40 protein-coding genes, 1 tRNA gene, 1 riboswitch and 2 other annotated features are annotated in these 44,799 nt (G+C 30.9%); of the genes, 12 read left to right on the top strand and 29 right to left on the bottom strand.

The features are described 5' to 3' along the window. Positions 1-171: 171 nt before the first annotated feature. The 5 genes from CLLI_RS09245 to CLLI_RS09225 all read right to left on the bottom strand — a co-directional run bounded on the left by CLLI_RS09245 (position 172) and on the right by CLLI_RS09225 (position 4,670). Entirely contained in the window at positions 172-825 is a 654-nt protein-coding gene (locus tag CLLI_RS09245; RefSeq protein WP_106063931.1) for a class II aldolase/adducin family protein, read from the bottom strand. Between the two features lie 29 nt (positions 826-854). Next, a complete protein-coding gene (gene mtnA / locus CLLI_RS09240) occupies positions 855-1,904 on the bottom strand; it encodes an S-methyl-5-thioribose-1-phosphate isomerase (protein ID WP_106063930.1) in 1,050 nt (349 codons plus the stop codon). A 93-nt stretch (positions 1,905-1,997) separates the two neighbouring features. Beyond that, positions 1,998-2,996 (bottom strand): zinc dependent phospholipase C family protein, encoded by a 999-nt coding sequence (locus CLLI_RS09235; protein ID WP_106063929.1) that lies wholly within the window; start codon positions 2,994-2,996, stop codon positions 1,998-2,000. 250 nt (positions 2,997-3,246) lie between these two features. Further along, complete coding sequence (locus CLLI_RS09230) at positions 3,247-4,092, bottom strand: TPM domain-containing protein (protein ID WP_106063928.1); 846 nt, start codon at positions 4,090-4,092, stop codon at positions 3,247-3,249. A gap of 2 nt (positions 4,093-4,094) precedes the next feature. Continuing rightward, a complete protein-coding gene (locus tag CLLI_RS09225; protein WP_106063927.1) occupies positions 4,095-4,670 on the bottom strand; it encodes a LemA family protein in 576 nt (191 codons plus the stop codon). 168 nt (positions 4,671-4,838) lie between these two features. Here CLLI_RS09225 and CLLI_RS09220 point away from each other — a divergent pair, with 168 nt between their 5' ends. Next, the gene (locus CLLI_RS09220) at positions 4,839-6,080 is read left to right on the top strand and encodes a competence/damage-inducible protein A (protein WP_106063926.1); all 1,242 of its coding nucleotides are present in this window, start codon (positions 4,839-4,841) and stop codon (positions 6,078-6,080) included. An 86-nt stretch (positions 6,081-6,166) separates the two neighbouring features. Here the strand turns inward: CLLI_RS09220 and nth are convergent, their stop codons facing one another. The 8 genes from nth to CLLI_RS09180 all read right to left on the bottom strand — a co-directional run bounded on the left by nth (position 6,167) and on the right by CLLI_RS09180 (position 14,554). Next, positions 6,167-6,817 carry an endonuclease III gene (gene nth / locus CLLI_RS09215; RefSeq protein WP_106063925.1) on the bottom strand — a complete coding sequence of 217 codons (651 nt, stop codon included), beginning with the start codon at positions 6,815-6,817 and terminating at the stop codon, positions 6,167-6,169. Continuing rightward, entirely contained in the window at positions 6,814-7,515 is a 702-nt protein-coding gene (locus tag CLLI_RS09210) for a lysophospholipid acyltransferase family protein (RefSeq protein WP_106063924.1), read from the bottom strand. The genes nth and CLLI_RS09210 overlap by 4 nt, the downstream gene beginning before the upstream one ends. A gap of 38 nt (positions 7,516-7,553) precedes the next feature. Then, positions 7,554-8,534 carry a tRNA epoxyqueuosine(34) reductase QueG gene (queG, locus tag CLLI_RS09205; RefSeq protein WP_106063923.1) on the bottom strand — a complete coding sequence of 327 codons (981 nt, stop codon included), beginning with the start codon at positions 8,532-8,534 and terminating at the stop codon, positions 7,554-7,556. Between the two features lie 13 nt (positions 8,535-8,547). Next, positions 8,548-9,114 carry a serine O-acetyltransferase EpsC gene (epsC, locus tag CLLI_RS09200; protein WP_170063691.1) on the bottom strand — a complete coding sequence of 189 codons (567 nt, stop codon included), beginning with the start codon at positions 9,112-9,114 and terminating at the stop codon, positions 8,548-8,550. A 38-nt stretch (positions 9,115-9,152) separates the two neighbouring features. Then, entirely contained in the window at positions 9,153-10,064 is a 912-nt protein-coding gene (cysK, locus tag CLLI_RS09195; RefSeq protein ID WP_106063921.1) for a cysteine synthase A, read from the bottom strand. Between the two features lie 58 nt (positions 10,065-10,122). Then, positions 10,123-10,360: a binding site (T-box leader), on the bottom strand. 62 nt (positions 10,361-10,422) lie between these two features. Next, entirely contained in the window at positions 10,423-11,130 is a 708-nt protein-coding gene (sleB, locus tag CLLI_RS09190; protein WP_106063920.1) for a spore cortex-lytic enzyme, read from the bottom strand. 129 nt (positions 11,131-11,259) lie between these two features. Further along, the gene (locus CLLI_RS09185) at positions 11,260-12,525 is read right to left on the bottom strand and encodes a magnesium transporter (RefSeq protein WP_106063919.1); all 1,266 of its coding nucleotides are present in this window, start codon (positions 12,523-12,525) and stop codon (positions 11,260-11,262) included. 205 nt (positions 12,526-12,730) lie between these two features. Continuing rightward, entirely contained in the window at positions 12,731-14,554 is a 1,824-nt protein-coding gene (locus CLLI_RS09180) for a DUF5050 domain-containing protein (RefSeq protein ID WP_106063918.1), read from the bottom strand. Between the two features lie 169 nt (positions 14,555-14,723). Here CLLI_RS09180 and CLLI_RS09175 point away from each other — a divergent pair, with 169 nt between their 5' ends. Then, positions 14,724-16,574, top strand: a complete 1,851-nt coding sequence (locus CLLI_RS09175; RefSeq protein WP_106063917.1) for a YgiQ family radical SAM protein — start codon at positions 14,724-14,726, stop codon at positions 16,572-16,574. A gap of 19 nt (positions 16,575-16,593) precedes the next feature. Here CLLI_RS09175 and CLLI_RS09170 read toward each other — a convergent pair whose 3' ends face one another. Next, on the bottom strand, positions 16,594-17,535 hold the full coding sequence (locus CLLI_RS09170; RefSeq protein ID WP_106063916.1) for a YegS/Rv2252/BmrU family lipid kinase: 942 nt from the start codon (positions 17,533-17,535) through the stop codon (positions 16,594-16,596). Between the two features lie 362 nt (positions 17,536-17,897). Next, entirely contained in the window at positions 17,898-18,326 is a 429-nt protein-coding gene (locus CLLI_RS09165) for a CBS domain-containing protein (RefSeq protein WP_106063915.1), read from the bottom strand. A gap of 204 nt (positions 18,327-18,530) precedes the next feature. Here CLLI_RS09165 and pssA point away from each other — a divergent pair, with 204 nt between their 5' ends. Further along, entirely contained in the window at positions 18,531-19,043 is a 513-nt protein-coding gene (gene pssA, locus CLLI_RS09160) for a CDP-diacylglycerol--serine O-phosphatidyltransferase (RefSeq protein ID WP_106063914.1), read from the top strand. A gap of 44 nt (positions 19,044-19,087) precedes the next feature. Here the strand turns inward: pssA and CLLI_RS09155 are convergent, their stop codons facing one another. Both CLLI_RS09155 and CLLI_RS09150 read right to left on the bottom strand, forming a co-directional pair. Then, positions 19,088-19,417: a hypothetical protein gene (locus tag CLLI_RS09155; protein WP_106063913.1), complete on the bottom strand. Its 330-nt coding sequence runs from the start codon at positions 19,415-19,417 to the stop codon at positions 19,088-19,090. A 101-nt stretch (positions 19,418-19,518) separates the two neighbouring features. Continuing rightward, complete coding sequence (locus CLLI_RS09150; protein WP_106063912.1) at positions 19,519-21,177, bottom strand: nucleoside kinase; 1,659 nt, start codon at positions 21,175-21,177, stop codon at positions 19,519-19,521. A gap of 124 nt (positions 21,178-21,301) precedes the next feature. Here CLLI_RS09150 and CLLI_RS09145 point away from each other — a divergent pair, with 124 nt between their 5' ends. From CLLI_RS09145 to fba, 3 genes are all read left to right on the top strand, one after another. Further along, positions 21,302-21,973, top strand: a complete 672-nt coding sequence (locus CLLI_RS09145; protein ID WP_106063911.1) for a DUF421 domain-containing protein — start codon at positions 21,302-21,304, stop codon at positions 21,971-21,973. A gap of 25 nt (positions 21,974-21,998) precedes the next feature. Then, positions 21,999-22,379: a DUF4363 family protein gene (locus tag CLLI_RS09140; RefSeq protein ID WP_170063690.1), complete on the top strand. Its 381-nt coding sequence runs from the start codon at positions 21,999-22,001 to the stop codon at positions 22,377-22,379. Between the two features lie 169 nt (positions 22,380-22,548). Then, positions 22,549-23,493: a class II fructose-1,6-bisphosphate aldolase gene (fba, locus tag CLLI_RS09135; RefSeq protein WP_106063909.1), complete on the top strand. Its 945-nt coding sequence runs from the start codon at positions 22,549-22,551 to the stop codon at positions 23,491-23,493. A 50-nt stretch (positions 23,494-23,543) separates the two neighbouring features. Here fba and CLLI_RS09130 read toward each other — a convergent pair whose 3' ends face one another. Together CLLI_RS09130 and CLLI_RS09125 are read right to left on the bottom strand one after the other, a co-directional pair. Beyond that, on the bottom strand, positions 23,544-23,822 hold the full coding sequence (locus CLLI_RS09130) for a spore coat protein (RefSeq protein ID WP_106063908.1): 279 nt from the start codon (positions 23,820-23,822) through the stop codon (positions 23,544-23,546). Positions 23,823-23,856: 34 nt separating this feature from the next. After that, positions 23,857-24,063, bottom strand: a complete 207-nt coding sequence (locus CLLI_RS09125) for a hypothetical protein (protein ID WP_106063907.1) — start codon at positions 24,061-24,063, stop codon at positions 23,857-23,859. A 156-nt stretch (positions 24,064-24,219) separates the two neighbouring features. Between CLLI_RS09125 and CLLI_RS09120 the strand changes: the two genes are divergently transcribed. The 5 genes from CLLI_RS09120 to leuS all read left to right on the top strand — a co-directional run bounded on the left by CLLI_RS09120 (position 24,220) and on the right by leuS (position 29,724). Next, positions 24,220-24,765 (top strand): class IV adenylate cyclase, encoded by a 546-nt coding sequence (locus CLLI_RS09120; RefSeq protein WP_106063906.1) that lies wholly within the window; start codon positions 24,220-24,222, stop codon positions 24,763-24,765. 3 nt (positions 24,766-24,768) lie between these two features. Then, positions 24,769-25,653: a DUF5685 family protein gene (locus tag CLLI_RS09115; RefSeq protein ID WP_106063905.1), complete on the top strand. Its 885-nt coding sequence runs from the start codon at positions 24,769-24,771 to the stop codon at positions 25,651-25,653. Further along, positions 25,637-26,254 (top strand): J domain-containing protein, encoded by a 618-nt coding sequence (locus CLLI_RS09110; RefSeq protein WP_106063904.1) that lies wholly within the window; start codon positions 25,637-25,639, stop codon positions 26,252-26,254. Before CLLI_RS09115 ends, CLLI_RS09110 begins: the two co-directional genes overlap by 17 nt. A gap of 594 nt (positions 26,255-26,848) precedes the next feature. Next, a tRNA-Gln gene (locus CLLI_RS09100) sits at positions 26,849-26,923 on the top strand. An 85-nt stretch (positions 26,924-27,008) separates the two neighbouring features. Next, positions 27,009-27,212: a binding site (T-box leader), on the top strand. 73 nt (positions 27,213-27,285) lie between these two features. Next, on the top strand, positions 27,286-29,724 hold the full coding sequence (leuS, locus tag CLLI_RS09095) for a leucine--tRNA ligase (protein WP_106063903.1): 2,439 nt from the start codon (positions 27,286-27,288) through the stop codon (positions 29,722-29,724). A gap of 34 nt (positions 29,725-29,758) precedes the next feature. On the opposite strand, the gene yjbM is transcribed toward leuS, so the two are convergent. The 8 genes from yjbM to CLLI_RS09055 form a co-directional block, all read right to left on the bottom strand. Continuing rightward, on the bottom strand, positions 29,759-30,547 hold the full coding sequence (yjbM, locus tag CLLI_RS09090; protein ID WP_106063902.1) for a GTP diphosphokinase: 789 nt from the start codon (positions 30,545-30,547) through the stop codon (positions 29,759-29,761). A gap of 116 nt (positions 30,548-30,663) precedes the next feature. Further along, positions 30,664-33,171, bottom strand: coding sequence for a CoA-disulfide reductase (locus CLLI_RS09085; protein WP_106063901.1), 2,508 nt, complete (start codon positions 33,169-33,171; stop codon positions 30,664-30,666). A 34-nt stretch (positions 33,172-33,205) separates the two neighbouring features. After that, complete coding sequence (locus tag CLLI_RS09080) at positions 33,206-33,490, bottom strand: ArsR/SmtB family transcription factor (RefSeq protein ID WP_106063900.1); 285 nt, start codon at positions 33,488-33,490, stop codon at positions 33,206-33,208. A 76-nt stretch (positions 33,491-33,566) separates the two neighbouring features. After that, the gene (locus CLLI_RS09075) at positions 33,567-34,253 is read right to left on the bottom strand and encodes a metallophosphoesterase (RefSeq protein ID WP_106063899.1); all 687 of its coding nucleotides are present in this window, start codon (positions 34,251-34,253) and stop codon (positions 33,567-33,569) included. A gap of 4 nt (positions 34,254-34,257) precedes the next feature. Then, positions 34,258-34,521, bottom strand: coding sequence for an EscU/YscU/HrcU family type III secretion system export apparatus switch protein (locus tag CLLI_RS09070; RefSeq protein ID WP_106063898.1), 264 nt, complete (start codon positions 34,519-34,521; stop codon positions 34,258-34,260). A gap of 30 nt (positions 34,522-34,551) precedes the next feature. Further along, complete coding sequence (locus CLLI_RS09065; RefSeq protein WP_106063897.1) at positions 34,552-36,177, bottom strand: ring-infected erythrocyte surface antigen domain-containing protein; 1,626 nt, start codon at positions 36,175-36,177, stop codon at positions 34,552-34,554. A gap of 122 nt (positions 36,178-36,299) precedes the next feature. Beyond that, positions 36,300-36,920, bottom strand: coding sequence for an ECF transporter S component (locus CLLI_RS09060; RefSeq protein WP_106063896.1), 621 nt, complete (start codon positions 36,918-36,920; stop codon positions 36,300-36,302). A gap of 93 nt (positions 36,921-37,013) precedes the next feature. Next, a riboswitch (FMN riboswitch) is annotated at positions 37,014-37,128 on the bottom strand. A 66-nt stretch (positions 37,129-37,194) separates the two neighbouring features. Further along, complete coding sequence (locus tag CLLI_RS09055; protein WP_106063895.1) at positions 37,195-39,387, bottom strand: Tex family protein; 2,193 nt, start codon at positions 39,385-39,387, stop codon at positions 37,195-37,197. A 127-nt stretch (positions 39,388-39,514) separates the two neighbouring features. Between CLLI_RS09055 and CLLI_RS09050 the strand changes: the two genes are divergently transcribed. Continuing rightward, a complete protein-coding gene (locus tag CLLI_RS09050; RefSeq protein ID WP_106063894.1) occupies positions 39,515-40,855 on the top strand; it encodes a M28 family metallopeptidase in 1,341 nt (446 codons plus the stop codon). Between the two features lie 25 nt (positions 40,856-40,880). Here the strand turns inward: CLLI_RS09050 and prfB are convergent. Together prfB and secA are read right to left on the bottom strand one after the other, a co-directional pair. Beyond that, a protein-coding gene (gene prfB, locus CLLI_RS09045) for a peptide chain release factor 2 (RefSeq protein WP_341457004.1) occupies positions 40,881-41,985 on the bottom strand; the annotation gives its coding sequence in 2 pieces (ribosomal slippage) (positions 40,881-41,915 and positions 41,917-41,985; 1,104 coding nt in all). Positions 41,986-42,001: 16 nt separating this feature from the next. Next, positions 42,002-44,515: a preprotein translocase subunit SecA gene (gene secA / locus CLLI_RS09040; protein ID WP_106063893.1), complete on the bottom strand. Its 2,514-nt coding sequence runs from the start codon at positions 44,513-44,515 to the stop codon at positions 42,002-42,004. Between the last annotated feature and the right edge of the window lie 284 nt (positions 44,516-44,799).

Here is a 44,799-nt window from a genome sequence, read left to right as displayed (position 1 = left end):
TATTTTACTCTTTCATCTTCAGTAAACCTACGAATAAATTTATCCATTTCTATAGACCCTCCTAAATTCTAAATATATCTTATAACTAATGAGTTAATGTGTCCACTTTAATTAGGGGGCCTATAGGCTATTCACTATTCATTATTAACTCTTCACTATATACAAATACAATTATTTTTGTCCATATCTATTATTATAGTACTCAATCATTTTTTGAGCATCTTCTGTACTTAGAAGATTTATATGTCCTAATATCTTGGCGCATATAAGTATTTTAGCACTTTTCTCTATTAACACACAGGATTTATAAGCATCTAACATAGTTTTTCCAATTCCTATTGCTCCATGATTTTTAAGTAGTGCTCCATTTCTATCCTTAAGAGCTTCCACAGCGTAGTCAGCTAATTCATCGCTACCAGGAAGGGCATATTTCGCTACTCTTATATCCCCACCTATATGCTGAACCATATCCTCTACCATCATTGGTATGGTAACCCCTGCAACAGCACAAGCCGTAGCACAAGTACTATGAGTGTGAATTATAGCATCTACATTATTAATAGATTTATATATCTTTATATGCATTTTTAATTCAGATGTAGGATTCCTATGTCCTTCTACTATATTGCCTTCTCCATTAACAATAACCAAGTCTTCAGACTTAGTTTTTTCATATTCCATTCCTGATGGAGTTACAAGATATAGCTCTTCACCATTTTCACAGTGTAGTCTCATACTTACATTTCCCCAGGTTCCCACTATTAACTGTTCATTATATAGCCTTAATGACATATCCACTATTTGCTTTTTTTCTTCTTCAAACACATTGTTCACTCCTTTTTTTAGTTAACAGTTTAAAAGTGCTTAGCACTTTTTATAGATATGTTGTAAGGAGGCTTTAATATACCTACTTCTGTTATTATTCCCGTTATATATTCATTGGGTGTTACATCAAAGGCTGGATTAAAGGTATCAATTTCATCAGGCGCTATCTTTTGTCCAAAAAGTTCCCTTAATTCTTTTTTATCTCTTTCTTCTATTACTATTTCTTCTCCAGATTTTAAATTCATATCTATTGTGGATAGTGGTGCTGCTATATAAAAAGGAATATTGTGGGCCTTAGCAAGAATAGCCAGGGAGTAGGTTCCTATTTTATTTGCTGTGTCTCCATTAACGGTTATTCTATCTGCTCCTGTAATAACTAAGTCTATCTTATTAAGTTTCATAACGTACCCTGCCATGTTATCAGCTATTAATGTAGCTGGTATATGTTCCTTTACTAATTCCCAGGCTGTTAACCTTGCTCCTTGCAAAAGAGGTCTAGTTTCATCCGCATACACATGGATGTTTTTACCTGAATAATGAGCATATCTTATTACACCTAGGGCAGTACCATACCCTGCTGTAGCTAATGCACCTGCATTACAGTGGGTTAATATATTAGCTTCATAAGGCACAATATCATTCCCGTATTTTCCTATATTCTTATTACATTGAACATCTTCTTCATATATTAAATTTGCTTCATCCAAAAGTTTTTCTTTAATTTCATTTTGTGATAAATCTTTAATAGTATGTAGCTTTTTCTTCATTCTATCTAATGCCCAAAATAGATTTACTGCTGTTGGTCTTGTAGCAGCTAATTCTTCTATGGCTTTATCTATAAATTCTAAATATTGTTCTTTATTGTTACTTATATTTTTCCCTTCTATGGCTGCTAATACTACTCCATAAGCTGCAGATACCCCTATAGCTGGTGCTCCTCTTACTGCTAATGTCTTTATAGCCCTAACTAATTCTGAGTATCTTTCACAAACAACATACTCCTCCTTAATAGGAAGCTTTGTACAGTCAATAAGGATAAGTTTATCATCTTTCCATTCTATAGTTTTTACTTCTCCCATAATTTTTCCCCCTATTATAGTGCTTTTATTTAATTATAGCATTTAAGCATGTAAATTCCATTGAGTTTATTAATAATAATGTTAAATCATTGTTCAATGTTCAAATATGCATTGAAAATATAACATCTTTTTATACTCATCCAAAAGCTTACCAGATTCATAGGATAGATTGGGAAAGGTTTTTATTAATTCTTCTTTGTCAATTTCATCTTCTAAATATTTTACAGCTGTATTAATCAAATTTATTCCTTTATTAATTCCCTCCATATATAATTGTTCTGCATCTCTATAAGTTACTTCTTCTAAATAACAAGGATGATTCCACTTTTTATGTTCTTTATTCAAATAATCCAAGTCATCCACTATCCTCCTTGGATATATGAATATTCTAGCTTTATTTTTCTTTTTAATTATGGCTTCTCCAATAGCAAAAATTATATTCTTTATCATATTAGGCTCAGTTAAAAATTTAATGCCACTTTTCATATCCTTATAACAATAATTTATTAGGTAACTTTTTATTTCTAAATTATATACATGATATAAAGAATCAGAATATACTTCATCTATTATTCTTGGTACATTTTTACCTAAATTAACTTCACTATATAGAGTTGTGTGATATGCAGATGCTCCTCTTTTATTTTCTAATTGTATAATACCTATAATCTTCTCTAATTGTTTATGATAAAGATCATATTTCTTTGTTTCTGGTGAATCTGCATGATATACTCCTCCAAAGTAATATATAAAGGGATGCATAGATGTATCTAATGCATAATGGGTAATATATCCTAATACATAGGAAAGTAACATATTGTATTCTTCATCGTACCTCAACTGCTTCAATTTATCTATAAGATATACAATAAAATCTCCTGTTTTATCAGTATGGAGACGCTGTCCCAATTCCTTTTTAACCCTATTATGTTTACTAGGTATTAAATTACAGTAATAAAGAAATATATCTGGTCCTTGAGATCCACATTGGTAGAATTTTATATATCCTTCTAATATGCTTCTATATCTACTACTTTCTATACCTTTTATTATTTCATTTGATGCCAAAATATGTGTCCATGCGTCCGGCATATTTACCCCTCCCGCCTAAATTACAGTTTTGTTTTTATAATTCTCACTTGATGCACTTATTATGCAAGGAACACGATAAAAAAATGTAATGCACTTTTTTAAATAATAAATAAAAAAGAATAAATAAGGAGGATTTTCTTCCGCTGCCCTACAGAAAATCTTTAATTTTAATAATTAAAAATTTTTCGTAATGTTAATGAAGAAAAATTATCCATATTTATTCTCTATTCTTTATTCTATATTAATTATATTACCAGTTTCCAGAAGAACCTCCGCCGCCGGAAGAACCTCCTCCAAAACCTCCGAAGCCCCCGCCACCAGAGGAACCTCCTCCAAAGCCACCACCGCCGCCGAAGCCTCCAAAGCCGCCTCCTCCTGGGCCGCCGCGGCCACCTCTTCCTCCACGGCCTCCTCTGCCATTCCAGAATGAATCCCAGAATAAGAAGCCTAATAATTGTCTAGTAACTCTGCCTCTATTCAATACTAAATCAATTATAAATAATAATAGTAGTATTTTAGCAATAAGCCCTCCATTTGAAGACTTATTCTCTTGCTGCTGTGGCAAACTAACTTTATCATTTTTTTCTAGCTTTACATTGTATTCCTTAGCTATAGCATCTGCAAAAGCTGAATATGATTCCTTTATTCCCTTATCATATTCTCCCTTTTGAAACGCTGGTTTAAAAAGGCTTTCCATTACCTGATCAGTATATATATCTGGCACAGCTCCTTCTAAACCATAACCTACCTCTACCCTTCTCATTCTATCCTGCATAGAAACTAACATAAGAAAACCATTATTCTTTTCCTTTTGACCTATACCCCATTGTCTAAAAAGAGTAGTGGCATAGGTTTCTATATCATATTCTCCAAGGGAGTTAACAATTACAACTACTGATTGAGCCCCTGTTTTATCCTCTAGTTCTTTTCCCACAGATACTATATATTCCTTTGTTTCCGGGCTTAATACATTAGCATAATCATTTACATATTTTAAGTTTGTAGGCTTTGGTATATCCATTTCTGCTTTTACTGGAAAAGCAGAAACTATTAATATAAAAAATAGTAACCCTAAAAATCTTTTTAATTTTTTCATGATTATTTACCCACATTAAAATCTACTTTTGGTACTTCTTTTGCTCCTTCACTTGCCTTATAATATGGCTTTTCCTCAAATCTAAAAATTGATGCCACTATAGAACTAGGAAATTTTCTAATAGCAGTATTGTATTCATCTACGGCACTATTATAATCTTTTCTAGCTACATTAATTCTATTTTCTGTTCCCTCTAACTGTACCATTAATCCCCTGAAATTTTCATTGGATTTAAGTTCAGGATAGTTTTCCACTACCATAAGAAGTCTTGAAAGAGCATTAGTTAATTGATTATCAGCATTGGCTTTATCTGTTACATTTGTAGCTCCACCAAGTTTTGCTCTGGCATTAGCTATATCGGTGAATATGTCCTTTTCCTGTTTTGCATAGCCCTTCACTGTTTCCACTAAGTTTGGAATTAAATCAGATCTTCTTTGGAGGTCACTATCTATATTTGATTCTGCTCTTTTTACCTTTTGGTCTAAAGATATCATTTTATTATAACTAGATACTATTGGTGCAATTAATACTATTAATATTCCTATTACTATTAATACATTCCTTAAAGTCTTGCTCACTTAAAATCACTCCTTAATTTTGCTTATAAAATATTATACACTATTGTACTTTATGAAGATATACCCTTTCAAGCTATATAATATATATTTAATAATAATTTAATATTGTGATAGAATTGTGTTGTAAATACTTTGTTTTATAAAAATTTATACAAGGAGGTCTTAATTATGACTGGTGAAATAATTGCAGTAGGAACTGAACTATTATTGGGAGATATTTTAAACACTAACGCTCAATATCTATCTAGAAGATTAGCGGATATGGGTATATTCATTTATCATCAATCCGTAATAGGGGATAATGGTGAAAGAGTGCGACAAGAATTAGATTTAGCATTTAAAAGATCTGATATAGTTATAACTACAGGTGGTCTAGGTCCTACTAAAGATGATTTAACTAAAGAAATAGCCGGAGAATACTTCCATAAAAAAATGATCCTTCATAAAGAATCCTTAGATTTACTAAAGGAATATTTTAAAAAGCAAAAGAGAGAGATAAGTGAAAATAATAGGAAACAAGCTTATTTCCCTGAAGGTTCTATAATCCTTCCTAATGATTATGGTACAGCACCAGGCTGCATAGTAAATGAAAATGGTAAGATATTAGTACTGCTTCCTGGTCCACCAAAAGAAAATATTCCTATGTTTGAAAACTATGTTGTGCCTTATCTTCAAAGATTTAGTAAGGACACATTGGTATCTAAAACCCTTAGAATATGCGGCATGGGAGAATCAACTGTAGTGACAAAAATAGGTCATATTATTGATAATCAATCTAATCCAACAGTAGCTTCCTATGCTAAAGAAAATGAAGTAACATTAAGAATAACTGCAAAAGCTAAAACTAAGGAAGAAGCATGCTCTTTAATAGCTCCTATAGAAAGAGAAATTAGATATATATTAGGAGAAAATGTCTATGGAGTTGATGAAGATTCTTTAGAAAGTGTAATAGGGAAAATGCTTATTGATAATAATTTAACTATAGCTGTAGCAGAATCCTGTACAGGAGGACTTTTATGTGGGAGGCTTGTAAACTATCCTGGTATTTCAAGAGCACTTATAGAAGGTAATGTTACCTATAGTAATGATGCAAAAGTTAGAAGATTAGGAGTTAGACCAGAAACTTTACAAATGTTTGGAGCTGTAAGTAAGGAAACTGCTGCAGAAATGGCACAAGGTGCAGCAAGAACTTCTGGAGCACATATTGGCATTTCAACTACTGGCCTTGCAGGCCCTGGGGGTGGAAGTGCAGAGAAACCTGTTGGACTTGTTTATGTTGGTCTTTATATGGATGGAAAAGTCTATGTTAAAGAGTTAAATTTATCTGGAGATAGGCAGTCCATAAGGAACAGAACTGTTACTATTGCATTGGACTTCTTAAGAAGAAAACTTATTTCAAATAGTAAATAAAAAATAAATTAGGTAAGAACTATTACTTCTTAGCTCTTACCTCTTACCTCTTACTTATCTACAAATTAGTTTGCTTAATTTATTCTTTATTCTTTATCCTCTGGGTTGCCTGCTCCAGCAAAGTATTCACAATATGGAGCTACAGGACATTTTTCACAATCCGGCTTTCTAGCCTTACAGATATTTCTACCATGCCATATTAAATAATGGTGAGTATCACTCCACATGTGTTTAGGTATATTTTTCATTAATTCTTTTTCCACTTGTTCCGGAGTTTTACCTTTAGCTAATCCAATTCTATTAGACACTCTAAAAACATGAGTATCTACCGCTATAGCAGGTATGCCAAAAGCATTAGATAAAACCACATTGGCAGTTTTTCTTCCCACACCAGGTAATTTATTTAGCTCCTCCATGGTTTTAGGTACCTTACCATTATGTTCACTTAATATAATCCTTGAAGTTTCTAATATATTTTTGCTTTTATTCTTATAGAAACCGCAACTTCTAATTTTTTCTTCTAACTCTTCTTCTGAAAGAGTCACCATCTTTTCTGGGGTATTATATTCCTTATACAAATTCTCTGTAACTACATTTACTCTTTTATCTGTACATTGAGCAGATAATATAGTAGATACAAGTAATTCATAAGGAGAATTAAAATTTAAAGCACATTTAGCATTAGGATAAGTTTCACTTAATATTTTCAATACTTTATTTATATTCTCTTTGTTCATATTTTATAAACTCCTTGATATTCTTTAGGTAAAAGTGCTGCTATACTTCTCATCATATAATTTAATATTCTATCTTCATAATGATGTTTTTCTTCATCTTCTTCTTTTTTGGGCATATCTAAGCTTTTACCTATAGTAACTTTTACATCTGCATATTGGAATTTTTCTTTCTCCATGCCTTCTTCATTTATTGGAAGCAGCTTTTCTGTACCGGCTACAGACATGGGAATTATAGTAGCCCTTGATAGTTTCTGTATTAAAACTACTCCCTTTTTACCTTCTATCATACTACCTGATCTGCTTCTAGTCCCTTCAGGGAAAATCAGTATATTATTTCCATGTTTTAAAGTTTTTATTATATTAGATATAGAACCCTTATCTGCTGTATTAGGCTTAATGGATATAGTTTTAGTCATACTCATACCTAGACTTGTAAGAGGATTATATGAAAGTTTTACTCCGGCCACAAAAGTGATGTCTTGGTCTTTTAAAACATTATTTATAACTAATGCATCAGAGTTGCTTAGATGATTACAAATAAATAATATTGGTCTTTTTATATCCTTTAAGTTTTCTAAACCTTTTACTTCTATATTTGCATACTTTTTAATATAATTATTTAAGATTTTTTCCGAAAGAAAGACTACAAGTCCCTTTGGAAGATGAGATATAATCTTAACCACAGTAGGAGAAATCATAAACCGCTCCACCTTTCATAAAACAATGTATACTTAAATTATAGTTTGTGCAATTGTAAAAGTCTACTATAATAATCCTTTACATAAGGTGAATTAAAGTGCTTTACTCCCACCTTATAGTTTTCTGCTTTTTCAAATACATTTATTAGAGCATTTCTTATAAGAATGTTCTTTCCTCTCCATCCACAGGAAGTTAATGCATATTTATCCCTGAAGGTTTTATTATCCATATTAATTAATTCTTCTATATTTACTTCCTCCATAAATGGGAAGGGCTCAAATGCTTCTATAGTAGATAAGCTTGCCTTTTTGTTATATGGACAAACCCCTTGGCAGGTGTCACAGCCAAAGAGTCTTCCCTGCAATTTATGAAACCAACTATTCTCTATATCCTTCTTTTGCGTTATATATGATAAACATATATTAGAATTATTTTCATGTTCACCTATTGAATTAGTTGGACATGCTTTCAAACATAAATTACATTCCCCACATTTACGCCTTAAAGGATTATCTTCATCTAATTCTAAGTCCGTAATTATTTCTCCTAGGAAAACATAAGAGCCATATTTTTCAGTTATAAGCATATTATTTTTACCTATAAATCCTATTCCACAAAGACTAGCTATATATCTTTCAGGCAAAGCATTACTATCTACAAAATACTTAGCTTTTCCTCCTAAAAACTCTATAAAAGCACAGATTTTTTTTAAATGCTCGGTAACTACTAAATGATAGTCCCTACCCATAGTATACTTAGAAAAATAAAACTTATTATTGAAATTTTTGTTAAATACATAAGGAAAGGCAATGGATATTATTGCCTTTCCTTCTCTCATATAAATATCAGGGTTTATTCGCTTTTGGATATCCTTTTCCTCAAATTCATTTTCTTGTCCCTTACTTTTTCTTAAATAAAAATATTCTTCTAATCCTTTAAATTTTCTACAGGAAGTAAATCCAAGGTTATCTAGCCCTAAATTATTACAATATTTAATTATTTTTTCTTTGTTGTCCATATCCTCAACTCCATTAAAATCCCTTTGCTATTGTTCTATACTCATTCATCTCTATTACTTCGTTATTATTACATTTAACCACCTTAGCTGGTATACCTACTGCTGTGCAATTAGCAGGTATATCCTTTAATACTACTGCATTAGCTCCTATTTTAACATTATCTCCAAGATTTATGGGCCCTAATACTTTTGCTCCACTTCCTATTATTACATTATTGCCTACAGTAGGATGTCTTTTCCCTTTATTTTTACCCGTACCTCCTAAGGTTACCCCATGATACATAGTTACATTGTCTCCTATTTCAGCAGTTTCCCCTATAACTACTCCCATACCATGGTCTATAAATAAACCTTTGCCTATTGTGGCTCCTGGGTGTATCTCTATACCAGTAAAATGTCTTGATATCTGAGATATAAGTCTTGCCATAAAGAATAACTTGATTTTGTAAAAAAAATTAGCTATTCTATGATTTATTATAGCGTGAATGCAAGGGTAAAGTAGAAAAACCTCTAGTCTATTTCTTGCTGCAGGATCATTTTTCATTACATTATCTATATCATATTTTAAATTCTTAAACATACTAACCTCCAATTTTAATAACATTTAACAATCTTTAATTATTCATATATTCCTGTAGATAAGTATTTTTCTCCTCCATCTGCAGCAACAGTTACTATTTTTTTCCCTTTTCCCAATGCCTTAGCCAAGGTTATAGCTACTGAAATATTAGCACCAGAAGATATTCCCACTAGTATTCCTTCTTCTCTCCCAACAAGTTTTGCATATTTGAAAGCTTCTTCATCTGAAACTGTTATTACCTTATCTACTATTTCCTTTTTATATATGCTTGGTATAAAGTTAGCCCCTATTCCCTGTATGCCATGAGGTCCAGCTTCTCCCCCTGATAATAAAGGTGATTTAGCAGGCTCTATGGCTATTACTTTTACATCCTTTTTTACTTCCTTTAATCTTTTGCCTATACCTATAAGAGTCCCCCCTGTACCTACAGAGGCTAAAAACATATCCACATCAGGAACATCCTTTAGGATTTCTTCCGCAGTAGTTTTATAATGCTTTTCTGGGTTTGCTTCATTATCAAACTGTTGTGGTATATAAAAGCCTTTTTTGCCTTTAACAATTTCCTCTGCCTTTTCTATAGCACCCTTCATTCCAAGCCTTCCTTCAGTAAGTATTAACTCAGCCCCATAAGCCTTTAAAATACTTCTTCTTTCTATACTCATGGAATCAGGCATTACAATTATAACCTTGTATCCTTTAAGTCTTCCCACAATTGCTAGTCCTATTCCAGTGTTTCCACTGGTTGGTTCTACTATAGTATCACCTGGGTTTAATAATCCTAAATCTTCCGCTTTTTCTATCATTCCTAGGGCTGTCCTATCCTTTATGCTTCCACCGGGATTTTGCTTTTCTAGTTTTACGTAAACCTCTGCCATACTTTCATCAACTATATGGCTCAACTTTAACAATGGAGTATTGCCTATCATTTCTATTACATTATTATATATCATTTAATATTCCTCCTTAAGCATATAATTTCAAACTACACAAAAAACTTCGTCTCCAAAATATAGAGACGAAGTTATAACTTCGCTATTCCACTCTACCAAAAACAAGGTACTGAACTAACCTCAAGCACAAGCCAATGCTCTATCACTATAACGGGTGATACCGATGCAGCCTACTTAATTCGGTGCACTACTCCAGAGGGCACTTCACATAAACTCCCTATAAGAATCCTCTCAGCATATTAGATTCCCTCTCTGTATATTTTATATATGCTACTCTTCTCTTTCAATGTATTTCAGACTAATTTAGTATGATTTATATAATCTTATTATATTCAATATTTTAAATTTGTCAACCCTCTTATTTACAAAATCTGTGTTTTCCAATAATTTTTATTAGGGGTCTAGACCATATCCAAGCACTAGTTGCTGTATCAGGATTAAAATAATATATGGCTCCCCCTGAAGGATCCCATCCATTCAAAGCATCTGTTGCAGCCTTCACACTAGTCTGCTCTAATGCAGCATTTATCTGACCATCCGATACTGCTGTAAAAGCTCCTGGTTGATATATAACTCCTGCTATGGTGCTTGGGAATCTTGAATCTCTTGTTCTATTAAGTACTACAGCCCCTACAGCTACCTGCCCTTCATAAGGCTCCCCTCTTGCCTCTCCATTAATAAGTCTAGCAAGCAAATTTATATCCTGATTGCTAGTATTATAATTGCTATTGCCACTGGCATTAGTAGGTCCTTCATATATTCCCAAAGCCTCTAAAGTTTGACTTCCAACTACTCCATCTACTTTTAGCCCATTGGTAGACTGAAACTTTCTAATAGCAGTATATGTTTGATAGCCATATACACCATCTATACCTCCACTATAGTATCCCCAATTTTTAAGCTTTTTTTGTATTTCATATACCGTTCCTCCATTAGAACCATAATAATAAGTGACAACATTTAGTGCATAGTTATAGGGAGCAAAGTATATGTACAGGCTAAAATAAGTTATAAGTGCTATCATCATATAAAGTACAACTTTTCTAAATGAAAATTGTTTTTCCATGTTCATACACTCCTCAGTTGGTAATAATGTATCTCCGTTTATTTTTACCTAAGAGAAGAAAAAAATACATAAAAAAACTATGTTGCATTAAAAATTATTTCATTCTTATGTAACATAGTCTTAATTAAATCATATTGCTTTTTTAAACCTTTTTCTCCAAGTTGGAGCTAAAACATCTTCAATAATATCATTAATAACTACTATCCCGCACAACTTATCTTCATCATTTATTACAGGTATGGATAAAAGATCATATTTGATTGCTATTTCTACTGCATCATCTATGCCTTGATTATCCTTGATATTAATTAAATCCTCCTGCATTATATCAAATAATCTTTTATCTGGAGAAGATATTACCAAATCTCTAAGGGATACTGTGCCTTTTAATTTTTCATTTTCATCTACAATATATACATAATGCATTACTTCATCATCAGGCTTTATATCCCTTAAAAGTTCTATGGTTTCTCCAGCTGTAATATTTATATTAAATGATATAAAATCTTTGTTCATTATACTGCCTACAACCTTTTCTTCATATTTCATAAGAGTTCTTACTTCTTCTGCGTCTTCTTTTTCCATAGTCAAAAGAATTTTTTCTGCTGTTTCTTCATCCACTTCATCTAGTATGTCTGCAATCTCATCATTAGGCATGCTTTCTAAGACTTCTGTTCTCTTTGATTGACTTAGATTTTCCAAAATATCTGCCTGTATTTCCGGTTCAATTTCTTCTAATATATTAGCTGCTAAATCTTCATCAATTGTTTCAAATACTTTTTTTCTATATTTTGTATCCATTTTCTCTAATATATCTGCTAGATCTGCAGGATGAAGCTTTGATAACTTTTGATAAGGCACAGAAAGCTTTAAGCTGTCATTTATCATCTCTATAGATTCCACGTTATCCCACATAATTATACTATCTTTAGGTTTTTTATTAAGAAGTTTATAAATATTTGTTACCATTGATTCAATTCCCAATCTTCTGCCTAAAGCCATTATGCCTGTATCTACCGCTATTACTTTTAACTCTCCAGCTATTTCTGCTATCCTTAAATCATTAACCTTAACTAACTTTTTGCCATTAATATCCACAATTTGTTTATCCAATAAATGTTTTGATAAAAGATAAGAATAGGTTCTTGGAATTATCTCACGAGCTCCCTTTACTTTTATAGACATCTTTCCATTATCATCTTGATAAAAACTTATATTTTTAAATTCATAATTAAAAATTTCTCTGTCTTTTTTTAACTTATAGCCTATAACCCTTGGCAAACCATCTTCTGTAGTAACATATACATCCCACAGCTTACCAATATTATCTCCGGACTCGTCATAAACCTTTTTGTAGAGCACCTTACTTAAGAAGAAACTTCCTACCATTTCCATAAATATTCCTCCTCTTTTACGCAGAGGAATATCTATATATAGAAATCAATACTTGATTAAAATGCTTTTATAATATAAAAAGAGCTACTATCCTCAATTAAGTATTCCTCTGCTTTCAATATTAAATTTTTAAAATTTGTCCGACCACCACAAGGGCCACTTTCCATTGAATTTCACCACCTAAAAATCAACTATAAATAAATTATTATTTTACTAATTGTCTTGTTGTACCATCGGTTCTTACCCTACAGAATTCAATATCATAATTTAAGTAATAAACCCAACCCCCAGCTACATTTATCAAGGCTACAGCTTCATCACCTATTTTCTTTCTTTCACTTCCATCTATCTTTACTTTATACAATTGGCTATTATCGCTTATATTTAAATAATAAACATAATCCCCAGAAACATTTATATATCCTGCTGAATCATCAGTTACTTTAGTCCTTTCACTTCCATCAGTTTTTATTTTATAAATTTTCCCGCCATCAGAAATATTGCCATAATAAATCCAATCACCTGATACATTTATAAACCCAACAGAATCCTCTGTTATTTTAATTTTATCATTTTTATCATTTACATTAAATTTATATATATTCCCTAGAATACCGTCACTATAATAAATCCAATCTCCCACTACATTTATGCTAACAGCATTAGTATTGTCTATAAATTCCTCATTACTTCCATCTAAATTCATTCTATATATTTTATAATTTTTAATGCCATCTCCTTGGACATAGTAAATATAGTTTCCTTCAGCTTTCATGTATTCTACAGGGGTATTATTTAATTTGGTTCTATCCTTCCCATCTACGGTTATTTTATAAATATACCCTTCATTACTAACATAATATATCCAATCTCCTACCACATTTATATAGTAAGAATCATCAGAATTAACTTGGGCACTTACATTCTCATCACCCTTGGATTTAAATATATATCCGTTCTTGGTATTTTTATGGTAAATCCAATCCCCATCTTTCACTACAAGTCCCAAATTTATTATATTTCCTTCACTATTACCACCGTTTTTTGTATATAATATATCATCTATATTGCTGTCAAGGAAAACTCCTTTTCCTCCTATTATATTTATCTTTTCAACCAAATCAAGCTTAGACTTAACAAACTTTTCTGTAGTGCTTGAAATTATCTTATTAGATAGTATTATTCCAGATGAATTTTTTTGAGCAAGAGCAGAGCCTGATAAAGCATCTGGGAAGTCTTGTCCATTTGCAATATAAATATTGTTAAAATTTATATCTTCAGAAAATCTGTTTAATACTGCTATATTTGTTTCATATCTTCCTTGACCAGATAATCTTTCACAATTAGGAAATTGTTTTTCTATTGTATTACTTACAACCCCCGATCCACCTATTATATAGGTTTTTAGGCTTCCAAGGTTATTATTGGTTTTTTCCTGTAAGAAATCCATCACAACCTTAGGTAAACTATCTTTTGAAGTTAATAAAATGGGTATTCCCTTTTTCCCCGCAATGGGAGCTATAGATAAAGCATCTGCAAAACCAAAACCACTGGTTATTACTATTTCATTAAAGTCATCTAATCTTTTAGCAACATCTACAGCTGTATCAAATCTATCATGTCCCCAGTATCTATCGGTTTGAATATTTAGACTATGAAGCTTGTCTTCAATGTCCTTTGAAATAACTCCCGTCCCGCCAATAATAAATACCTTTTTTACACCTAATCTATTAAGTTCTTCTGTAGTCATTGTATCTAATTGCTTACTGTTTACTAGAATTATAGGTGCATTGTACTTAGCAGCTAAAGGGCTAGCACTAAGTGCATCTGAGGAACTCATTCCATTTGCTAATACAGCGTAATCAGATTTTCCCCAGCCATTTTTGGATATAGCAATAGAGGTCTCAAATCTATTATTTCCCTCTATACGGCTGACTTCTGCTGCGGCATATACCTTAGAATTTAATGATAATAAAGTAATAAAACCTAAAACGCCGGTAAAGATAAGTTTTTTAAGAACTTTTTCCATTTTCCATGGCCTCCCTTTGTAATTTAGAATATTACATAGTTATAAGTATAAATAAAATTTCATGGTCTTCTTAATTATACATGAAACTATCTTAGTATCCTATATATTTTCACTTAATTATGCTAATATTATAAAGTGAAAATATAATTGAAACGGAGACACAGTATAAATGAGATTAGGAAAAAAATTTCTACCCATAAATAAACAAGACTTAAAAGAAAATGGAATAAATGAACTGGATTTTGTTTTAATAACTGGGGATGCTTATGTAGATCACCCTTCCTTTGGTACTGCAATAATTGGAAGAGTTTTAGAGGATGCAGGATATACTGTAGGAATTATAGCACAGCCAGATTGGAAAGATGTAAATAGTTTTAAGGTTTTGGGTAAACCTAAGTTAGCTTTCTTAATCAACTCTGGCAATATAGATTCCATGGTAAATCACTATACTGCAGCTAAGAAAAAAAGGCATGAAGATTTGTATTCTCCTGGTGGTGAAGAAGGTCATAGACCAGATAGAGCTGTAATAGTTTATTCAAATAAAGCTAGGGAAGCTTACAAAGATGTGCCTATAGTAATAGGCGGAATAGAAAGTAGTTTAAGAAGATTTGCCCACTATGATTATTGGGATAACAAAATAAGAAGAAGTATTCTCCTGGACGCCAAGGCAGATTTATTGATATATGGCATGGGAGAAAAAACTATTGTGCAGCTTGCGGATCTATTAAGATATGGAATGACTTTTTCAAACATTACAGATTTAAGAGGTACTGTATACTCTACAAATGATATAAGCAATCTAAGAAATTTTGTTAAAATTCCTTCCTATGAAGAATGTATAGAAAGCAAGAAATCTTATGCTGAGAGCTTTAAATTAGAGTATTATGAGCAAGATCCTATAAGAGGCAAAGGTATTATACAAAAGCACAATGATAGGTATATAGTTCAAAATCCTCCTCAACTTCCTCTTACTCAAGAAGAAATGGATAGGGTATACTCTTTGCCTTATACTAGAACTTATCATCCTATTTATGAGGCAAAAGGAGGTATCCCTGCTATACAAGAGGTTAAATTCTCTATAACCAGCCATAGAGGATGCTTTGGTTCCTGCTCTTTCTGTGCCTTAACTTTTCATCAAGGCAGGATGATACAAAATAGAAGTGAGGAATCCATTATAGATGAAGCTAAGCTATTAACCACACTAGATGATTTTAAAGGCTATATCCATGATGTAGGAGGGCCTACTGCTAACTTTAGGCATAAATCCTGTAAAATTCAAGAAAAGGTTGGCACATGCAGAGATAGACAATGTATGTTTCCAACACCTTGTAAAAACTTGATAGTTGATCATAGTGAATATTTGAACCTATTGAGAAATATAAGAGCTCTTCCAAAGGTTAAAAAAGTTTTTATACGTTCAGGTATTAGATTTGACTATTTAATGTGTGATAAAAATGACAGCTTTTTTGAAGAACTATGTAAATATCATGTAAGCGGTCAATTGAAGGTTGCCCCAGAGCATATAAACAGCAAAGTTCTAAAATTAATGGGAAAACCAGACAAAAAAGTTTATGATAAGTTTTCAGAAAAATACTATGCTATAAATAAAAAAATTAATAAAAAGCAGTATTTAGTTCCTTATCTTATGTCTAGCCATCCTGGTTCAGATTTAAATGCCGCTATAGAATTGGCTGAATATATAAAGACTATGGGTTATACACCTGAGCAGGTTCAGGACTTTTACCCAACTCCTGGCAGTCTTTCTACCGCTATGTATTATACAGGTGTAAACCCTTTAACAGGTAAACCAGTATATATACCTAGAGAACAAAAGGAAAAAAATATGCAAAGGGCTTTACTTCAATTTAATATGCCTCAAAATTATAAATTAGTAAAAGAAGCTTTGGAAAAATGCGGTAGAGAAGATTTAATTGGAAAAGGAAGAAATTGTTTGATCCCTTATAGGAATATAGTGAGAAAAGGCACTAAAAATAAGGCTTTACCTAGAAAAAATCACTAAGTGAAAACTTAGTGATTTTTTATTTCATACCTTTTGGTTTTATTAAATTTCCCATTTTATTTTTCGGAGCTTTTTTTGTATTCAGCACTCCTAACACTTCTATACCTTGCTTTACACACTCTATAGTAAGAGGAAAATCTGGTCCTCTTTCTCCATCAATATCTGTGACAATATCTTCAAAACATTCTATATATAATTTATCTGTTTTAAAATATAAAAGTCCATTTACATCCTCTAAATGTTCTCCTCTTAACATTTTTATAAATAAAGGTATTATATCCATTATCATTCCAGCTTTTATTATTATTACATCTAAAAGTCCATCATCTATTTCTGCTTTGTAAGCAAGATTAAAATTACCAGCAGTCTGTCCATTAAATACTAGCATTAAATACATATCGCCATCATAATTCTCAATTTCCGAAACTACCTTTATTCTTAATTTTCTAAAATTAGGGAGCTGCTCTATGCCCTTTACATAATAGGCTAGTTTGCCTATAGTATTTTTTAAATTAATATCAGTTCTTTGTGATACATCTGTAAATAGTCCTGTACTTGCTACATTCAAGAAATATTTATCATTTATTTTACCAATGTCTATTTTTTTTGCTTCACTGTTCAATATTTGTTCGCAAGCCATTTCTACATCTTGAGGCATACCTATAAATTTTGCAAAATCATTTGCAGTTCCTACTGGTAATATAGCTATTGGAATATCTATCCCAAGTGCTTTCATATGATTAACTACATTATCTACTGTACCATCTCCACCAGCTATTAAAATATATTTATAGCTTTCATCTATATCTTTAAAGGCCATAGATAAATCATATTCCATACTTATTCTATAAGGTACTATAGTATATCCATATTTCTGATGTACCATAATCACTTTATCTATATCTGAAATTATTGTATTTTCTCCTGAATATGGATTATAAATAAATTTTACCCTATTCATAATATAACTCTCCTAGCTCTAATAATATACATAACTATTATATCATTTAATATGACCTATGTCACTAAAGAGAAAATTGTAGCAATCTTCCCTTTGGTTGAGAGTTGAGAATTGACAGTTAAGGATGCTTTTTTGACCTTAACACTGCAAAAAAGCTTTAAATTACGAATAAGAAGGAACAAATAAGAAATAATGAGGTTTTCCTAACAAGAAAAGCCCCATTATTTCTTATCTTACCCTTAAGGTAAAATTACCCTATTTATTATTTTTTATTTATTATTTAAAAAATGTTCATAATTAAAAGTTTTTCGTAGCGGCAGCAAAGAAAAATTCTCCTTAACTGTCCACTGTCAATTGTCAGCTTAAATGTTAGGCGTACTAGGTTCAGAAATTTCACTTAGAGCTTTACCTGCGTTATGACCTAAGTTTGGTTCCACGGAAATGTCTCCTAAGGAAACTATACCTACCAAATTATTATTCTCTACTACTGGCAGTCTTCTAATTTGCCTTTCACTCATTATTCTAGCCGCTTCTTGTGCATCTATTTCAGGACTTACTATGACAGGATTAGATGTCATTATATCCCTTACTGTCTGCTTTTGCACATTTTCTCCTTCCGCTGTGGATCTTAAAGCTATATCTCTATCTGTAATTATCCCTATTACCTTTTCTCCATTGCATACAGGAAGAGAACCTATATTATGCTCTTTCATTAGTTGAGCTGCATGTTCTACAGTATCTTCTACATTTAGACTAGCTATGCTCTTTGTCATTATCTCTTTTACTCTCATTAATATCACCTCTAAAATATTTTGCCCATAAAAATGCTTTAATATTAAAACAATAACATGATATACATTAAATAAAATACAAAATTTCCATAAAAAAATTATAATTTATATTAAATTTATATGAATTATGAGTTATAATATAATATAAGTATATTATCAGATTTATTCTGATTTTATTTATTAATTTTTAGGAGTGATATTTTAATGGCAAAAAATGCTGTTCCAAACATTTTTACTTTAGGCAATTTGTCCTGCGGCATATTATCTTTAATGATGACCTTTCAAGGTGAATATAAAGCCGCTTCTCTTTTTATATTATTAGCTGGATTAATGGACAGATATGACGGAAGAGTAGCTAGATTTTTAAATGTTTCTAGTGAATTAGGAAAAGAGTTAGATTCTCTTGCAGATTTAGTTTCTTTTGGAGTAGCTCCCTCCATTTTAGTTTTTAATATTTACAATTTTTCCCAATTAGGTCTAATAGGTTATTTATTAGTATTATTATTCCCACTATCAGGAGCATATAGGTTAGCAAGATACAATATCACATCTTTTGATGGAATATTTACTGGAATTCCAATAACAGTAGCAGGTATGCTTATGGCTCTTTATTCATTATTTACTATGAATAGAATTTCCAATCCAGTACTTACAATATTATTAGTGGTTATGTTTTCATACCTTATGATAAGTAAGGTAAGATTTAAAAAGGTTTAAAAATAAAGAATAACCCTTGTTATTAATACCATAGGGTTATTCTTTTAATCCTTAAATTTTAATTCCTCATCTATTTCCGTTTCTATATATTTTGATTGAATCTTGCCTTCTATTAATTGCGATTTCATTTCACAATAATCCATATATCCATAAGATGTCTTTTCCAATACTTCTATTATTTCATCTATTACCTCTCCTAATTCATTTGCTCTCTTTAAAGCATGCTTCACATCATTTTTTTTTGACAAAGCTATGGTATTTAATTCTCCTGCTCCTCCAATTAATAATCTATATGAGTTTACTAATTTTGCAAGAAGTTCTGCCAAATTGTTAATATCTCCATAATACTCTTGAACTAATTTCCTATGGTTCATATTATCCACCACATATTATAAATGATATTTTCTATTTATCTATATGGAAGGGAAATAAAGTTTATGACTTAATAAAACTACAATCTTTATATTGAATGAATTTAATATTTGTAGAAACAACTTCCTCCAATAAATTCCCTTAATATTGAATTGTCTGGTACAAAATCTGTATTTACATCTTTAAAAAAGTGTAAAAAGCTCTTAAGTCTCAATGCCTCATAATATACAGGACTAGAATGTTCTATCTTGTTCAGCTCATCTAATGCAAATCTTTTTAACACACACAATTCATATACTAAAGTAGAGTTAAACATAACATCTGCATTTTCCTGAAATACAAATATATTTTTTTCCTCTCCTCTTCTTATAGAAGGCCACATTTTTAAAGTTTCTTCTCCACCATAGCCTCTGGATAAATAATCCCTAACTATTCTTCTTATTATTCTCACATCTGTTGTGGCTATTCTATTATGGTTATCAAGATTTAATTGAGTTAGTGCACTTATATATATTTTAAACTTATTTTTCTTTGGTATTGAAGAAGTAAGTATTTCGTTTAATCCATGTATACCTTCTACTATTAATATACCATTTTTAGGTAACTTAATCTTATTCCCATTCCATTCTCTTTTCCCTGTTTTAAAATTGTAGCTAGGTATCTCTGTTTCTCTTCCCTGAAGTATGGATTGAAGGTTTTTATTAAATAATTCTAGGTCCAGTGCATATATAGACTCAAAATCGAATTCTCCATTTTCATCCTTAGGGGTGTGTTCCCTATCTACAAAATAATCATCTAAACCTAAAGGCATTGGCATTAGTCCATTTACCCTTAGTTGTATACCCAACCTTCTTGCAAATGTAGTTTTCCCTGAAGAAGATGGCCCGGCAATTAATACTATCTTCACATCTTTTCTTTCACTAATCATATCTGCAATGTAAGCTGTCTTTTTCTCATGAAGAGCTTCTGCTACCCTTATTATTTCAATAATATCTTTATTTTCAACTTTATCGTTTAGTGACCCTACATCTGCTACTTCTAATATATCTCCCCATTCCTCTGTTTCTTTAAATATTTTAGCCAATTTTTTATGCTCTATAAATTTTGGTATTTCCATTGGATTACTTTCTTCTGGATATCTTAGTAAAAATCCCGGTTCATAGCTTATTAGGTCAAAAAACTTTAATACGCCTGTAGAATACGCCATAGAACCATAGAAATAATCATATCTGCCATCCAATTCATAAAGTTTTACTTCATCAGAATCCACATATTTTAAAAGCCTTATTTTATCCTCCATATTATAGCCCTTAAATATTTCAATAGCCTTTGCCTTTTCTACACTTATCTTATTTATAGGTATATCCTTTTGAATTATTTCCTTCATCTTTTCCTTTATGTTTTGTATATCTTCTTTGCTTAGCTTGTCATTTTTATATATTTCACCATAAATGCCCTTGCTTAGTGAATGTTCTATTGAAATTCTAGCCTCAGGAAAAAGGTCAAAAACAGCTTTTATCAATACAAACTGTAATGTTCTAACATAAGCTTTCATCCCTATGTCAGTTGAAATATCAATTATATCAAACCTTCCACCCTGTTCTAAATTACAACTTAATTCATATATGTCATCATTTAATTTGCCTAATACTACGGGTATATTATGTTCTAAGGAATTTTCCTTTACAATATTATGCAAGGATGTTCCCTCATCAACCCAAATACTTTTTCCGTCCTTTAGTATAAGTTTTAATTTTTTCATGTTATCATCCCCCATATTTTAGTAAGTCTAATACTATTATACTTTAATTTTAAAAAATTAGCCTATATCACTAATAATTTTTTGATTTTTGAAAAAAATATACTCTATAGAAGGAGTGATTTTTTTGTTTACTGTATTAATTAGAACTGCAATACTATATCTTCTAGTCATAATTACCATGAGATTAATGGGAAAAAAACAAATTGGTCAATTAGAACCTTTTGAACTTGCCATAACCATAATGATATCTGAACTAGCTGCTTTGCCAATGCAGGATACACGCATACCGTTGATTCATGGTGTTATACCTATACTAACTTTATTGCTATTACAAACCATAGTTTCCTTACTTCAACTTAAAAGTATAAAGATGAGGGCTTTAATAAATGGCACACCAAGTGTATTGATTAAAAATGGTCAGTTAGATATTAAGGAACTAAAATCCCAAAAATTTAATATAAATGATTTAATGGAGGAACTGAGAATCAAAGGATATTATAACATAGAGGATATAGAATATGCTATTTTAGAGACCAGCGGTCAAATATCTATAATATCTAAAACAGAACTAGATTATGCAACTAAAAAGGATATGAATGTTAAATGTACTCAAGATACCTTACCAGTTACCTTGATAATAGATGGTAAGGTAATTTATGAAAATCTAAAACTTATTAAACAAGATATGAATTGGTTAAAGAAAAATCTTAATAAAAATAATATAAATGATATTAATGACGTATTTATAGCCTTGTTAGATTCTCAAGGAAAATTTTATTACCAAAAAAATAAATAGAATTAATATGGAAAAGGTGGTTAATATGAAAAATGAATTAATTTCTGTTGGTATTTTTATATGCATGATACTTGCAATAATTTTTTCCATTAATTATCTAGATAAGACATATGCTTCTATAGAAAAATTGAATATACAATTAGAACAATCTATAGAAAAGGAAGATTGGAGCAAATCAGATATGTTACTTAAGGAAATGTCCAATGAGATGGAATCTAATTCTAGTAAAGTATCTATCTTTGTAAATCATGCAGAAATAGATAATATTAATACTGAATTTAGTAAATTAACACAATATGTGAAATACCATAACAAAGAAGAAGCTATGGCTAGTCTTTATGCTGTAAAATTCTTCTTTGAACATACACTTAAACTAGAAAAAATTAATACAGAGAATATTTTTTAAAATATATGTTATATTAATAACATATATATGATATACTATTGTAAACTTATACAAGTTTTATTCTGTAATATTTTTTAATAAATGTAGCCAATTTCATTAATATGTTTTATAATATAATTATGAGTAAAATATACTAACATAAATAATATAGTTGGAAGGTGGAATATATATGGCTTTAGTAACCACAAAGGAAATGTTTAAAAAAGCTTATGAAGGAAAATATGCTATAGGTGCTTTCAACATTAACAATATGGAAATAATTCAAGCTGTAGTAAATGCAGCAAAGGCACAGAAGTCACCTGTTATTCTTCAGGTATCATCTAGCGCCTTAAAATATGCTGGCCCTAAATACCTTAAACATATGGTAGATGCAGCTATAGAAGAGACTGGTATAGATATAGCTCTTCATTTGGATCATGGTGCAAATATGGATCAGGTGAAGCTTTCTATAGAATCAGGCTTTACTTCTGTTATGTTTGATGGTTCTCATTATGATTACGAAGAAAACATAAGATTAACAAAGGAAGTAGTAGAATATGCTCATAGCAGAGGCGTTGTTGTTGAAGCAGAGCTTGGAAAATTAGCCGGAGTAGAAGATGAGATTAAAGTTGCCGGTCATGAAGCTACCTATACAGATCCTGATCAGGCTGTAGACTTTGTAAAGAGAACTGGTGTAGATTCTTTAGCTGTAGCTATAGGAACCAGCCATGGTGCTTATAAATTTAAAGGAGAAGCTAAACTTGACTTTGATAGATTAGGTACAATAACTGAGAAACTAGAAGCTGCTGGATTTAAAAACTTTCCAATAGTTTTACATGGTGCTTCTTCTGTAGAACCAAAATTTGTATCTATTTGCAATGAATTTGGCGGAGATATTAATGGAGCTAAAGGAGTTCCTAATGAAATGTTAAGAAAAGCAGCTTCTATGGCTGTTTGTAAAATAAATATGGATACAGATCTAAGACTTGCTATGACAGCTTTAGTAAGAAAGGTTCTAAGTGAAAATCCAAAAGAAATAGATCCAAGAAAATACCTAGGGGCTGCAAGAGAAGCTATAGAAGAACTAGTAGAAAATAAAATTAAAAATGTATTAGGTTCTTCAAATACTCTTTAATATTGATTTTTAAAAGGATAGGCTTTAATACCTATCCTTTTTTACATGGACTATTTTAATTCCTGCTGCATCTGATTTGATTTTGTTTTTATTTGTTGCACCTCATTATCTGCTGCATCCTTAGTTTGATACCAACCCTTTTGCTTCATAGCATCAAATACCTTATATTGTGTGTCTTCAGCATTCCTAAAATTATTTAATAAAACATTTCTAAGATTTGGACATGATGATTCTGTGATCCCTGTACTATATGCTGATATAACTTGTTTTTCTGTAGTGAGTAAATCCTGCATTAAATCTTTTTCACTTAAATTTGGTGAAGTATTCATAATTTTCCCTCCTAAAAATTCAAAATAATTATAGTTATTGATGCGATTCTAAATAGCATTTTAAATCATTAAAGTTTTGTTTATGGACATTAGCAGATGAATTGCATAAATCCTTTAATTGCTGATCTGTACAATACTGTGCATATAAATTAAATTTTTTATTCATTAAACACTCATGAGTCAATTGATCAGATATAACTTTCAGGTTATTACTTTCTATTTGTTTATTTCCTGCATTCATTTTCCTACCTCCAATAATTTTATTTTTAACTTCTAACGTTATTTATTATCCCCAACTTAAAAACAAATATTTATTTTTTCATTAAGAAATTTATGATTACCTATCTATAAAATAAATAAGTATGTTATAATCTCAATATAATAGGGAGTGAGAATTTTGAAAGAATTAGAGGTAAAAATACTAAATATAGATATTGAAAATATAAGAAAAAAAACGACGGAGTTAAACTGTGTAAAAGTAAAGGAAGAAAATCAAATAAATAATCTATTTGATTTTAAAACAAAGGATCTGTTAAAACAGCAAGGATATGCAAGAATACGAATTGTTCAGGATCTTTTGCATGATTCCACAAAATACTATATGACAACAAAAAAAATATTGAGTCAGGATAAATTTAAAATAATGGATGAAAATGAAGTAGAAATATCTGATGCCATAGAAGGGGAAAAAATATTTAAATCTTTAGGTTTAGAGCTTATTCAGTCTATAAAAAAATATAGGGAAAGCTATAAGTATAAAAATACCCTTATAGAAATAGATGTAAATGAAAAATCTTTCTGCCCATTTCCATACATAGAGATTGAATCTATAAATGAAGAAGAATTAGAAGAAGTAGTTAAAAAATTAGGGTACACTATGAATGATACTACTTCAAAAAATATATACGAGCTTATAGAAATTTTTAAAAGTAAAGGATTTTAATATATGTTTGGATATGTAACTCCTTGTAAAATGGAATTGAAAATAAAAGATTATGAAAAATTTAAGGCCTACTATTGTGGTCTCTGCAAAACAATAAAATCTAATTATGGAAACTTGCCTAGGGTTGTTTTAAATTATGATATGACGTTTCTTGCCATTCTGCTTCACTCATTGGACGATGATAGCCCTTCCTATATTAAAAAACATTGTATAGTTCATCCTATGAGAAAAAAGATAATTATGGTATCAAACCCTCCTTTAGAATATGCAGCCTTTTGTAATATAACTTTAGCTTATTTTAAACTTTTAGACAATGTTAATGATGACAAGTCTATTAAAAGTAAGCTTTTATCTATTCTTTTAAAAGTTTGCACAAAAAAAACTTGTGTTAAATTTGCAAATAATATAGAATATATAGAAAAAAAGTTAGATGAATTGTACTCTTTTGAAAAAAATAAAGATTCCATAAGTATAGATGAAATAAGCCATCCATTTGGAGAACTTACTGGTTATATATTATCTTCTTATATAGAAAAAGATAATATTAATAGTGAAATTCTCTATAATCTAGGATATAACTTAGGGAAGTGGATATACATAATAGATGCTTGGGATGATCTTGAAAAAGATATGAATGAGGAAAAATATAATCCTATTAATTTTATATTGAATAAAGATAATAAAAATTATAAAGATTTTAGTAGAGAGATAGAAGAAAGAATAGATTTCATTTTGACAATGTGTGGAAGACACTGTTTAGATTGCTTAAGCAAGCTACACATAAAGAAAAATGAAGAGCTTTTGTATAATATATTACAGTATGGTCTCATGGAGAAAATGGACAAAGTATTTAAAAGGAGTGATTTTAATTATGACAAATCCATATGAAGTACTTGGTGTAAAAGAAGGATCCTCTAAAGAAGAAATAAAAAAAGCTTATAGGAAACTAGCCAAAAAATATCATCCAGATCAATATGAAAATAATCCACTAAAAGATTTAGCAGAAGAAAAAATGAGAGAGTTAAACGAAGCCTATGATTATCTTATGAAGAATGCAGATAATAGCAGCAGCTCATATAGCTCAACTTCTTATAATTCCGATTCATACAATGATTCTAACAATTATATGGACTATCAATCTATAAGAATGGATATTCAAAATGGCAATTTATCTACTGCTGAGGAAAAATTGAGCAGGACTTCTACAAGAAATGCAGAATGGAATTTTCTTATGGGCGTGATTAGTTTAAACAAAGGTTGGTATGATGCTGCCAATAATTACATAAGAACAGCTTGTAATATGGATCCTAATAATATGGAATATAGAGATGCCTTTAATCGTATAAATAATATGAATAGATCTTATAGACAGCCTTACTACAATAATAGAAATGGTAACGATAAAGGTCTTTGTCAGATGTGTACTACTCTATATTTCTTAGACTGCTGTTGTGAATGTTGTGGAGGAGATTTTATAAGTTGCTGTTAAAGAAATAGGAGATGATAATTTTGAAAACTTCTTATCTAGCCCGAGGAGGTCTATTAACTGCTTTAGGATTAATATTTATATATTTAAGTACTTTAGTTCCCACTAATAAATTATTTTTATTGATTATTGCCTCTTCCTTAATACCTATAGGTATAATAAGTACTAATTTAAAAGTAGGGATTATAAATTATATAGGCACTTGCTTACTAAGCCTATTTATTATAGGATTTAAAGGCTCGGTTTTACTATATATAATTTTTTTTGGATTATATGGCATTGTTAAATTATATATAGAAAAACTAAGAAAAATACCCCTAGAGCTAATTTTGAAATTTGCTTTTTTCAATTTTTCTCTCCTAGTTTCATTTTTTATTTATAAAAACTTTCTTCCTAATATAGATTTAAATAAGTTTTTTATTCCTATACCTATATTGATATTAGCTGCTGAAGTTGTGTTCTTTTTGTATGACTATGCCTTAACACTTTTTATATGTGAAATTGAAAAAAAGTTTTTTCAAAAAAAGTATTGACACTATTTCATAATTTGATATAATAATAAATGTTGGCAACTAAAAAACCACAAATTTTAAATGATGCCCATTAGCCAAATGGTAAGGCGCCTGCCTCTGGAGCAGGTATGTGTTGGTTCGAGTCCAGCATGGGCAGCCATAAAAACTCTTGATTTATCAAGAGTTTTTATTTTATATCCTTGACAACATTTCACTAATGATATAGAATTTAATATAAATTTATAATTAAAACTATGAATAGGAGTAGTAGTATTTTCTTTACTTTAAGAGAGCTGTTGGAAGGTGCAAAACAGTAGTAATAGAATATGAACTCACCTAGGAGTTTATCTGCTAAAAGCAGATACGGTTATTCCGTTATAATTTCAAGGGAAAGCCTGCCATAGGTTTTAATTAGAGTGGTACCGCGGATTTTTAACTTCGTCTCTTAAAAAAGAGAGGAAGTTTTTTTATTTGTAAAATATAAATTAATCATAAAATATACTTATTAAAGGAGCGATGGACATGGCTAAATATAGCACTGATATCGATAAAAAATGGCAGCGAATCTGGGATGAATCAAAGCTTTATAGATTTGATAAAAATAAGAAAGGTAAGAAATTATATGTACTTGAAATGTTCTCCTACCCTTCTGGAAGTAAACTTCATGCTGGTCACTGGTTTAACTATGCTCCAGTAGATTCTTGGGCAAGGGTTAAAAGAATGCAAGGTTATAATGTATTCCAGCCTATGGGTTTTGATGCTTTTGGTCTCCCTGCTGAAAATTTTGCTATAAAAACAGGAATTCACCCAAAAGATTCAACCTTTAAAAATATAGAAACCATGGAACAACAACTAAAAGCTATGGGTGCTATGTTTAACTGGGAAAATGAAGTTATTACCTGTAAACCTGATTATTATAAATGGACTCAATGGTTATTTTTACAGTTATATAAAAAAGGTTTAGCATATAGGAAAAAAGCTCCTGTAAACTGGTGCCCAAGTTGTAATACTGTTCTTGCCAATGAGCAGGTTTTAGATGGATGTTGTGAAAGATGCGGCACTGAGGTTACAAAAAAGAATTTAACTCAATGGTTCCTAAAAATAACAGATTATGCAGAGGAGTTATTAGAAAAACTTGATGGATTGGATTGGCCTGAAAAAACAAAAGCTATGCAAAGGCATTGGATTGGAAAATCCACAGGAGCAGAAGTTACTTTTAAAATTGTAAATTCAGATGTCTCCTTTAATGTATTTACTACTAGAGCTGATACATTATTTGGTGTAACTTATGTTGTTCTAGCACCTGAAAGTCCATTAGTAGATAAAATTACTACAAAAGAATATAAAGAAGCAGTTAATGCATACAAAGAACAGACTAAAAAACAATCTGATATAGAAAGGCAATCCATTACAAGAGAAAAAACTGGGGTATTTACAGGTGCTTATGCAGTAAATCCTGTTAACGGAAGAAAGGTTCCTGTATGGGTTGCAGACTATGTATTAAGCACTTATGGTACAGGTGCTGTAATGGCAGTTCCTGCACATGATGAAAGGGACTTTGCTTTTGCTTCTAAATACAATTTACCAATAGAAAGAGTTATAGAAGGTGGAGAATCTCTCCCTTATACAGAATCCGGTACAATGGTAAATAGCCATGAGTTTAACGGAATGAATTCAGAAGAAGGAAGAAAAGCTATAATAGAAAAGCTTTCAAAAGAAAACTTGGGTTCTAAAAAAGTTAACTATAGACTAAGGGATTGGCTGGTATCAAGGCAAAGATATTGGGGAGCTCCCATTCCAATAATACACTGTGATAAATGTGGCTCAGTACCTGTTCCAGAGGATCAGTTGCCTGTTAAACTCCCATATAATGTGGAATTTGCTCCTGATGGAAAATCTCCTCTAGCAAAATGTGATGAGTTTATAAACACTACTTGCCCAGTTTGTGGTAGGCCAGCAAAGAGAGATGCAGATACCCTAGATACCTTTGTATGCTCTTCCTGGTATTATTTAAGATATCCTGATAGCAAAAATAGCGGAAAAGCTTTTGATACAGATTTGATAAACGAGATGCTTCCAGTAGACAAATATGTAGGTGGACCAGAACATGCTTGTATGCACCTTTTATATGCAAGGTTTATTACTAAAGCATTAAGAGATATGGGCTATCTAAATTTTGATGAACCATTTACTTCCTTAACCCATCAGGGATTAATACTTGGGCCAGATGGACAGAAAATGAGTAAATCAAAAGGAAATACTATTTCACCAGATGATTACATTAAAGAATTTGGTGCAGATGTATTTAGAATGTATTTAATGTTTGGATTTGACTACACTGAAGGTGGAGCATGGAGCGATGACGGTATAAAATCTATGGGAAGATTTATAGATAGGGTAGAGAGAACGTTAGAATCCTGTAGAGATTATATAAATACTCCTGTTAATGATAAAACCACCTTGGATAAGACGGAAAAAGAATTAAATTATATTAGACACTTTACTATAAAATCCATTACAGAAGATGCTGATAAAATGCAGTTTAATACTTGTATTGCAAGACTTATGGAATACACTAATGGTCTATCTAAATATATAAATGAGAAAACAAAGAATGCTTCATTCTTAAATGAATGTTTAGTTGATTTTATAAAATTAATTTCTCCTTTTGCTCCTCATTTTGCAGAAGAACAATGGGAACTTTTAGGAATGCCATTCTCAATATTTAATACAAAATGGCCAGAATTCAATCCTGATGCATTAATTAAAGATGAAATTGAAATAGCTATTCAAATTAATGGTAAAGTTAAGGGAAGAATAAATATTCCATCAGACTTTTCAGAAACTGCTATCAAAGAAGCGGCTTTAAATAGTGAGGATATAAAAAAACATACTGAAGGCAAAAACATTGTAAAAGTAATTGTTATAAAGGGAAGGCTTGTAAATATAGTTGTAAAATAAGTAAAAGGTATGTAGTGGGTGCACTACATGCCTTTTACTTATACATTTCTAGAGTTTTTTCCGTAGCCATTAACAGATTGTTAAGTTCAAACACTTCCCCCTCTTCAATCAATTTATTTAGTTGAGTTTGATATCTCATGGATTCTGCAGATTTCCCTATGGAAGATAAAGTAATTATATTATCCATTATATTTGATATTATATTAGATTTAACCTCAAATAATTTTTGTGCATCTTTTATCTCATCCTTTATTTCAAGCATCATTTGATCTAACTGAAAGGCAGCATCAGCAGCAGATTTAAGCTTATATTTTATTTCCTGTGGTATATCATGCTTATATTTATAATTTAAAGAATGCTCTATAGTAGCCCAAAAATTCATAGCTAAAGTTCTTATTTGGAATTCTGCAAGTATATCCTTTCTTCCATCTGCCATATTAACTGGATACCTTATTATTACATGATAGCTCCTATATCCACTAGTTTTTACGTCAGTAATATAATCTTTTTCATATATAATCTGCATATCCGTTCTTTGTCTCATTAAATTAACTACCTTCTCGATATCATCTACAAATTGACACATTACTCTAATTCCTGCTATATCCTCCATTTCATATTCTATTCTATCTAGAGGTATGTCAAACTTATTAGCTTTTTCAAGCATGCTGGATATTTCCTTAACCCTGCCGGTTACAAACTCTATAGGTGAGTATTCATTCTTTCTCCTATATTCTCTTCTTATGCTTCTAAACTTTACTTTCAATTCTTCCACAGCCTGCTCATAGGGTATTAAAAAAGTTTTCCATTCTATTATAGCCATAGCCTATGCCCCCTCGCTAGTTATTATTATCTTAATAATACTTTATCTACAATTATAATACAATACAAGGAAAAAGCATATGGTGCTCAACCGTTGTGCACCATATGCTTTTTGCATTAAATAAATAGATTTACATTTGAATCTTCAGCTTCTCCTAGGTAATAGCCGACTCCTCCTATTTTTACTCCATCTATAAGTTCTTCTTCTTTAAGCCCCATAACATCCATAGACATTTGACAAGCCACAATATTTATTCCGCTATCAACAGCAGATTTTATAAGATCTTCCAGGGAACTTATATTTTTATCTTTCATTACTTTTCTCATCATCTTTGTACCCATACCAAGCATATTCATATTAGAAAGCTTTAATTTTTTGCTTCCCCTTGGCATCATGGCACCAAACATCTTATCCATAAATCCTTTACTTACACTAACCTTTTCTGGTTTTCTTAAAATATTTAATCCCCAGAAGGTAAAGAACATAGTAACCTTTTTCCCCATAGCTGCTGCTCCATTAGCAATTATAAAAGAAGCTATAGCCTTATCAAAATCTCCACTAAATACTACAATGGTTTTGTTGTCCTTTTCAGATATATCGCTAATCCCTACAGAAACATTATTTGCTTTCTTACAGCCCTTTTTTATCACAGCTATAATTAAACCTTTGTCCTTTTTAATTTCCAAAAGTTCATTGTTAGTTCTCCTGCACCAAGCTTTTACATCTGGAAAAAATCCTGGATCTGAAGCCTTTACCTTTAGTATTTCTCCTTCTTCCATATATCCTATTGTGGAATTCACCTGCATTAATGGTCCTGGGCAGCTTAATCCACATATATCTAACTCTTTGTCCACTTTATCCACATTTTTTATGTCATTACTATTAGAAACCTGCGAATTTATATCTTCTTTGGAACAATGACAGCAGCCCTGATTTTTATGGTTATTCCCTTTAAATTCATCTGCATCCACTTCATCTGGTGTAAACTTACTCATAATATATGTGCTGTATCCACCTGTCAAATTTTTAACTTTAAATCCCTTGGATTTTAATATTCTATAGGCTATATATCCCCTTAGTCCTATTTTGCAGTAAATTAATATTTCTTTACTTTTGTCTAGTTCATTTAATCTATTTCTTAGAACCTCCAAAGGTATATTTATAGTACCCTCTATATAACCTGCCGCACTTTCTAATGTGCTTCTTACATCTAGCAGTATGGTATTATCCTTGTCCCTATTATCTATATCCTTAGGTAAAATCATTTCTACCCTATTAGCTAATACATTTTCTGCTACGAAGCCAGCCATATTTACAGGATCCTTTGCTGAAGAATATGGTGGTGCATAAGATAGTTCTAACTCCTCTAAATCATATACTGTTCCATTCAGTCTCATAACTGTAGCTATATCATCTATTCTCTTATCTATTCCATCATATCCACAGGCCTGAGCCCCTAAAATCTTACCTTCTTCATTGAATATTAATTTTATGCTCATAGGTATTGAACCAGGGTAATATGCAGCATGAGATTGAGGGTGAACATATATAACTTTATATGGTATATTTAGTCTTTCCAATGTTCTTTCATTATTGCCCGTATTTGCAGCGGTTAAATCAAACACCTTTATTATAGAGGTTCCCTGGGTTCCTTTATATTTAGAATTTAATCCGCATATATTATCTGCTGCTATTCTTCCCTGTTTATTTGCCGGTCCTGCAAGTGGTATTGTGGTATTAGTTTTATTTATAAAATCTACTACCTCTATAGCATCCCCTACTGCATAAATGTTAGGTATATTTGTCTGCATATATTCATTTACTAGGATATGACCTTTAGAGCCTAGCTTTATTCCAGTGTTCTTTATAAAATCTGTATCTGGTTTAACTCCAATAGCTAGTATAACCATATCTGTTTCTAATATTTTTCCGCTATTTAATATTACCCCTATTCTATTTTCATAATCTTTAAATGCCTTTACCCCATTTTTTAAGATTACACCTACTCCATTATCCTGAAGCTCACTTTCAGCATAGGTAACCATATCTGAATCAAAGGGTGCTAGAATATGAGGTGCTGCTTCTACCAAGGCTACTTTTATACCCCTGTGAGTTAAATTTTCAGCCATTTCAACACCAATATAACCTCCGCCAATTACTACAGCGCTTTTTACTTTTTTACTATCCACCAATGCTTTAATGGCATCTGTATCTGGTATATTTCTTAAAGTAAATATTTTATCACTGTCTATACCTTGAATAGGAGGCTTAATTGGTTTTGCTCCTGGTGAAAGTATAAGGTAATCATAACTTTCTTCATAAATACCTTTTTCTTTACTATTTACCTTTACCTTTTTATTTTTTTCATCTACTTCTGTTACCTCACTATTTATTCTTACGTCTATATTAAATTTACCTTCCATAGCTTCTGGAGTTTGAACTATAAGCCTTTCCCTTTCCTTTATAGTTTCTCCTATATGGTATGGCAAACCGCAATTAGCAAAAGAAATAAATTCTCCTTTTTCAAACATAATTATTTGAACATCTTCGTCTAACCTTCTAATTCTTGCCGCAGCAGAAGCTCCCCCCGCTACCCCTCCTACTATTAAAATCTTTTTATTCATACATTTATTACCTCCACACATTAATATAAAAGTTTTATTCTTCAAACAAAATCTTTATCAAATTGTATATTCTTTTATCACAAATACTGTAATTTATCTCTAATCCATTTCTCTCTCCTTTAATTATTCCTGCGGCTCTTAATTTCTGTAAATGTTGAGATATTGTAGACTGAGGCATATTAAGACAGTTGTGCATATGACTAACATTGCATTGTCCTTTATCTGCGAGTCCCTTAACTATACATAATCTAACTGGATGTGCTAGAACTTTTAAAATTTCTGCTTTTTCATTAAAATCATTTATATTGTAATTATCCATAATTCATTTACCTCCATCGTTATATTTATATATTACGATTTTTGAATATAGCTGTCAATAATTTAACCTACAAAGATTAAAGAATCCTTGTAGGTTTAAAATCCAAATAATCGCAAGAAGTTAAAATATATTCTATTCCGTCTACTTTTCCTTCAAATACTTTGTCTTTACTTATACCATGCAAATGACCATATACTACCTTTTCTATATTATATTCTTTAAATATTTCTATAAATCCAGATTCCTTACATTTATCATTTACTGGCGGGTAATGAAGCATAATTATAAATTTATCAAAGCCCTCTTTAACAGCAGTTTCTAGAGATAATCTTAACCTTATTAGTTCCCTATTATATATCTTTTCATCCTGTACTGTAAACTTTTCTCCTCCAGGACATATCCATCCTCGAGTACCGCATATAGCATAGTCATCATAGGAAAAATGATTATTTTGAATAAATTTCATATCTCCATATAAATTATTCAGCTTAGTGATACTAGTCCACCAGTAATCATGATTTCCCTTAACTAGTATTTTTCTTCCTGGTAAATTATGAATCCATTCTAAATCCATCATCCCTTCTTCCATTCTCATGGACCAAGATACATCTCCTGCTATCAATACTGTATCTTCTTTGTTTATGGTATTTAACCAATTTTCTTTTATTTTTTCTTCATGCTTATACCAGTTAGCTCCGAATACATCCATGGGTTTATCTGTAGTAAAAGCCAAATGAAAATCTGATATTGCGTAAATTGCCATATATTCACCCTCTGTCTATTAGTTCATCTATATCCATTACATAGGCTATAACCTTAGCTACAGCTTCGTATAAATCATAGGGTATTTCACTGCCTACATCTACACTTGTTAAAAGATTTGCTAATTCATCATCATAAACTATAGGTACATTATTATCTTCAGCCTTTTCTATTATTTTATCTGCAATACATCCCATGCCAGCCGCTGTAACTACGGGCACATCATATCCCTTTTCATATGTCAGCGCTGCTGCTTTTTTCTTTTCCATAAAGATTCCTCCAAGATTTAAAGAACACCATTACACTCTTACATTAATAGCACCTATATTTTTATCATCAAAAAATTCTCTGCAGCTAATTAAATTTAATTCTTCCTTTTTTTCTTCTACCTTAATATATACATTATAACCTGTATTGCTTAATGCATTCAATACTCTATCTTTTCCACTATCTAAAACCTTTATCCAATTCCTACCACACTTTATATCTACATTCATATTCCTATTATTTACGGAAATAAAAGCATCTACTACACCCATATTCACCGTTTTTACTGAAGTTGCAATTTTAACATTTTTACTATCTATCTTCTTTCCTTTTTCCCTTTCATCCTTTATTATTAATTTACACTGATATTCCCCTTCATTCACTTTCATCGGTATGTCCATGTAATAATATTCATTGGATATGGTATTAAATATTTTAAAATTGTTCATGTCCTGTTTTACCAACCGAACTGTTTTATCATATACTTCACTGTCAGTATTATCTTTTCCTTTTAATAAAGTTTTAATAGTATTTTTCATTTCTTCTATTTTATTATTTATTTCCACTTTTACTTTATCGGATAGATTTTCAATGTTGTCTTCAAAAAATATCGCTTTTTTGGGTAACAAATTATCAGTTTTAATTTTTTTATTTTCTATATTAACATCCTTTGCAAAAATATTTTTGCCTTCTAATTTGTTTTCTACACCCTGTTTAGTTTGTTCAATATTCTTTATATTTAGCTTTTCTTTATTGTCTATTATCTTATCTATATGGCTTTCTATAGGCTTTTCTTTTAATAAATTTTCTAGGGATCCTTTGCCGATTTCAATAGGGACCTTTTCCCCTTCATCTATATTTCCCTTTGTAAAGTTTTTAGAAGCTTCAATGGTTTTTTCATAAGGTTTTTCTATGGAATTCTCTTTCATAGGTAATTGTTTATTTTCCTCTACAAAATTTTTTATTTTCTCTAAACTTTTATATATAGACATGGATTCTTTAAAAACCTTATTAAAACTTTTTATATTATCCTCAGTTAAATCCACATTATTTTCTAATAAAGTTAAAATACTATCCTGATCTAGTTCTTTTAATTGAGAAAAAAATCCTTTTAAGATTTTCTCTGTCTTTTCCCCCTGTGGAGAGTTTAAATTTATTCCCCTGCTTTCTGCATATTTCTTTATAAAAGTCTCTTCTTCTGAAGGCTGATTAGAAGTTTTATTTATAAAATTTATTAAAGTTTTTACTTCTGATATATTTCCCTTGGTAAGTGGTATGTTATGTTTAACCATGTTTTCTAAAAGAGAATACTCATCTTTATCTACTACTATATTCTCATTTTTCAATATATTTTCTATAGAATCTTGTTGTAATTTTTCCTGAGAATTTTTATCATTAATAATAGTTAAATTAAGCTTTCCATCCTCAAATCCATCCACTTGAAATTTAATAAGCCCTGATGGAGGAAAATCCAGATGATTTTTTAACTTAGCAGGAAATTGCCATCCGTCCATTAATCTAAGCAGCACTTCTTCATTTACTTCATCCAAAGTTATTATACTAGCTAAAAATGTTTCTCCTAGCTGAAAAGATAATCTATTTGTAATTCTTTTCGAATCAGGGTTATAAATATTATTTATGTTACCTATCCCTGACATAAAATCACCTCTTATTTAGTTATCGAATAAAAGTTTATAATACTAAAGCAAACTACATAAATGCAGTTTGCTTTAGTATTATAATTTAATTAAACTTTATCAGTTTATACACAAAATAAGTCCTAATTATTATTTACTAATTTCTTTTTAATATTTTCTTTATGGAGTATTGGTGACACACTCTTATAAACAGCCACTGTTATTGCGGATACAAACACACCCTTTATAAGGTTAAATGGTATAATAGCCCATATTATATAAGTATTTATATTTGTAATTGCAGGATTAATTTTCTGAGCCATTTCAACGAAAGCAACTAATGGTATATGAAGTACTTTTTCATATAAAGGTAAGAATATATATAAATTACCTATTGCTGCAACTACAGACATAATCACAGTACCAATTGTTAATCCTGCTATTGCTGATTTCCTACTCTTGTTCTTTCTATATATAAGTCCTGCTGTAAATACCATTACGGATCCTACTAAAAAATTTGCAGTTTCTCCTACAAAAGCTGTTTGAGTGCCAAATAATCCTTTAAGTATATTTTTCATTAATTCAATTATTACTCCTTCTACAGGTCCTAATGCAAAAGCTCCAAGTAAAGCTGGTAAATCACTAACATCTATTTTTAAAAAATCTGGAAATAGCGGTAGAGGTAATTCAATGTACATTAATAAAAATCCCATAACACTTAGCAATGATACCTTAATTAATTTACTTAATCTCCTATTTTTCATTTATTTTACTCCTCCATCCATATATATTCTTAAGGCTAAGGTATAAAAAAGCCCTGACAAAATATTGTCAGGGCGCAATAAACATCTTGTTTATTATACCTTCTTTTATCCAGACTCTACTGTCGGCTTCGGAATTATACCGAATCATGCCTTTCGGCTCGCGGGCTATACCGCCGGTGGGGAATTTCGCCCCGCCCTGAAGATATTATTTTATAATAATATTTAATTTATATTACAAAATTATTATATGATAGTTTTACTTAAAATTCAATAGCTAGTCAAAACAATTATTAATTGATTTTTGCTCTGCATTTTCTTTCATGCTTAAGGCTATTCTTTTTCTTTTTTCATCAATTTCTAATACTGTTACTTTTACTATATCTCCCACTTTGACCACATCTAATGGATGTTTTACAAATCTGTCTGCCAATTGGCTTATATGTACTAATCCATCCTGATGTACTCCTATGTCTACAAAGGCTCCAAAATCAGCTACATTTCTTACAGTTCCCATAAGTACCATACCTGGCTTAAGCTGCTTTATATCTACAACCCCTGTCTTCAATATTGGCTTTGGCAATTCTTCTCTTGGGTCCCTTCCAGGTTTTTTTAATTCCTTTATTATATCCTTTAAGGTTGGTACGCCCATATTTAATTTTTCTGCCAAATTATTTATTCCTAAAATTTCAACTCTTTTATCTATGTCCTCTAATTTGCTATTCTTTAGATCTTCTACTGTGTAGCCTAACATATCTAATAATTTTTTTGCACCCCCATAGGATTCTGGATGAACCGATGTATTATCTAAAGGCTCATTACTTTCCATTACTCTTAAGAAGCCTGCGCACTGCTCAAAAGCCTTTGCTCCCAGTCTTTTAACTTTAAGAAGTTCCTTCCTATTTTTAAACTTCCCAAATTCTTCTCTATAACTTACTATATTCTGTGCTATAGAAGAATTTACACCTGAGATATATGATAATAATGAAGGTGTAGCTATATTTAAGTCCACTCCTACGTTATTAACACAGTCTTCAACTACTCCCTTTAGAGATTCATCTAGCTTTTTAGGAGTTATATCATGCTGATACTGTCCTACCCCTATAGATTTAGGATCAATTTTTACAAGTTCTGCTAGAGGGTCCTGTAATCTTCTTCCTATTGATATGGCGCCTCTTATAGATACGTCAATATCTGGGTATTCTTTTACTGCCAGTTCAGAAGCTGAATATACAGAAGCGCCTGCTTCGGACACTATTACATAATAAAGCTCTTTACCTTTTTCTTCTTTTACTTCCTTTATAAGCATTTCTATAACCTTTTCTGATTCCCTGCTGGCTGTTCCATTTCCCAATGAAATTACATCTACATTATATTTATATACTAATTCTTTAAGTTTTTTAATTGATCCTTCTATATCATTTTGTGGAGCAGTAGCATAAACTGTAGATATATCTAAAAGCTTACCTGTATCATCTAACACAGCTATTTTGCACCCAGTTCTAAACCCTGGATCATATCCCAAAACTACCTTTCCTTTTATTGGTGATTGCATCAAAAGAGCTTTTAAATTTGCCATAAATATTTCTATTGCTCCCTCTTCTGCTCTATCAGTTAGCTGGGATCTAATCTCCCTTTCTATAGATGGGTATATAAGTCTTTTTAAGGAATCACCTATACTATTTTCTAAATATATATCTGTTATTTCATTTCCCTTTAGCACTTTACCCTTTAAATAATCGATTATTCTATCATTATCTGCCAAAACTTTCACAGAAAGTATTTTCTCTTTCTCCCCTCTATTTATGGCAAGTACTCTATGAGAGGGTATGCTTTTTACAGCTTCACTATAGCTGTAATACATTTCGTAAGGAGTTGGCTCTTTGCTTTCCCCACTGGTTTGTATTACTCCTTCCTTATTTACAAAGGATCTAATCCATTTTCTGTATTCTGCCTCATCAGATATAATCTCACTTATTATATCTTGGGCCCCCTCTAAAGCCTCTTTTGTTGTAGTGACTCCTTTTTCCTCGTCTATGTATTTACCTGCCTCTTCATGAATGTCACCTTTAAAGTTTCCTTCAAGTATTATGTATGCTAAAGGCTTTAGTCCCTTTCCTATGGCTATAGTAGCTTTTGTTCTCTTCTTTGGCTTATAAGGTCTATATAAATCCTCTACCTCCGTTAATGTGTCACATTTTAATACACTATTCTTTAACTCTTCAGTTAATTTTCCTTGTTCTTCTATAATTCTTATAACGTCTTCTTTTCTTGCATCCAAATTTCTTAAATATATAAGTCTTTCTGAAAGCTGCCTTAAAATAACATCTGTTAGCCCACCGGTAACCTCCTTTCTATATCTTGCAATGAAAGGGATTGTATTTCCTCCATCCAATAGCTCTATAACATTTTCTACTTGTTTTATGGTAACGTTCAATTCTTTACTTAATCTTTCCTCTATGCTTTTCATATGTACCTCCATTTTTTTATTCTTATGTCAACTAACTTGAAGCCAAAATTATTTTACACCAGTTATATACTATTTTGCAATGTAATATATATCTTTAGAAGATATTAATTTTATAAGGAGATTTTCAATGCTTAAAAAACTTCTTAACTATATTATAACGTTATTTCTTATAATCTTTTACTTTAGTTTTAACCTATTCTTAAGTATAAAACCCTTTAATAGTTATTCTGTAAAAAAAAATATAGAATATTTATCTTCTGAAGAATTAAAGGGTAGGTTAGCTGGCACAATAGAAAATATAGAAGCCGCAAATTTTGTTAAAGATAAATTTATTGATAATAAACTTAAGCCTTTCAATAATAGTTACTATCATAGTTTTTCTACATTTTATCCCGAAAGATCAGAAGAAAAGCCTTATCTAAGAATTATAAATAACAAAAATGAGATAATAAAAGAATATGTATATTCTAAAGATTATAAAGAAGATATGTTAAACTTTAGAAATAACAAAATTATTTTTGATAAATCAAATAATATATCCTCAGATAATAACTTTTTTACAGTGGACTCCGACTATGGTAAATTTCTATTTTTCGTGCCAGAAAAGGATGAACTAAATTTTAGAAGTTCATTTTTTCCTAAAACTAAAACTGATATGTATGTAATGATAACTAATTCTACAAAAAAAGATATTAATAATTATATAAACAATGGCTATAAGGTAGACTGTTTTATACCTTATACAATAAAAGAAACAACCATTAGTAATGTAATAGGTTTACTTGATGGAAAGGATACAACTTCCTCACCTATTATAATTTCTGCCCATTTTGATCATTTGGGTACAGATTTGAAAAATACAGTATATACCGGTGCCTTAGACAATGCCTCTGGTATTTCCTTTATAATCGAAATGAGCAAATATTTAAAATCCATAGGAAAACCTAATAAAAACATGCTCTTTATAGGTTTTAACGGAGAAGAATTTGGCTGCTTAGGTTCCAATGAGTTTGTTAAGGAAAACCTACCCATATTGCAAAATAGCAAAGTTTTTAATTTTGATATGATAGGAACTGATAATTCTACTCCCTTATGTATTATGGGGGGTAAGAATGATTCCATAAATTCTCCCCTAATAAAATCTGCTGGCTCAGTATGTTCAAAAGAGAATATATATTTTAACTATTTATTTCAAGACTCTAGCGACCATGAGGCTTTTACAAATTCGGGAATTGAAGCCATAACTTTTATAGATAATGATTTAACTCGTATTCATACTCCTAATGATAAAGCTTCCTTTATAAGCACTAAATCTATAGATAGATGCTTTAAAGTAGCCAATAGGGAAATTATAAAATATGCTTATAATAACAATCCATTAATTCTAAATTATAAGGAATTTTGTATAACCTCTTTTATAGCCATTTTACTTTTATTTATTCTATCCTGTAAAACTAAAAGGTGCTAATTTCTAGCACCTTTTTAATATATTATTATTGCTTTTGCTTAAGATATTCATTTATAAATAAATCTATATCTCCATCCATAACCGCGCCTAAGTTACTTGTTTCTGCCCCAGTTCTATGGTCTTTAACTAGATTATAAGGATGGAATATATAGGAACGTATTTGACTGCCCCAGCCCATGTCCTTTAATTCTCCAGTTAAATCTTCTATTTTTTCCTTATGAGCAGCTTCTTTTAATTCTGCTAATTTTGATTTTAACATTTTAAGAGCTGTTTCTCTATTAGAATGCTGGCTTCTCTCGTTTTGACACTGCACTACTATTCCTGTAGGCAGATGAGTAATCCTAATGGCAGATTCAGTTTTATTTACATACTGTCCTCCAGCCCCTGAAGCTCTAAAAGTATCTACTCTTAAATCCTCAGGTCTAATTTCTATATCCTGACCTTCTGTAAGTTCAGGCAGTACTTCTAAGGATGCAAAGGAAGTTTGTCTTTTCCCATTGGCATTAAAAGGAGAAATCCTTACTAGTCTATGTATTCCTTTTTCAGCTTTTAGATATCCATAGGCAAAATCTCCAGTTATTTTAAGAGTTACACTTTTTATTCCAGCTTCATCTCCAGGTAATAAATCCATAGTTTCTACCTTATATCCTTTTTTTTCTGCCCATCTAGTGTACATTCTTAGTAACATTTCAGTCCAATCCTGTGCATCTGTTCCACCAACTCCAGTATGTAATGTAATTATAGCATTATTTCTGTCATATTCTCCTGAAAGCAATACCTCTACCTTAAATGATTCTATACCGTTTTTTAAATTATTTACTTCGCTTAATAGATCCGATAAGGAAGATTTATCTTCTTCTTCCTTGATCAACTCTATGAAAACTTTAGCATCCTCTATTCTTCCAGAAAAATCATTATATTTACTTAGTCTTTCCTTTAAGAATTTTTCCTCTTGGGCTACCTCTTGAGCTTTTTTTAAATCACTCCAAAAGTTAGTTTCCTGCATTTTATTTTGCAATTCCTCTATTCTATAGTTTAAGGAAACTAAGTCAAAGTGAATCACCTATTTCTTTAAGTGTAATTCCCATTGAGTTTAACTGGCCTAAGACCTCTTCTAACTCCAATAACACTTTATATCAACTCCTACTATGCTTCTCTTCCACAGCAATTCTTGTATTTCTTGCCACTTCCACATGGACAAGGATCATTTCTACCTACTTTGTTCTCTCTTCTTATAGGTTCTTTTTTCGTTGAGCCATTACCACCATCATAGTTGGTAGTAGTTTCTTTAGCTACTCTTTCTCTCTCTGGTGCTCTTTGTATCTGAACATGGAATAGGTATTTTATAGTTTCTACTTTTATGTTATAAATCATTTCATCAAACATCTGGCTTCCTTCAAATTGGTAAGCCTGAACTGGATCCTGTTGTTTATATGCTCTAAGTCCTATACCCTGTTTTAAATGATCCATATTATCTATATGATCCATCCATTTTGTATCAACAACTCTTAAAAGGATAACCCTTTCAATTTCTCTCATCTGTTCAGATTCAAATTTCTCTTCTTTTTCCATATACATATTATGAGCCATTGTGTATAATTTTTCTTTTATTTCATCATTTGATAACTTTGCTAAATCATCAACCTTTAAATAATCCTTTGGAATATATATATCTTCTAAATAGTTGATAAGGTTTCCTAAATCATTTTCGAATTCTTCTTCTACTCCAGAAATATGAGAATCCACTGCTGAATAAATTAAATCCTTTATCATTTCTTGAATTTGATCTTTTAAATCTTCTCCTTCAAGAACTTGAGATCTCTGTTTATAGATTATTTCCCTTTGTTGATTTATTACATCATCATATTGTATTAATGTTTTTCTTATATCAAAATTGTTTCCTTCTACTTTCTTCTGGGCATTTTCTATAGCATTACTTACCATTTTACTTTCTATAGCTTCATCATCGCCAAGGCCTAACTTTTCAACTACTCCCTTTAACTTATCAGAACCGAAGATTCTCATTAAATCATCTTCTAAGCATACGTAGAACCTTGATTCACCAGGATCTCCCTGACGACCAGAACGTCCTCTTAACTGGTTATCAATTCTTCTTGATTCATGTCTTTCTGTACCAATTATCTTAAGTCCGCCTGCCTCTACTACTCCTTCTCCCAGCTTAATATCAGTACCACGTCCTGCCATATTAGTAGCAATTGTAACCATACCAAATTCACCAGCATGAGATATTATTTCAGCTTCTTTTTCATGGTATTTAGCATTAAGAACTTGATGACGAATTCCTCTCTTTTTAAGCATTTCTGAAAGCAATTCTGATTTTTCTATACTTACAGTACCTACCAGTATAGGCTGACCCTTTTTATTAGTTTCTACTATTTCATTAACTACAGACTTAAATTTTCCCTTAGCAGTTTTATAAACTAAATCTGGTTGGTCAATTCTTATAACTGGTTCATGTGTTGGGATAACTATTACATCAAGACCATATATTTCTCTAAATTCCCCTTCTTCTGTTTGGGCTGTACCTGTCATACCAGATAACTTTTTGAACATTCTAAAGTAATTCTGATAAGTTATAGTAGCTAAAGTTTTAGATTCTCTCTCTACTTTAACCCCTTCTTTAGCTTCTATAGCCTGATGCAGACCATCACTATATCTCCTTCCTTCCATAACTCTGCCAGTAAATTCATCTACTATCATTACTTCGCCATCTCTTACTATGTAGTCCTTATCCATTTTCATCATATAATTAGCTTTTAATGCCTGAACCACATGATGTTGAATTTCCATATTTTCAGGATCTGCATAATTTTCTAATTTAAAATATGCTTCTGCATTCTTTATCCCTTTATCAGTAAGTATTACTGCATTGGCCTTTTCATCTACAGTAAAATCTTCATCTTTAGTCAAAGATTTAGCGAAATAATCTGCTACCTTATAAAACTCTGTGGATTTTTCTCCTTGGCCAGATATAATAAGAGGAGTTCTTGCTTCATCTATTAAAATAGAGTCAACTTCATCTACTATAGCAAAATTTAATCCTCTTTGTACCCTTTCTTCTTTATAAATAACCATGTTATCTCTTAAATAATCAAAGCCGAATTCACTATTAGTTCCATAGGTAATATCACAATTATAAGCTTCCTGTCTTTCAGTCTGCTCTAGATCATGAAGTATAACCCCTACAGTTAATCCTAGAAATTCATATATTGGGCCCATAGACTCCCTATCTCTTTTAGCAAGATAGTCATTAACTGTAACTATATGAACTCCTTTTCCAGTAAGAGCATTAAGATATGCTGGCAAAGTAGCTACTAATGTCTTACCTTCACCAGTTTTCATTTCTGCAATTCTTCCTTGATGAAGAATAACACCACCCATAAGCTGTTCTCTAAAATGTTTAAGTCCTATAACTCTAAAGGAAGTCTCCCTAACTACTGCAAAAGCTTCTACTAATATATCATCTAAAGTCTCACCTTTTGTCAATCTTCCCTTGAATTCATCGGTCTTAGCCCTTAGCTGTTCATCAGTTAAAGACTGCATTTTTGAATCCAATAGCTCTATTTTATCTACTATCGGTATTATTCTTTTTATTTCTCTATCACTATATGTGCCAAAAATTTTTTCAAAAAATTTCATTTTTTCCATCCTCACTATTATAATTTCAAAATATAGTATATACTTTATAGATTATAACATCTAATCTATAGGTGTTCAACTTATATACTGAGAAATATAAAATTATTAAATAATATATTACAAAAAATACAATAAAGTATTATAATAAAATTAATAATAGTGTATTCGAAAAACAATAATTAACAATTACTAGAGGTTGTAATAAAAGTGCTTATTTGGATAGAAAAACATTATGAATTTAATTTACTGTATGACAAAAAGGCTTTTAGACACACAATTTTAAA

Source organism: Clostridium liquoris, assembly GCF_002995785.1.
Classification (GTDB): Bacteria; Bacillota; Clostridia; order Clostridiales; family Clostridiaceae; genus Clostridium_AO; species Clostridium_AO liquoris.
This window is presented reverse-complemented; position numbering and strand designations above follow the sequence as displayed.

What these genes read in the sequence shown, in the direction of transcription:
- mtnA (WP_106063930.1), bottom strand. Translation starts at nt 1,904, where the DNA reads ATGGGAGAAGTAAAAACTATAGAATGGAAAGATGATAAACTTATCCTT.
- CLLI_RS09235 (WP_106063929.1), bottom strand. Translation starts at nt 2,996, where the DNA reads ATGCCGGACGCATGGACACATATTTTGGCATCAAATGAAATAATAAAA.
- CLLI_RS09230 (WP_106063928.1), bottom strand. Translation starts at nt 4,092, where the DNA reads ATGAAAAAATTAAAAAGATTTTTAGGGTTACTATTTTTTATATTAATA.
- CLLI_RS09220 (WP_106063926.1), top strand. Translation starts at nt 4,839, where the DNA reads ATGACTGGTGAAATAATTGCAGTAGGAACTGAACTATTATTGGGAGAT.
- nth (WP_106063925.1), bottom strand. Translation starts at nt 6,817, where the DNA reads ATGAACAAAGAGAATATAAATAAAGTATTGAAAATATTAAGTGAAACT.
- CLLI_RS09210 (WP_106063924.1), bottom strand. Translation starts at nt 7,515, where the DNA reads ATGATTTCTCCTACTGTGGTTAAGATTATATCTCATCTTCCAAAGGGA.
- queG (WP_106063923.1), bottom strand. Translation starts at nt 8,534, where the DNA reads ATGGACAACAAAGAAAAAATAATTAAATATTGTAATAATTTAGGGCTA.
- epsC (WP_170063691.1), bottom strand. Translation starts at nt 9,114, where the DNA reads ATGTTTAAGAATTTAAAATATGATATAGATAATGTAATGAAAAATGAT.
- cysK (WP_106063921.1), bottom strand. Translation starts at nt 10,064, where the DNA reads ATGATATATAATAATGTAATAGAAATGATAGGCAATACTCCATTGTTA.
- sleB (WP_106063920.1), bottom strand. Translation starts at nt 11,130, where the DNA reads ATGGAAAAACAATTTTCATTTAGAAAAGTTGTACTTTATATGATGATA.
- CLLI_RS09185 (WP_106063919.1), bottom strand. Translation starts at nt 12,525, where the DNA reads ATGGAAATGGTAGGAAGTTTCTTCTTAAGTAAGGTGCTCTACAAAAAG.
- CLLI_RS09180 (WP_106063918.1), bottom strand. Translation starts at nt 14,554, where the DNA reads ATGGAAAAAGTTCTTAAAAAACTTATCTTTACCGGCGTTTTAGGTTTT.
- CLLI_RS09175 (WP_106063917.1), top strand. Translation starts at nt 14,724, where the DNA reads ATGAGATTAGGAAAAAAATTTCTACCCATAAATAAACAAGACTTAAAA.
- CLLI_RS09170 (WP_106063916.1), bottom strand. Translation starts at nt 17,535, where the DNA reads ATGAATAGGGTAAAATTTATTTATAATCCATATTCAGGAGAAAATACA.
- CLLI_RS09165 (WP_106063915.1), bottom strand. Translation starts at nt 18,326, where the DNA reads ATGAGAGTAAAAGAGATAATGACAAAGAGCATAGCTAGTCTAAATGTA.
- pssA (WP_106063914.1), top strand. Translation starts at nt 18,531, where the DNA reads ATGGCAAAAAATGCTGTTCCAAACATTTTTACTTTAGGCAATTTGTCC.
- CLLI_RS09155 (WP_106063913.1), bottom strand. Translation starts at nt 19,417, where the DNA reads ATGAACCATAGGAAATTAGTTCAAGAGTATTATGGAGATATTAACAAT.
- CLLI_RS09150 (WP_106063912.1), bottom strand. Translation starts at nt 21,177, where the DNA reads ATGAAAAAATTAAAACTTATACTAAAGGACGGAAAAAGTATTTGGGTT.
- CLLI_RS09140 (WP_170063690.1), top strand. Translation starts at nt 21,999, where the DNA reads ATGAAAAATGAATTAATTTCTGTTGGTATTTTTATATGCATGATACTT.
- fba (WP_106063909.1), top strand. Translation starts at nt 22,549, where the DNA reads ATGGCTTTAGTAACCACAAAGGAAATGTTTAAAAAAGCTTATGAAGGA.
- CLLI_RS09130 (WP_106063908.1), bottom strand. Translation starts at nt 23,822, where the DNA reads ATGAATACTTCACCAAATTTAAGTGAAAAAGATTTAATGCAGGATTTA.
- CLLI_RS09125 (WP_106063907.1), bottom strand. Translation starts at nt 24,063, where the DNA reads ATGAATGCAGGAAATAAACAAATAGAAAGTAATAACCTGAAAGTTATA.
- CLLI_RS09115 (WP_106063905.1), top strand. Translation starts at nt 24,769, where the DNA reads ATGTTTGGATATGTAACTCCTTGTAAAATGGAATTGAAAATAAAAGAT.
- CLLI_RS09110 (WP_106063904.1), top strand. Translation starts at nt 25,637, where the DNA reads ATGACAAATCCATATGAAGTACTTGGTGTAAAAGAAGGATCCTCTAAA.
- leuS (WP_106063903.1), top strand. Translation starts at nt 27,286, where the DNA reads ATGGCTAAATATAGCACTGATATCGATAAAAAATGGCAGCGAATCTGG.
- yjbM (WP_106063902.1), bottom strand. Translation starts at nt 30,547, where the DNA reads ATGGCTATAATAGAATGGAAAACTTTTTTAATACCCTATGAGCAGGCT.
- CLLI_RS09085 (WP_106063901.1), bottom strand. Translation starts at nt 33,171, where the DNA reads ATGAATAAAAAGATTTTAATAGTAGGAGGGGTAGCGGGGGGAGCTTCT.
- CLLI_RS09080 (WP_106063900.1), bottom strand. Translation starts at nt 33,490, where the DNA reads ATGGATAATTACAATATAAATGATTTTAATGAAAAAGCAGAAATTTTA.
- CLLI_RS09075 (WP_106063899.1), bottom strand. Translation starts at nt 34,253, where the DNA reads ATGGCAATTTACGCAATATCAGATTTTCATTTGGCTTTTACTACAGAT.
- CLLI_RS09070 (WP_106063898.1), bottom strand. Translation starts at nt 34,521, where the DNA reads ATGGAAAAGAAAAAAGCAGCAGCGCTGACATATGAAAAGGGATATGAT.
- CLLI_RS09065 (WP_106063897.1), bottom strand. Translation starts at nt 36,177, where the DNA reads ATGTCAGGGATAGGTAACATAAATAATATTTATAACCCTGATTCGAAA.
- CLLI_RS09060 (WP_106063896.1), bottom strand. Translation starts at nt 36,920, where the DNA reads ATGAAAAATAGGAGATTAAGTAAATTAATTAAGGTATCATTGCTAAGT.
- CLLI_RS09055 (WP_106063895.1), bottom strand. Translation starts at nt 39,387, where the DNA reads ATGAAAAGCATAGAGGAAAGATTAAGTAAAGAATTGAACGTTACCATA.
- CLLI_RS09050 (WP_106063894.1), top strand. Translation starts at nt 39,515, where the DNA reads ATGCTTAAAAAACTTCTTAACTATATTATAACGTTATTTCTTATAATC.
- secA (WP_106063893.1), bottom strand. Translation starts at nt 44,515, where the DNA reads ATGAAATTTTTTGAAAAAATTTTTGGCACATATAGTGATAGAGAAATA.